We start from the raw sequence: 52,032 nt of genomic DNA, 5'->3' as shown, positions 1-52,032 counted from the left end.
GGGGGAGCGGGCGGGTCACAGTTTCGATTTGGCGGGCGAGATTCCATTGCGGGCACGGCTTTTCCGGGTTGGTCCGGATGATCATGTGTTGGTGGCGGTGGTGCACCATATCGCGGCCGATGGCTGGTCGATCACCCCACTGGTGACCGATCTCGGGGAGGCGTATCGGGCGCGACAGCAGGACCGTATCCCGGACTGGGTGCCGTTGCCGGTGCAGTATGTCGACTACACGCTGTGGCAGCGGGACCAATTCGGTGATCTCGACGATCGTGACAGTCTGATTACCGAGCAGCTGGCCTATTGGGAGCAGGCTTTGGCCGGGATGCCCGAGCGGCTGGCCTTGCCCACCGACCGGCCCTACCCGCGGATCGCCGATCAGCGCGGCGCCAGCGTGTCCCTGGAGTGGCCCGCCGAGTTGCAGCAGCGAGTGCGCGAACTCGCCGGAGAACACCATGCGACCAGTTTTATGGTCGTGCAGGCGGCCCTGGCGGTGTTGTTGGGCAAGCTCAGCGCCAGTAACGATGTGGCCGTGGGCTTCCCGATCGCGGGACGGCGTGACCCGGCGCTCGACGGGCTGATCGGATTCTTCGTCAACACCTTGGTGTTGCGCGTCGACCTGGCCGGAGATCCCACCGCCGCAGAGGTCATGGCCCAGGTGCGACAACGCAGCCTGGCCGCCTATGAACACCAGGACGTGCCGTTCGAGGTGCTCGTCGATCGGCTCAACCCCGCCCGAAGCCTCGCTCATCATCCGCTGGTGCAGGTGATGCTGGCCTGGCAGAACCTGCCCGGACACCTCAGCGAGCCCACCGGATTGGCATTGGGCGATTTACACGTCACCCAGTTGCCGGTGGACACTCACACCGCCCGAACCGATCTGTCGTTGTCGTTGGCCGAGCGCTGGACCGATGACGGTGAGCCCGCCGGTATCGCCGGCACGGTGGAATTTCGCACCGACGTCTTCGACACCCCCACCATCCAAACCCTGATCGAACGCCTCCAGCGGGTGCTGGAGGCAATGACCGCCGAACCCACCCGTCGGTTGTCGTCGGTGGATGTGCTCGATGCTGCGGAGCACGCCCGCCTCGACGAGATCGGTAACCGAAAGACGCTGACCCAGCCCCCATCCGCGCCGGCATCGATCCCAGCATTGTTCGGCGCGCAAGTCGTGCGCGCACCCGAATCGGTGGCGGTGAGCTTCGAGGGCCGCACCCTGACGTATCGGGAGTTGGATGAGGCGGCGAATCGGTTGGCGCACTTGCTGATCGGTGTGGGTGCCGGCCCCGGTGAGTGTGCGGCGCTGCTGCTGCCGCGCTCCGCCGAGGCCGTCGTGGCGATGCTTGCGGTGCTCAAGGCCGGGGCGGCCTATCTGCCGATCGACCCGTCGCATCCCGACGCGCGAATCGCGTTCATGCTGACCGACGCCGCACCCATCGCCGCGATCACCACCACCGAGTTGGCCGGGCGGCTGAACGGCCATGACGTGCTCATCGTCGATATCGACGACACCCGCGTCACGACCCAGCCCGGCATCGCACCACCCGCACCGGCCCCCGACGACGTCGCGTACCTGATTTACACGTCGGGCACCACCGGGGTGCCCAAAGGCGTGGCCGTCGCCCATCGCAATGTGAGCCGGCTGCTGGAGGCACTGGACGCCGACTTGGAGCTCTCGGGCCCCGGGGTGTGGACGCAGTGCCACTCCCATGCGTTCGACTTCTCGGTGTGGGAGATCTGGGGTGCGCTGTTGCACGGCGGGCGGCTGGTGGTGGTGCCCGAGTCGGTGACCCGATCGCCGGAAGACCTGCACGCCCTGCTGGTGGCCGAGCGGGTCACCGTGCTGAGCCAGACGCCGTCGGCGTTTTATGCGCTGCAGGCCGTCGATGGGCTGGCGCCCGGGCGAGGGGATCGGCTCGAGCTCGAGGCGGTGGTGTTCGGCGGCGAAGCGCTCGACCCCCCGCGTCTTGGGTCGTGGCTGCATCATCGCCCGGGATCGCCGCGCCTGATCAACATGTACGGCATCACCGAGACGACGGTGCATGCCTCGGTGCGCGAGATCGTCGGCACCGACCTCGACAGCTACGCCAGTCCTATTGGGCTGCCGTTGGCCGACCTCGGCTTTTTTGTGCTCGATGGGTCGCTGCGGCCGGTGCCGGCTGGTGTGGTCGGCGAGTTGTTTGTGGCCGGGGCGGGGCTGGCGTATGGGTATGTCGGCCGCTCGGGGTTGACTGCGTCGCGGTTTGTGGCCTGCCCGTACGGGGCTCCCGGGGCGCGCATGTACCGCACCGGGGATTTGGTGCGCTGGGGCGCCGATGGCCAACTGCTATACGTGGGCCGCGCCGATGAGCAGGTCAAGGTTCGTGGGTATCGCATCGAACTCGGCGAAATCCAAACGGCCCTAACCGAACTCGATGGCGTCCAGCAGGCAGTCGTCATCGCCCGCGAAGACCGCCCCGGTGACAATCGCCTCGTCGGCTACGTCACCGGCATCGCCGATCCCGCTCAGTTGCGCACCGAACTGGCCGAACGGTTGCCGGCCTATATGGTGCCCGCGGCGGTGGTGGCGATCGAGGCGATGCCGCTGACGCCGAACGGGAAACTCGACACCCGCGCCCTGCCCGCGCCCGAGTACTCCGATGGTGAGCGGTACCGTCCCCCGGGCAACCCGGTCGAGGAGATCCTGGCCGGCATCTATGCGCAAGCCCTCGGCGTGGAACGGGTCGGCATCGACGACGCATTCTTCGACCTGGGTGGCGACAGCATCTTGGCGATCCAGGTGGTGGCGCGGGCCCGCATTGCCGGAATTCGGTGCCGGCCGCGCGACATTTTCGTCGAGCAGACCGTGGCCCGGCTGGCGGCTGTGGTCGAAGTGGCCACCGGCGCGGGTGACGTGATCGATGCCGGCGTCGGGGCGGTGGTGCCGACCCCGATCATGCGCTGGCTGCAAGGCGTCGAGGGCCCGGTGGAGCAGTTCAACCAGACGATGGTCGTGCAGGCGCCCGCAGGGGTGACCGGGGCCGACGTGGTGGTGCTGCTGCAGGCATTGCTGGACCGCCATGCCATGTTGCGGCTGCGGGTCGACGACGACTGGTCGCTGACCGTGCCCGAGGCGGGATCGCTGGACGCCGGCGCGTGCCTGCAATCCGTCGACGCGTTGTCCGACGAGGCACTAGTGGCGGCGCGCGCTAGGTTGAACCCAGCCACCGGGACGATGCTCAGCGCGCTGTGGGTCGCCGGTACGGGCCAGTTGGCATTAATCATTCACCATCTAGCCGTCGACGGAGTGTCCTGGCGAATCCTGTTGGAGGACCTCAACATTGCCTGGGCGCAGCATCGCGGTGGGCAACCGGTGGTGTTGCCGGCGGGCGGGACATCGTTCGCGCGGTGGGCCTCGCTGCTGGCCGAGCACGCGCGGGCCCCGCAAGTCGTGAACCAGGCCACGATGTGGCGCCAGGTGGCGACGACCCCAGCGATATTGCCGCCGGTGCAACCCGAGACGGACACCTATGCGAGCGCCGGGCACCTGTCGTTGGAGCTGGATGCCGAGACGACACGGATGCTGCTCGGTGAGGTCCCGGCGGCGTTTCACGCTGGGGTGCAAGACATTTTGCTGATCGCGTTCGCTTTGGCGTGGGCGCAGATGATGGGCACCGGCAGCGCGCCGATCGGCATCGCGGTGGAGGGGCACGGGCGCCACGAGGAACTGGCCGCCGAGGTCGACCTGACCCGCACGGTGGGGTGGTTCACCACCAAATTCCCGGTGGCGCTCACAGTCGGCGGGCTGTCCTGGGCGCAGGTCCTGGGCGGCGAGGCCGCGCTGGGGGCGGTGATCAAAGACGCCAAAGAGCAGCTCCGCGCCCATCCGGACGGATTGACGTATGGTCTGCTGCGCTACCTGAACGCCGATGTCGACTTGGCCGGGTCCGACCCGGCGATCGGGTTCAACTATCTCGGGCGCCTCGGCGCCCCGCCGGCCTACGCGTCCGGGGATGTGTGGCTGGTCAGCCAGGAAGGTTTGTCGGCAACCGGTGCGGCAGGGGCGATTTCGATGCCGTTGCCGCATACCGTCGAGCTGAACGCCGGCACCGTCGACACCGACAGCGGCCCGCAGCTGCACGCCAACTGGACCTGGGCGCCCTCGGCGTTGGATCAAACCACGGTCGGCCGGCTGGCCCGGTTGTGGTTCGACGCGCTGGCCGGCATCTGCGCACACGTGCGCGCTGGTGGTGGCGGGTTGACGCCGTCGGATATCGCGCCTGCCCGGATGACCCAACAGCAGATCGACGAGCTGCAGCGGGATTACCCGATCGCCGACGTCTTGCCGTTGACGCCCCTGCAGCAGGGGTTGCTCTTTCACGCCAGAGCGGCGCGGGGCTCCGGCGATGATGCGTATGCGGTGCAGTTCGGAATCACCGTGACCGGCGAGCTCGATCAGCACCGGCTGCGCGCCGCGGCACACGCCGTCGTCGGCCGCTACCCCAACCTGGCGGCGCGATACCTGGAGCGTTTCGACGAGCCGGTGCAGATTATCCCGGCCAATCCCGAGGTGCCCTGGCGGTACGTCGAATTCGACGGCGACGATATCGAGGAGCGGATCGGGCGGTTCTGCGCGGCCGAGCGCGCGGCCGTGCGCAATCTGACCCACGAGCCGCCTTTCCGGGTCGCGTTGATCCGCATCGGGCCACAGCGGCACCGCATCGTATTGACCAATCACCACATCGCACTCGACGGCTGGTCGACGCCGATCCTGCTGGCGGAAATCTTCGCCGGCTACCAGGGGCAGCGGCTGCCAGCGCCGGTGCCGTATCGCAGCTTCCTAGCCTGGCTGGCCGATCGTGACCTTGACGCCGCCCGCGCGTCCTGGCGCGAGGTGTTGGCCGGCGTTGACGCTCCCACGCTGGTGGGACCGCCCGATCGACTGGGCCTGGGGCCGCGGACCGTCGCATCGTTCCGCGTGCCCGAGCCCACCACCCGCGCCGTCAGCGAGCTGGCCCGGTCGCGCCACACGACGGTCAACATCGTGCTGCAGGGTGCGTGGGCGCAGCTACTCATGTGGCTGACCGGTCAGCGCGATGTCGTCTTCGGTGCCGTGGTCTCGGGTCGGCCGGCTGAGCTGGCCGGCGTGGAGTCGATGGTGGGATTGTTGATCAACACGGTGCCGGTGCGGGCGCACATCACGCCGGCGACCACCGCCGTCGACCTGATCGACGAGCTGCACAGCGGCAACGCTAAAACCATTGAGCACCAACATCTTTCACTTAGCGAGATCCATCGCATCGCCGGTCACGATCAGCTGTTCGACACCGTTTTCGTCTACGAGAACTATCCGACCGACACCGCGGCATCGGTGGGCGCCGACGAGCTGGCCATCGGTGAGCTCACCAACCGCGACTATTACCACTACCCGCTCACGATCCAGGCTGGGCCGGGCCCGGAATTGCAGCTGCGCGTTCAATATCGCACCGACGTTTTCGCCATCGCTGGTGTCGAAGCGTTGATGGAGCGGTTTACGCGAGTGTTGGCCGCCATGACCGCCGACCCGGAGCGCCCGCTGTCGTCACTCGATGACGGTGAGCGCGCCTGGGCCAACCGGATGGTGGCGATTCGGCCCGCCACGGTGTCGGCGCAAGAGCGTCATGAGGCCGGCGAGGGCGCTCCGACGACTGGGGTCGAGGAGATGCTGGCCGACATCTACGCGCACGTGCTCGGGATAGACCGCGTCGGAGTCGACGACTCATTTTTCGACCTGGGCGGGGATTCGCTGTCGGCGATGCGGGCGATCGCCGCGATCAACGCGGCCCTGGGTATCGACCTCGCGGTGTCCACCCTGTTCGACGCGCCGTCGGTTCGACGTCTCAGCCAGCAGGCGAACCCGGCAACGAGAAGTTCAAGTGGCGAGCCGGCCGGCAACTTGTAAGGCGGGCGGCTGTCACCACATCAGTGGGACCAGGCGATAGCGAACCTTCTGTGTGTACGAGCGGTATCCCTCCAATTCCTTTCGGAGAAGGGCTTCTTCGTCGCGGATGCGCAGACCGAGCACGATGACGCCGGGTATCACGAAGGCGAGGCCCCAGTAGGAGCCGAGCGCAAGGGGGATGCCGACCATCATGATCACGTTGCCGGTGTACATGGGGTGGCGCACCAGCCCGTACAGCCCGGTGGACGCCAGCTTCTGGTCCGCCTCCACTTGGACGGTCGTGGCCGCGTAGCTGTTCTGGATGACCACCAGCATCACCACACTCAGCCCGACGACTACGAGAACATCGCCGACCAAGCAGATGGCGGTGGGCACCGTCGACCAGCCGAAGCGATGGTCGACGGCGCTGAGCACAATCGCCGACGCGAGCGACAGATACCAGCCGACGATGATGACCTTCTGCACGGGCCGGGTCTCCGCGGTTGGCCCGCCCCGCGTTCGCCTTTCGAGCGCTTCGGGATTGGTGCGCAACAAGTAGATGCCGGGGATCCACGTCGACAGGGACGACGCCGCGAGGAATACCCATGCTTGCCAGTAGTTGAGAGTGCCGGCCGTCCCAAACAAGATCAAGCCGAAGACGACCGGGTCGAGCAGGCCGAATAGCAACCTCTTAATAACCGAATTCAACCGAGCCTCCCTATCATGCGTACCGCACGCTAACAGGTGACGCCGCTGCGCCGGGAAGCCGCCGGGAGTTGCGTTCAGCCGCGCGTGATCGCTGCCCAGCCGCCGAGCCGAGTAATTGTCGGCCGTCTGCCCCGCGTGGGTGGCAAAAAAGATTTTGAAAAAAAGGGTTTAGAACGTATTGACCCGGGTTATTCCACACGCGTTTGATTGAGCTATTGCACACGTGTTCGGCAGGGCAAAGGGGTGCGGTATGGCTGGCTTCAAGAGAATCATTGTCGTGTTGATCCTCACCCTCACCGCCCTGCTGGCGAGCAGCTGCGCGGGGTGTAATGGGGCCACGTCATTCCTACGCGTAGCAACCGATTCCATCCAGAATGATCCGATGGCAGTAAATGTCGTGCATGCAGAAGAACAGGTCTGCGTCGCCCATTCGAGCTAGTCGTTTTGCGCGGTCGTTCCGCGCAGTTATCAGGGCTCAAATATCCAATCTTGAATTCGCCTGCGGAGCCACTTTTAAAACAATTTGCTGACCAATTGCCGACCTTGCCTTACCGCAGGTTCGTAAAACCCGGCAGAACGATGCAGTTGGTCGGATCACTGGCGCGTCACGAGACTCAGGTCTTTGAGGGCACGGCGCCAGTTTGGGGTGCCCTCGGTGGGATTCGAACCCACACTGGACGGGTTTTGAGTCCGTTTCCTCTGCCAGTTGGGATACGAGGGCTTGATTCTGCTTGAGTTCGGCCTCCTACCTTAGAGGCAGCCTCCCACCATAGAGGATTCGGCGTGGGCACCGGTCTGACCCGCCCCGAGGTCGTCGGCCTCGCGGGTTCACGACACAATGTGCGTCATGACAGGCCCCACGACCGACACCGACGCCGCCGTGCCGCGCCGGGTCCTGATCGCGGAAGACGAAGCGCTCATCCGCATGGACCTGGCCGAGATGCTGCGAGAGGAGGGCTACGAAATCGTCGGCGAGGCCGGCGACGGCCAGGAGGCCGTCGAACTGGCCGAGCAGCATAAGCCCGATCTGGTGATCATGGACGTCAAGATGCCGCGCCGCGACGGGATCGACGCGGCGTCGGAAATCGCCAGCAAGCGCATCGCGCCGATCGTGGTGCTGACCGCGTTCAGCCAGCGCGATCTGGTCGAGCGGGCCCGCGACGCCGGCGCGATGGCGTACCTGGTGAAGCCATTCACCATCAGCGACCTAATTCCGGCCATCGAATTGGCGGTCAGCCGGTTCGGCGAGATCGCCGAGTTAGAAAAGGAAGTGGCGACACTGTCCGACCGGCTGGAGACCCGCAAGCTGGTCGAACGCGCCAAGGGCCTGCTGCAGACGAAGCAGGGCATGACCGAGCCCGAGGCCTTCAAGTGGATTCAGCGTGCCGCCATGGACCGGCGGACCACCATGAAACGGGTCGCCGAAGTCGTCCTGGAAACCCTCGGGGACGCCCCCGCCGAAGAGTCCAAGTAGCCGTTCGCTAGCGAGCGTGCGCTGACGGCGTCGAGTGTGCGCCCTGGTCGCCCAGCTTGCACACTCAGTGGGAGGAGACGGGCAGGGGTCGCTATCGCGCGACGATCACCGACGAACCGTGTCCGAACAGTCCCTGGTTGGCGGTGACGCCCACCGTGGCGTCCTCCACCTGCCGGCCGGTGGCCTGGCCACGCAGCTGCCACGTCAACTCGCAGACCTGAGCGATCGCCTGGGCGGGGATGGCCTCGCCGAAACAGGCCAGTCCGCCCGACGGGTTGACCGGGATCTTGCCGCCGATGGTGGTCGCACCGCTGCGCAGCAGCGCCTCGGCCTCGCCCTTGGCGCACAGCCCCAGGTGCTCGTACCAGTCGAGCTCCAGCGCGGTGGATAGGTCATAGACCTCGGCCAGGCTCAGGTCCTCGGGCCCGATGCCCGCCTCGGCGTAGGCCGCGTCAAGGATCTGATCCTTGAACACCCGCTCCGGCGCGGCCACAACAGCGGTGGAATCCGTTGCGATGTCCGGTAATTCGGGCAGGTGCTGCGGGTAGCGCGGGGTGACGGTGCTGATCGCGCGCACCGAGGGCACCCCGTCCAGCGAGCCGAGATGTTCGCGGGCGAACCTGGCGCTGGCGACAATGAGCGCCGCGGCACCGTCGGAGGTGGCGCAGATGTCGAGCTGCCGAAGCGGGTCGGAGACCACCGGGCTGGCCAGCACGTCCTCGACCGAGGATTCCTTGCGGTAGCGGGCGTTCGGGTTCTGCAGGCCGTGCTGAGAGTTCTTGACCTTCACTTGAGCGAAGTCCTCCGACGTCGCCCCGTACAAGTCCATCCGCCGGCGCGCCAGCAGCGCGAAGTACACCGGGTTCATCGCGCCGATCAGGTGGAACCGCTGCCAGTCGGGGTCGTTCTTGCGTTCACCGCCGACTGGAGCGAACGCGCCTTTGGGAGTGGTGTCGGCGCCGATGACCAGCGCGACGTCGCAGAATCCGGCCAGGATGTGGGCGCGGGCGCTCTGCAGCGCCTGCGAACCGCTGGCGCAGGCGGCGTAGCTCGAGCTGACCGGCACGCCGTTCCAGCCGAGCTTCTGTGCGAACGTCGACCCCGCGATAAAGCCCGGGTAGCCGTTGCGGATAGTGTCGGCGCCGGCAACCAGCTGGATCTGTTGCCAATCCAGCCCGGCCTCCGCCAGCGCGGCCCGCGCTGCGATCACACCGTATTCGGTGAAATCACGGCCCCATTTGCCCCAGGGGTGCATTCCGGCGCCGAGAATGTACAGCGGTTCGGGAGTGCTCATGAGGCCACCTTCCAGGCGTGCACGAGGCGCTCGACGCCGTCATCATCGGTGAACAGCGGCATGGTGGTCAGTTCCATCTGCATGCCGACCTTCAGGTCCGCCGCCAGCGTGCCCTCGACGACCTTGCCGAGCACGATGATTCCCTCGTTGGCCAGCTCGACCGCGGCGATGGCGAAGGGTTCGAACGGGTCCGCCGCGGGGTAGGGCGCGGGCGGGGGATACCGATTTTCGGTGTAGCTCCACAGCGTCCCGCGGGTCGACAACGCGACGGACTCCAGGGTGTCGCTGGCGCACCCCGGGTTCGGGCAGTTGTTCTCCCTGGGCGGGAAAACATATGTTCCGCACGCGGGGCACTTGCTGCCGATCAGATGGGGATTTCCGGCGTCGTCGGCGGCGAACCAGCCGTCGATCGCGGCTTGTGTACTGGTGACCTCTGGCACTCGGTCAGACTACCCAGCCCAAACACAAAACTGAAACGTGTTGCAGTTCTGCCGCGGGGCTGCACCGATGACTTCGGCGGGCCCCGGCGGTCATACCGGTGTGAGCCGAGCGAAGGAGAGCCCCATGGTGATCGTCGCGGGATACCTTGTCGTCGAGCCGCAGCGGCGAGCCGAATATCTGGCCGGATGCGAGGCCGTCGTGCGTCAAGCCCGCCGAACGTCGGGCTGCCTCGACTTCGCGATCAGCGCCGACCTGCTCGATCCGAGTCGCATCGCCATCTTCGAACGCTGGGAGTCGCGGTCCGCCGTCGATGCGTTCCGCGGCAGCGGACCCAGTGATGAACAGCAAGGCTTGATCGTGTGCGCGTCGGTTTCCGAGTACGACGTGGGCGCCGAGCGGCGGCTCACTTGATGTCACGAGGGGTGCCTAGAGTGTGAGCCGTGAGCACCGCCAGCGAGGAACAGACCAAGCCGACGCTGATGCTGCTGGACGGCAATTCACTGGCTTTCCGCGCGTTCTACGCGCTGCCCGCCGAGAACTTCAAGACCCGTGGCGGGCTGACCACCAACGCGGTGTACGGATTCACCGCGATGCTGATCAACCTGCTCCGCGACGAGGCCCCGACGCACATCGCCGCCGCGTTCGACGTGTCACGGCAGACCTTCCGTTCCGAGCGCTACCCCGAATACAAGGCCAACCGATCCTCGACGCCCGACGAGTTTCACGGGCAGATCGACATCACCAAGGAAGTGCTGGGCGCACTTGGCATCACGGTGCTCGCGGAACCGGGATTCGAAGCCGACGACCTCATCGCCACGCTGGCCACCCAGGCCGAAAACGAGGGATACCGCGTGCTGGTGGTCACCGGTGACCGCGACTCCCTGCAGTTGGTCAGCGACGACGTGACGGTGCTGTACCCGCGCAAGGGCGTCAGCGAGCTCACCCGCTTCACCCCCGATGCCGTCGTCGAGAAGTACGGGCTGACCCCCGCGCAATATCCCGACTTCGCCGCCCTGCGCGGCGACCCCAGCGACAACCTGCCCGGCATCCCCGGCGTGGGGGAGAAGACCGCCTCGAAGTGGATCGTCGAATACGGCTCGCTGCAGGGGTTGGTCGACAACGTCGAGTCGGTGCGCGGCAAGGTGGGCGACGCGTTGCGCGCGCATCTGGCCAGCGTGGTGCGCAACCGGGAGCTCACCGACCTGGTGAAAGACGTGCCGCTGGCGCAGACCCCGGACACGCTGCGGCTGCAGCCGTGGGACCGCGACCAGATCCACCGGCTCTTCGACGACCTGGAATTCCGGGTGTTGCGTGACCGCCTGTTCGACACGCTGGCCGCCGTCGAGCCCGAGGTCGATGAGGGTTTCGACGTGCGCGGCGGCGCACTGGACGCCGGCACCGTAGGACAGTGGCTGGCCGAGCACGCCAGCGACGGGCGCCGCTGCGGGCTGGCGGTCGTCGGTACGCACCTGCCCTACGAGGGCGACGCCACCGCGCTGGCCATCGCCGCCGCCGACGGGGAAGGCGCGTACGTCGACACCGCGGCGTTGACCCCCGACGACGACGCCGCACTGGGGGCGTGGCTCGCCGATCCCGCGAAACCCAAAGCGCTGCATGAGGCGAAGCTGGCCATGCACGACCTGTGGGGCCGCGGCTGGACGCTGAGCGGCGTCACGTCCGACACCGCGCTGGCGGCCTACGTGGTGCGGCCGGGTCAACGCAGCTTCACCCTGGACGACCTGTCGCTGCGCTACCTGCGTCGCGAACTGCGCGCGGAAACACCCGAGCAGCAACAACTTTCGCTGCTCGACGACTTGGACGAGGCGGGCGGCGTCGACGAGCAAGCCGTCCAGACGGTGATCCTGCGGGCCCGCGCGGTGGTGGATCTGGCCGATGCGCTGGACGCCGAGCTGGAGCGCATCGACTCGACGGCATTGCTGGCCGAGATGGAGCTGCCCGTTCAGCAGGTGCTGGCGCACATGGAAAACGCCGGCATCGCAGTGGATTTGCGGCTGCTGACCGAACTGCAGAGCCAATTCGGCGACCAGATCCGCGATGCCGCGGAGGCCGCGTACGCCGTCATCGGCAAGCAGATCAATCTGGGCTCACCGAAACAGTTGCAGGTGGTGCTGTTCGACGAGCTGGGCATGCCGAAGACCAAACGAACCAAGACCGGCTACACCACCGATGCCGATGCCCTGCAATCGCTGTTCGACAAGACCGAACATCCGTTCTTGCAACACCTGCTCGCCCACCGCGACGTCACCCGGCTGAAGATCACCGTCGACGGGTTGCTCAATTCGGTGGCCGGCGACGGGCGCATCCACACCACGTTCAACCAGACCATCGCGGCGACCGGCAGGTTGTCGTCGACGGAGCCCAACCTGCAGAACATCCCGATCCGCACCGACGCCGGCCGCCAGATCCGGGATGCGTTCGTGGTCGGCAAGGGGCCCGATGGCCCGATGGCCGAGCTGATGACGGCCGACTACAGCCAGATCGAGATGCGAATCATGGCGCACCTGTCCCGCGATGCAGGCCTCATCGAGGCGTTCAACACCGGCGAGGACCTGCACTCGTTCGTCGCTTCACGCGCTTTTGGCGTGCCGATCGAGGAAGTCACCGCCGAATTGCGCCGCCGGGTGAAGGCGATGTCGTACGGATTGGCCTACGGGCTCAGCGCATATGGCTTGGCCGCCCAACTGAAGATCTCCACCGAGGAGGCGAAAGTCCAGATGGACCAATACTTCGCCCGATTCGGCGGAGTGCGCGACTACCTGATGGACGTCGTGGAGCAGGCCCGCAAGGACGGCTACACCTCAACGGTATTGGGCCGTCGGCGTTATCTTCCCGAGCTGGACAGCAGCAATCGACAGGTACGCGAGGCCGCCGAGCGGGCGGCGCTCAACGCGCCGATCCAGGGCAGCGCGGCCGACATCATCAAGGTGGCGATGATCGAAGTCGACAAGGCGATCAAGGACGCCGGGCTCTCGTCGCGCATGCTTTTGCAGGTCCACGACGAATTGCTGTTCGAAATCGCCCCTGGCGAGCACGAACAGGTCGAAGCGCTGGCACGCGAAAAGATGGGCGGCGCCTACCCGCTGGACGTCCCGCTGGAGGTCTCGGTGGGCTACGGTCGCAGCTGGGACTCAGCGGCGCACTGAAGCCGGATTAGCGCCGCATTACAGCCCGAGTTTGTCCAGCTTGTGCCCTGTCGAGTAGCCTCAACAGGTAAATCCCGAATTGTCCCTACGACCCCACCTGTCCGGAGCAACCCAACAACATGCCGAGTCCCGCCGTCACCTCGCCCCAAGTAGCCGTCAACGACATCGGTTCCAGCGAGGACTTTCTTGCCGCAATAGACAAAACGATCAAGTACTTCAACGATGGCGACATCGTCGAAGGCACCATCGTCAAAGTTGACCGGGACGAGGTGCTCCTCGACATCGGCTACAAGACCGAAGGGGTCATCCCCGCCCGCGAGCTCTCCATCAAGCACGATGTCGACCCCAACGAGGTCGTTTCCGTGGGAGACGAAGTCGAGGCCCTGGTTCTCACCAAGGAGGACAAAGAGGGCCGGCTGATTCTGTCCAAGAAGCGCGCCCAGTACGAGCGCGCCTGGGGCACCATCGAGGCGCTCAAGGAGAAGGACGAGGCCGTCAAGGGCACCGTCATCGAGGTCGTCAAGGGCGGCCTGATCCTCGATATCGGGTTGCGCGGCTTCCTGCCCGCCTCGCTGGTCGAGATGCGCCGGGTGCGCGACCTGCAGCCGTACATCGGCAAGGAGATCGAGGCCAAGATCATCGAGCTGGACAAGAACCGCAACAACGTGGTGCTGTCGCGGCGCGCATGGCTCGAGCAGACCCAGTCCGAGGTGCGCAGCGAGTTCCTCAACCAGCTGCAAAAGGGCGCCATCCGCAAGGGTGTGGTGTCCTCCATCGTCAACTTCGGCGCGTTCGTCGATCTTGGCGGTGTGGACGGCCTGGTGCACGTCTCCGAGTTGTCTTGGAAGCACATCGATCACCCGTCCGAGGTGGTCCAGGTCGGTGACGAGGTCACCGTCGAGGTGCTCGACGTTGACATGGATCGCGAGCGGGTTTCTTTGTCGCTCAAGGCGACTCAGGAAGACCCGTGGCGGCACTTCGCCCGCACCCACGCCATCGGCCAGATCGTGCCGGGCAAGGTCACCAAACTCGTTCCGTTCGGCGCGTTCGTCCGCGTCGAGGAGGGCATCGAGGGCCTGGTGCACATCTCCGAGCTTGCCGAGCGGCACGTCGAGGTGCCGGACCAGGTGGTCGCCGTCGGCGACGATGCAATGGTCAAGGTCATCGACATCGACCTGGAGCGTCGCCGGATCTCGTTGTCGCTCAAGCAGGCTAACGAGGATTACACCGAGGAATTCGACCCCGCGAAGTACGGCATGGCCGACAGCTACGACGAGCAGGGCAACTACATCTTCCCCGAGGGCTTCGACCCGGACACCAACGAGTGGCTGGAAGGATTCGACGCCCAGCGCACCGAGTGGGAGGCGCGCTACGCCGAGGCGGAGCGCCGGCACAAGATGCACACCACGCAGATGGAGAAGTTCGCCGCGGCCGAGGCCGCCGCGCCCAGTGGTGGCGACCAGTCGCCAGGCAACGGCGCTCCCCCCGAGAAGGCCGCCGGAGGGTCGCTGGCCAGCGACGCCCAGCTGGCCGCGCTGCGCGAAAAGCTCGCCGGCAACGCATAATCGCGTTCACGGATGCTGCGCATCGGGTTGACCGGCGGCATCGGCGCCGGAAAATCCGCGCTGTCCGCCACGTTCGCGGAGTGCGGCGGGATCATCGTCGACGGCGACGTCATTGCGCGTGAGGTGGTCCAGCCCGGAACCGAGGGGCTTGCGTCGCTTGTCGACGCGTTCGGCGACGACATCCTGCTAGCCGACGGATCGTTGGATCGGCCGGCGTTGGCCGCCAAGGCCTTCGCCGACGACGATGCGCGCAAGAAGCTCAACGGGATCGTCCACCCGCTGGTGGGCAAGCGGCGCGCGGAGATCATTGCCGCGGTGGCTGAGGATGCCGTCGTCGTCGAAGACATCCCGCTGCTGGTGGAATCCGGGATGGCGCCGTTGTTCCCGCTGGTTGTCGTGGTGCATGCCGATGTCGAGTTGCGGGTGCGGCGGCTGGTCGAGCAACGCGGCATGTCCGAAGATGACGCCCGCGCCAGGATCGCCGCGCAGGCCGACGACGAACAGCGTCGGGCGGTCGCCGACGTGTGGCTGGACAATTCGGGCAGCCAGGCGGATTTGGTGCAGCGGGCGCGCGACGTATGGCACAACCGGATACTGCCGTTCGCCCATAACGTGGCGCAGCACCAGATCGCCCGGGCGCCGGCCCGGTTGGTGCCGGCCGACCCGGCCTGGCCCGACCAGGCGCGGCGTATCGTCGCCCGGCTGCAGACCGCCTGCGGCCACAAGGCGGTGCGGGTCGACCACATCGGATCGACCGCCGTGCCCGGCCTCGACGCGAAGGATGTCATCGACATCCAGATCACGGTCGAATCGTTGGCGGTGGCAGCCGAACTCGCCGAGCCGCTGCTGTCGGTCGGATATCCGCGCGTCGAGGGAATCACGCAGGACGTCGCCCACAGCGACGATCCCGCGTTGTGGCGCAAGCGGTTTCACGCGTCGGCCGATCCCGGCCGGCCGACGAATGTGCATATCCGGGTGGATGGCTGGCCCAATCAGCAGTTCGCGCTGCTATTCGTGGATTGGCTGACGGCCAACCCCGACGCCCGCGCCGACTATCTGGCGGCCAAGCGCGACGCCGAAAAGCAAGGGAAAGGCGACACCGGGACGTACGTTGCCGCCAAGGAGCCGTGGTTTCTCGACGCGTATCGCCGCGCGTGGGAGTGGGCCGACTCAACGGGCTGGCGACCCTAGCCGTACTAACCGGGCAACGGCGCTCCGCATTGCAGCGCACCGCTATTGGGATCGGCATTGCCGAGCGCGGGCCTGACCATCTGGTCGGCTTGCGTGAAAACGTTGTCGTCGACGTCGATCTCGCAATGCACGTTCGCGGCGTACGGGAAACGAAGGACGATCCGGAGCCCGGCTTGCGCCGGGTCGGGTAATACGGTGTTGGCTTCGAATACGTTGCCCGGCATCGAAGGAAGGCTGGTGGTGTTGGTCTGGCCGCCGTTGATCACGAAGGTGGCCTGGCTGCCCGTCGTCAGCGCATCGATCCTGGCGCGGTAGGTGATGTTGTGCAGGTCAGCCCGCGCAGTCGCCGGGCTGAGCTGCGCGCCGGCCGCAACCAGTGTCAGGGCGGCGATCGTCATCCACCTGCGCTTGCTAAGGCTCATAACTGCCGAGATTACCCGGGCTGGCAGCGGGGACACCACACCGATGTCCGGCCCCCGACGCGCGCGCGGGCGAGCCGCGTGCCGCAACGGGGGCAACTCGGGTCCGGCTCGTCGCGCACCCGGGTGAGCCACCGCGACAGCCCGGGCACGCGGCCGTGTCGCACCGACGTGCGCAGCACCTGCGTCATGGCGGCGTGCAGGCGCTTGACGTCGTCGGCGTCCAGGTCGGCAACCGGAAGCGTCGGTCGCAGCCGGGCCCGCCAGCAGATTTCGTCGGCGAGCAGATTGCCGAGGCCCGCAATCACCGACTGGTCCATCAGCGTCGGCTTCAGCCGGCCGTGCCGACCGGACAGCGCGTCGCGAAACGCGCGCAGGTCCATGCCCAACGCATCGGGGCCCTGCGGACCCGTCACGTGCGCGATGTCGTCGTCGGAATCGGCCAGCCACACCCCGCGCAGCTTGCGCAGGTCGGCGTAGCGCAGTTCGCCCTTGTCCAGGGACAGCACCAGCCGCTCATAGCCCTTCGGCTCGGCATCGTCGGCGGCGTAGTACGGGTGTCCGGTCATCCCGCTGTGCACCAGCAGCGTCGGGCCGTCGGTGGGCAGGATCAGCCACTTGCCGTGCCGCCGTGGCGCACGGAAGCGGTGCCCGGCGCAGCGGCGCCCGAGCGCCGCGGCGGTGGTGTTGCGCAGTATGCCGGGATCGCGAACCGCTACGTGCCGAATGCGGCGGCCGGGCAGCACGCCGGCAAGCTCGCGCCGAAACCCTTCCACGTCAGGCAGTTCAGGCACGACGTTTCGCCAGCCGCTTCGCCGGGCCGCCCAGCGCGCGCGCATGACGGGACATGTCGGCCCACGGATCACGTTGCCCGGCCAGCCGTTTGGGAACATCGCGGACGGTGAATCGGTCGGCCCGTAGGCCGCGGGCGTCCAATTCATCCCACTCCAGCGGGGTGGCCACCGGTGCGCCGTGGCGGGCCCGGACCGAATACGGTGCAACCGCTGTCTGCGCGTACGCGTTTCGCATCACGTCGAGATACACCCGGCCGCCGCGCTTGTCCTTGCGCACCTCCACGGTGCGGTGCTGGGGGTCATCGGCCGCGACCACCTCGGCGACGTCGCGGGCGAACTGACGGGCGGTGTCGAAGTCGGTGTCGGGACGCACCGGGACCACCACGTGCAGCCCACGGGAACCGGTGGTCTGCACGTAGCACGCCAGCCCGAGGTCATCGAGCACGCCGGCGGTCGCGCGGGCCGCCGCGCGCACCACCGCGAAGTTGGCGTCGGAGGGGTCGAGGTCGAACACCAGTCGGTCGGGGTTGTGCAGCCGGTCCCGCCGCGACTGCCACACGTGCAACGTGATGCAGTTCTGGTTTGCCAGCCAGCGCAGCGCCTCTCGGCGGTCGGCCACCGGATGCACAAGGGTGCCGCCCTCTTTGGCGACCTCGGCGCCGCTCATCCAGTCCGGCAGCGAATCGGCGAAATCCTGCTGCACGAACCCTTGTTCGCCGATGCCGCGCGGAAACCGTTGCACGGTCAGCGGCCGGTCGCGCAGGTGCGGCAGCATCGTGTCGGCCACCTCGCCGTAGTAGTCGACGAGATCTGCCTTGGTGATCCCTTTTCGCGACGACGGATCGGGAAACAACACCCGATCCGGGTGGGTGATTTCGACTTCAGGTGCCATCAGTGTGTCTCCCGTACGACGTCTCGGGGGTCCTTGTCGATGCGCAGACCCTGATAGCGCGGGTGGCGCAGCTTGCCGTCACGCGTCCACTCGGTGAACCCGATCTGCGCCACCAGCTCGGGACGGACCCAGTGGGCGCTGTTCTCGCGCACCAGACCCCGGGTGAACGGCGGCGCATCCTGCTCGATGGGCGACAGGCGCTCGTGCAGGCTGTGCAGGGTGGCCTCGTCGAAGCCGGTGCCGACCTTGCCGGCGTAGACGAGGTCGCGGCCGTCGTGGTAGCCGAGCAACAGCGCGCCTAACTCGATGCGGCTGCCTTTCGGGCTGGTGTAGCCGCCGATCACGAATTCTTGGTCGCGAACGCATTTGAACTTCAGCCAATTCGGTGAGCGGCGGCCTTCATACGTCGCGTCGGCCCGCTTGGCGATCACTCCCTCGTCGCCGCGGGCGCAGGCGGCGCGGTAGCCGGCGATGCCGTCCCCGACGCGATGCGGCGCATACCGCAGCGGATCGGTGAAGTCGATCGTGTTGCGCAGCAGTCGTTTACGCCAGAGTAGTGGCACCTCGGTGGTGGACATGCCGTCGAGGTGCAGCAGGTCGAACAGGTAGTAGTAGATCCGGACGCGGGATGCCCGGGCCACTTCGGGGTCGGTGATGCCCAGCCGCCCCTGCAGCCGGGCGAAGCTGGTGCGGCGTCCCTCGAACGCCACCACCTCGCCGTCGACGACGAATCGGGTGGTGTGCTGGGCTGCGAGCGCGTCGACCAGTTCCGGGTAGGTTCCGTTGAGCCGCTGGCGATTTCGCGACAGCAGCCACACCCGATTGCCGTCGCGAAACGCCAGGCAGCGCATCCCGTCGAATTTTCGCTCGAAGATCCAATGGGGGTCGGAGAAGCGCTTCTCGGTCAGGGTGGCCAGCGTGGGACTCCGCCAGTCCGGCACCGGCTCGTCGTGCAGGGCCGCGCGTACCCGGCCGGGCATCCCGGCGAGCCGGGTCACGAGTCGTCCAGGTCGTCGAGCGTGCGGCCGGACAGCACCGATTCCGGCTGGCTCTTGACCGGCTTTCGGCGCGCGTCGGCGTCCTCGTCCCGGCGCTTGATCAGCAGCCAGGTCTCGTCTTTGCCCTCCCGGATCCGCGTGAGGGCATAGCCGCCTTGCAGCTTTTCGCCCTGCAGACGGAACGAAAGATGGCCGCGGTCAAGGCCTTCGGCCATTTCGTAGTTGGTTGCGTTGGCGTAGGTGCCGCGGTCCCAGACGATGACCTCACCGGCGCCGTATTCGCCGCTCGGGATGACTCCCTCGAACGTCGCATAGTCGAGCGGATGATCCTCGGTGCGGCGCGCCATCCTCCTGTCCTTCGGGTTCGTCGACGGCCCCTTGGGTATCGCCCACGACACGAGCACGCCGCCGATCTCCAGGCGGAAGTCATAGTGATCGCTGCGCGCCGCGTGGTGCTGGATGACGAATGACGGCCGCTTGTCGGCCTTGCGGCGCTTCGTGCCCCGCTCGCCACGCGGCTCGGGGCTGGTGCCGAAGCGCCGTTTGCGCCGATATTCGCTCAGGGGCATGTCGGGGGCATACCCCTCGGCGGGTGCGGAAAACTGTTACGCGGTGCGCCAGGTGAGTTGCATGCCGCTGCCGGCCAGCCATCGGGCGAGGTCGTAGCCGTTGCGGGCCAGGCCGTCGACGGCATCCACGGCGCGGCGCACCGCCCGTTCGGCGACCTCCGGAGTCAGCAGGCCGTGGCGGACGGCGTCGAACAGCTCGTCGACATCGGCCAGCTCGGCTCCCCGCCCGGTACGAACCTCGATGTCGAGATAGTGGTCTTCGGAGTGCCACTCGCGCGGGCCGGGCGTGTATTCGCCGACGTCGAGGTAGTAGTCATGGTCGCGCTCGTGGCCGGGATTGAAGTGGAACACCGTGGCGCGCAGGCCCAGCGACGGCAGCAGCCACGACTCCAGGTAATGGAACTGGGCCCGGCCCGGCGTGGGCCGGGCCACGTAGAGCCCCCACGGCCGCACGACGTACTCGTCGACGGTGCGCACGATGCCCTTCGGGTCGGTGTTGGTGCGGGCGACCAGATCGAATGTCTCGTGTTTCGGCGGATGCATGAGTCAGCGGCGCAGCCGAATCTTCCATCGCACAAACCCGGCATAGAACAGCGACAACGCGGCCAGCATGCCCATGTCGAGCAGCCACATCTCCGGCGTGTGCTGCCAGAACCCGTCCTCGGGGACCAGCGAACCGGGCACCAGGTTGCGCAGGTCGACCGTCGACGCCGCCGCGGCATAGCCCCAGCGCGCCGGCGTGGCAAAAGACAGCTGATCGAGCCCCAGCCGGCCGGTCACCGGCACCATCCCGCCGCACAGCACCAACTGCGCCATCACCGACACGACGAACAGCGGCATGATCTGCTCACTGGAACGGACCAGCGACGAAATGGCCAGCCCGAGCATCGCCGAGGCCACACACGTCGCGGCGACGGTCGCGAACAGCTCGACGGTCGCGTTCCCCAGTACCACCGCGCCCCGCGTCGGCGCGCCCTTGCCCAGCACCACGATCGCAGTCGTGATCGCCGACTGCAGGATCGCGAAGCCGCAGAACACGCCGGTCTTGGCGAGCAGGTACGCCGTGGTCGAGAGTCCGACCGCCTGTTCGCGCTGGAAGACGGCGCGCTCGCCGACCAGGTCGCGGATCGTCAACGCGGTACCCATGAACGCCGCGGCGGGCAGCAGCAAGCTGAGTATCTGCGCGGCTTCGTCCGGCGTGCCGGCATGCGGGCCCGCGACGTGAAATCCGATGTTGCCGGGCACGGTCAGCGACAGCGCACCCAGGATGAACGGCAACAGCGCCAGGAACACGAAGTAGGCGCGGTCGGCGACGACCAGGCGCACCTGGCGGCGCGCGACGGTCGAGATCTGGCGCCGCACACTGGTATGCACCGGTGCGCCCAGGTCGCCCGGCTGGTCGGTCTTGTCGGGAAGCAGCTGCTGCGGCCGCCGCTGGGCCTCGGCGCGGGCCAGAAAGCGGCGGTTGGCCTCCTCGGGGTCCGCGCCGACGTGGGTGAAGATCTTGGCCCAGTTCGTGGTGCCCATCGCCGCACCGATCTGGTCGGGCGGGCCGCAATAGGCCGTCTTGCCGCCGGGCGCCACCAACAGCAGCTGGTCGCAGATATCGAGGTAGGACAACATGTGCGTCACCACGATCACCACCCGGCCGGCGTCGGCGAGCTGGCGCAGCATCGTCATGACTTGGTGGTCCAGCGCCGGGTCCAGACCCGACGTCGGCTCGTCCAGGATCAGCAGCGACGGCCCGGTGAGCAGTTCCAGGGCGACCGAGGCGCGCTTGCGCTGGCCGCCGGAGAGCTTGTCGACGCGGGTGTCGGCGTGCTTGGTCAGCTCGAGTTCGTCGAGGACCTGCGCGACGACCCTGGCGCGGTCGGCCTTGCCAGTGTCGGGCGGAAGGCGCAACTCGGCGGCGTAGCCCAGGGCCTGGTTCACCGTCAGCTGGCGGTGCACCACGTCGTCCTGTGGGACCATGCCGATCCGGCTGCGCAGGGACGCGTACTCGGTGTGGATGTCGTGACCCTCGAAGCTGACCGACCCGGCGGTGGGGCGGGCGTAGCCGGCGATCAGGCGGGCCAGCGTGCTCTTGCCCGCCCCCGACCCGCCGATCACGGCGGTGAGCGTCCCCGGCCGGGCGGTCAGGGAGATGTCGTCGAGCAGCTGCTTGTTGTCGACGACGTACTTCACGCCGCGCACCTCGAGGCCGCCGGTGCGGGCCGCGGCGGCGCTGCGTTCGATCACGGTGCCGTCGCGGAAAACCAGGTCGACGTTGCCGATGGTGACCACATCGCCCTCGGTCAGGATCGCCGACCCCACCCGGGTGCCGTTGACGAACGTCCCGTTGACGCTGGTGTCGCGGATCTCGGTGCCGAGGTGCGTCGGCACCAGCGTCGCGTGCCGGCGTGAGGCCAGGACGTCGGACACCACGACGTCGCTGTCGGCGGCGCGCCCGATCGTGATGCCGGTGCCGCCTGCCGGCGTGCGCGGGGTCAGGAACTTCACCATTCGCGTGGCGAGGTTCGACACGTCCGCGGTCTTGGCGTCGATCACGGTGAACTCGCCGGGCGGTGGCGGGTGCGGAGTGGCCAATCTGCCGGCGTTGGCCACGGTCCGCTCGTTGTCCGGTGGCCGTCGCGGCGGCCGTGCCAGTGGCGGGATTGGATTCGTCCGCTCCTGGGTGGTCGACCACGCCACAGTGGGAGGCCCGGAATCCGCCACCGTCCTCGTCGGGGATGGCCGGCTGGTCGGCCCCCGCTGCGGGCCGATCGCGAACGTCAGCCGGGGCCCTTGCGGATTGCCGACGTTGATGCTCTGGCCGTCGTGGATGTCGATCACCGGCATCGGATAGCCGTTGACGTAGGTCCCGTTCAACGAGCCGTTGTCGATGGCCAGCCAGCGGCCTTGATCGAAACGCAGTATCAAGTGCGCGCGCGATATCCGTGGGTCCGGGATGCGTAAGTCGGCGTGCAGGTCGCGCCCGACGACCACCTCATGGCCCGCGGCGAAGGAACGTTGGGACCCGTCATGCCGAATGGTCAGCGCGGGCGCGGCGGGTCGACTCACCACACAAGTATCGGCCGCCGCTCGAGTGGGCTCCATGAGAGTCGGCTGTGATTTCACTTTGTTTCGTGCTCACAGCTCCTTCATAACCTTCGGTGGCCCAACGCCTATCCGCGTCCGGCATCATGCGATGGGGTGCCGGGGGGAGCGCCCGGCAGAGCGCGCTTGAGGGGGCAACCATTGACGGACGAGCACGACCAGCACAAAGTAACCACCCGGCGCATTGCCGCCGGGCGGCGCCTGCTGCGCAATCCGCGGCTGGCCCGAGAGGCATTGCGCGCGCATCTATTTCGCCGCGCCCCGGCCATCAGCTCGGACCCAAACGAGGGCAGTGGCCCGCGCCTGGCGATGGCCGGCGGCACGAAATTCGCCGGCTACACCGTCCTGCGATCGCTGGGCGCCGGGGGGATGGCCGAGGTCTATCTAGCTTTGCATCCCAGGCTGCCCCGGCGCGATGTGATCAAGGTGCTCGCCGAGGCGGTCACCGCGGATCCCGAATTCCGGGAGCGGTTCAACCGTGAGGCCGATCTGGCGGCAACCCTGTGGCACCCGCACATCGTCGGCGTGCACGATCGCGGCGAATTCGACGGCCACCTCTGGATTTCCATGGACTACGTCGAGGGCACCGACGCGTCGCGGCTGGTGCGCGAGCATTACCCGGACGGGATGCATATCGACGAGGCGTGTGCCGTTCTCGACGCGGTCGCGGGTGCCCTCGACTACGCGCACGATCGCGGCCTGCTGCACCGGGATGTCAAGCCCGCCAACATCCTGCTGACCCATCCCGAGAACGGTGAACGCCGAATCCTGTTGGCGGACTTCGGTGTAGCGCGCCATCTCGGCAGCATCAGCGGGATCACCGAGACTAATGTCGCGGTGGGAACGGTCGCCTATGCCGCGCCGGAGCAATTGACCGGCGCCAACATCGATGGCCGCGCAGACCAATACGCGTTGGCCGGCACGGCATTTCATCTGCTCACCGGCGCGCCGCCGTTCCAGCACTCCAACCCGGTCGCGGTGATCAGCCAGCACCTGCACGAGGATCCGCCCCGGCTCAGCGAGTACCGCCCGGATTTGGCGCACCTCGACGACGTGTTCGCCAAGGCCCTCGCCAAGCGCCGCGAAGACCGGTTCGATCGGTGTCGCGACTTCGCCGCCGCCGTCAGCGAGCGGTTGGGCAACGCCGCTCCGGCTCGGGTCGCCACGCACCGGCGACGCGGCACGCGGGCTCTCGTCGCGGCGATGAGCCACCGGTACTCGTCGAGGACGCGATGGGCGACCGCGCTGGTGTGCGCGGTGCTGGTCGCCGTGGCGGCGACCTGGTCGGTCCTGTACTCCTTCCAGCCGGCACCCGCGCCGGCCAGCCCCGCGCTCGCCTCGCGTCCGTCGCCGCCGGCCCCGAGCGCCGCCCCCACGGGACGCGGCGGTCCGACATTCAGCGGCACCTACCAACTGACCTACGACCAGAGCAAGCGGACCGGCAACGGCGTCGCGATCCGTCAGGACTCGGCCGACACCGACTGGTGGGCGTTCCGCTCGGCGTGCACCACCAACGGCTGCGCCGCCACCGGGACCCTGCTGGACGATGCCGACCACCAGGTGGCGAGCACCGCCGGCGGAGGCCAGACCGACACCCTGCGTTTCGTCGCCGGATACTGGCAGGGCGCCCCGCAGCAGGAGCGGGTGCGCTGCGTCGCCCCGGACGGACTTGCCGGGGCCACCCAGCAGGAGACGGTCGCGTGGTCGCTCGCGCCGCAGGCCGACGGCACGCTGCGCGGTACGGAAACCCAGACCGTGATGAGCAACGAGTGTGGCGCGCAAGGGGCCGTGGTGCGGATACCCGTGGTGGCGACCCGCGTCGGTGATGCGCCGGCGAGCGTGCCGCTGGCCGATCCCACGCAGGTCCTCGACACCTCGACCGCGCCGGCCAACCCGGTTCCGCCCGTCCTCGGCGGGTCGTGCACCGACGTCGACAAGCTCGCGTACGACCCGACCAACAACGAGCAGGTCGTCTGCGAGGGCACCGCCTGGGCCAAGGCGCCCATCGCGACGGGTGTGCACGCCTCGGGCAGCTCGTGCGACCGCCCGGGCACCTCGGTGTTCGCCACCTCCACCTCGAACGACGGCTACCTGCTCCAATGCGACCCGGTCAGCCGGACGTGGACCCGGCCGGCGGGCTAGGCGAGGACCGGCACGCTTGTCGGTGGCTGGCTCTACCCTGGTGGCATGGCTTTCGCCACTGAGCATCCGGTCGTCGCGCATTCGGAATACCGCGCCGTCGAGGAGGTCATGCGCGTCGGTGGCCGCTTCGAGGTCGTCAGCCCGCACGCACCGGCCGGCGACCAGCCGGCCGCGATCGACGAGCTGGAGCGGCGCATCAAGGCGGGGGAGCGCGACGTCGTGCTGCTCGGCGCCACCGGCACCGGCAAATCAGCCACCACCGCCTGGCTCATCGAGCGGTTGCAGCGGCCCACCCTGGTGATGGCGCCCAACAAGACGCTGGCCGCACAGTTGGCCAACGAGCTGCGAGAGATGTTGCCGCACAACGCAGTCGAGTACTTCGTGTCGTACTACGACTACTACCAGCCGGAGGCGTACATCGCGCAGACCGACACATACATCGAGAAGGACAGCTCGATCAACGACGACGTGGAGCGGTTGCGGCACTCCGCGACGTCGTCGCTGCTGTCGCGCCGGGACGTGGTGGTGGTGGCCTCGGTGTCGTGCATCTACGGCCTGGGCACGCCGCAGTCCTACCTGGACCGCTCCGTCGAACTCCGGGTCGGCACCGAGGTCCCCCGGGACGCGCTGCTGCGGCTGCTGGTCGACGTGCAGTACACCCGAAACGACCTGTCCTTCACCCGCGGCTCGTTCCGGGTGCGCGGCGACACCGTGGAGATCATCCCGTCCTACGAAGAGCTGGCGCTGCGCATCGAATTCTTCGGCGACGAGATCGAGGAGCTGTACTACCTGCACCCACTGACCGGCGACGTGGTCCGCAAGGTCGACTCGCTGCGGATCTTTCCGGCCACCCACTATGTGGCCGGGCCGGAGCGGATGGCGCACGCGATCTCGACGATCGAGGAGGAGCTGGCCGAGCGGCTCGCCGAACTCGAAGGCCAGGGCAAGCTGCTGGAGGCCCAGCGGCTGCGGATGCGGACCAACTACGACATCGAGATGATGCGCCAGGTCGGGTTCTGCTCGGGCATCGAGAACTACTCGCGGCACATCGACGGCCGCGGGCCGGGCTCGCCGCCGGCGACGCTGCTGGACTACTTCCCGGAGGACTTCCTGCTCGTCATCGACGAATCGCACGTCACGGTGCCGCAGATCGGCGGCATGTACGAGGGCGACATGTCGCGTAAGCGCAACCTGGTGGAGTACGGGTTCCGGCTGCCGTCGGCATGCGACAACCGCCCGCTGACCTGGGAGGAGTTCGCCGACCGCATCGGGCAGACGGTGTACCTGTCGGCCACCCCAGGCCCGTACGAGCTGAGCCAGACGCAGGGCGAGTTCGTCGAGCAGGTGATCCGGCCCACCGGGCTGGTCGACCCCAAGGTCACGGTCAAGCCGACGAAAGGTCAGATCGACGATCTCATCGGCGAAATCCGCAAGCGCACCGCGGTCGACGAGCGGGTGCTGGTGACCACGCTGACCAAGAAGATGGCCGAAGACCTCACTGACTACCTGCTGGAGATGGGCATCCGGGTGCGGTATCTGCATTCCGAGGTCGACACGCTGCGCCGGGTAGAACTGCTGCGCCAGCTGCGGCTCGGCGACTACGACGTGCTGGTCGGCATCAACCTGCTGCGCGAGGGCCTCGACCTGCCCGAGGTGTCGCTGGTTGCGATCCTCGACGCCGACAAGGAGGGCTTCCTGCGGTCGACGCGCAGCCTGATCCAGACCATCGGCCGCGCCGCGCGCAACGTCTCCGGCGAAGTGCACCTCTACGCCGACACCGTCACCGATTCGATGCGCGAGGCCATCGATGAGACGGAACGGCGCCGCGCCAAGCAGGTCGCCTACAACGAGGCCAACGGCATCGACCCGAAGCCGCTGCGCAAGAAGATCGCGGACATCCTCGACCGGGTCTACTCCGAGGCCGACGACACGGAAACCGTCGAAATCGGGTCCGGGCGCAGCGTCTCACGCGGGCGGCGGGCGCAGGGCGAGCCGGGCCGGGTGGTCAGCGCCGGCGTGTTCGAGGGTCGCGACACCACTAACATGCCGCGCGCGGAGCTGGCCGACCTGATCAAGGACCTCACCGCGCAGATGATGGCCGCCGCCCGGGACCTGCAGTTCGAGCTGGCCGCGCGGTTCCGCGACGAGATCGCGGACCTCAAAAAGGAACTGCGCGGGATGGACGCCGCCGGGCTCAAGTGACGCACACTGCGACCACCGGCAGCTGGCGCGAGCTGCTGGGCGCCCGCTACCTGGGGACGTCCGTCGTGCTGGCCGGTGGGGTAGCGCTGTACGCCACCAACGAATTTCTAACCATCAGCCTGCTGCCCAATACGGTCGCCGAAATCGGCGGCAGCCGCCTCTACGCGTGGGTGATGACCCTGTACCTGGTCGGGTCGGTGGTCGCGGCGACCATGGTCGGTCCGATGCTGCTGCGCTACGGGGCGCGCAGGTCGTATCTGATGGGGCTGGCCGTGTTCGCCGTCTCCAGCCTGGCCTGTGGCCTGGCCCCCAGCATGGAAATCCTGATCGCGGGACGCGCCCTGCAAGGCGTGGCCGGGGGCTTGCTGGCCGGCCTTGGTTATGCGGTCATCAACACCGCGCTGCCGCGCGCGCTGTGGACCCGGGCCTCCGCGCTGGTGTCGGCCATGTGGGGCGTCGCCACGGTGGTCGGGCCGGCGACGGGTGGGCTGTTCGCGCAATTCGGTTTGTGGCGTTGGGCTTTCGTCGCGATGGCGATTGTGACCGCCCTGATGGCGCTGCTGGTGCCGGTCGCGTTGGCCGCCGGTAGGGGCGCCCCGGGCGGTGCCGCGGCGGTGATGAGGGTGCCGGTGTGGTCGCTGGTGCTGATCGGGGCCGCCGCGTTGGCGATCAGCGTCGCCCAAATCCCGCACGACGTCGTCGCGACCGCCGGGCTGCTCGCCGTCGCGATCGTGCTGGTCGGACTGTTCGTGCTCGCCGACTGGCGGATGCCCGCAAAGGTGTTGCCGCCCAGCGTATTTGGTCCCGGACCGTTGAAGTGGATCTACCTGGCCATGGGTGCGCTGATGCTCGGCGCCATGGTGGACACCTACGTGCCTCTCTTCGGTCAGCGGTTGGCGCATCTGAGCCCCGTGGCGGCCGGGTTCCTGGGCGCGGCGCTCGCAGTCGGGTGGACGTTCAGCGAAATCGTCAGCGCATCGCTGGAGAACCCCCGGGCGATCGGGCGGGTCATCGCGGTCGCGCCGGTGGTGGTGGCCTCGGGTCTGGCTCTGGGCGCATTCACCCAGCGCGACAACGCATCCGGCGGGGTCGTCGCGCTCTGGACGCTGGCCCTGCTGGTGGCCGGGATCGGAATCGGCATGGCGTGGCCCCACTTGTCGGTGCGCGCAATGGATTCCGTCGACGACCCGGCCGAAGGCGGGGCGGCGGCCGCGGCGATCAACACCGTGCAGCTCGTCTCCGCGGCATTCGGCGCCGGCCTGGCCGGCGTCGTGGTCAACGCGGTGCAGGGCGGCGACGTGATGGAAGCCCGTTGGCTGTTCGCCGTTTTCACCGCCTTGACCGGCGCCGGTGTCGCGGCGTCCTACGCGGCGGTGCGCGGCGATCGCCGCGCCGTCACCGCGTCGACTTGACCACCTGCGAGTAGTGGAATTGCCAACGCTCGACGATGTGGAAGCCGAGGTAGCTCGGGAATCGATACGCCGGGGCGCGGCCGAACACTCCCGGGGGCAGCGCTTGTCCGACCTGGTGATCGGGCAGCGACTTGTCCTTATTGGTGATGGTCCAGATGGTGGAGCATTTGTTGATCTTGGCGGTCGTCAGCCATACCGCGACGTGGCCGTCCCACAGCCAACCCACCTTAGGCCCGTAGGCACCCCGCCCGACGTCGATCACCGACCGGAAGGCCGCGGGCCGGGTGGCCAGGACCGCGCGGATAGGACCGGGCCGCCAGGGCACCGTGTTGTCGACCAGCAAGCAGTCCCCGGGGGCGGCATGGGCTTCGATCAGGTCGGCCACCTGGCTGTAATCCCAGCCCTCCTTGGCATACGGCCAGCGCTGGATGAACAGGTAATTCGGCAGCGCGGCGGCGGCGAACGCCAGGACCACCGCTGCGATCGGCCACGGTTTGCGGGCGAGCGTGACGATGCAGACGGCCATGACCATGGCCACCGCGGGCGTGGTGAGGATCAGGTAGCGGGGAAAGTAGATCGGTTCGATGGCGGCCGAGTAGACGACGACGAGCGCGGTGGGCAGGACGATCCACGCGCCGCAGATGACCAGCAGTGCACGCACGTCGCCAGCGGGACCCCGCGCGCCCCTCAGCCACGCCACGGCCGCCGCGACAATGAGCACCGCCGTGAGAATCGCGAACGGGACGCTGTGGTCGAAGTACTGCCGCAGGACGATGTCGAACGCGTAGTGCCAGCTGACAGGAAAGATCCAGTTGACCTGGTACACCTGGCCATGGGCGAACACGAGGAACGGCGTCATGACGCCGACGGCGACGGCCGAGCTGACCGCCCACCACATGACTGGAGACTTGCGGGAGCGCTTCGGAACCAGGAGCGGCAGCATCGCCGCGTACACCAGAACCAACAGGATCAGGTTGAGGCTCAGCAGGATCGACAGCATCAGCGCCAGCGCGTAGCACAGCCACAACCGCGGCGTGTTGCGCCGGACCGCGGCGACGAACAACACCGTCAGCCACACCGCGGCGGCGGCCGCCATGGCGTACGGGCGCGCCTCGATGCCCGCCCACGTGGTGCGCGGCAAGATGGCGAAGACGGCGCCGGCGCAGAGTGCCGTCGCACGCCCCGGGACGAGTTGCTTGCTGAACGCCGTGACCCCCGCGGCCGCGGCCCCGATCGCCAGGGCGCTGGGCACCCGCGACCAGAATTCGGTCGGCGGAAATATCGCGAACCAGCCGTGCATCAGCAGGTAATACAGGCCGTGCACGGCGTCGATGTGCCCCAGCAGTTTCCACAGCTCGGGCAAGGTTCGGCTGGCCGCCGCCGATATCGTCGCCCCCTCGTCGAACCAGAGCGAGGGCCGGCAGGCCCAGGCGGCGCTGATGACGGCGGCCAGGACGCCTACCAGCCACGGGTCGAGCAGCCGGCCGGGCCGGCGGGCGCGCGCAGACTCGTCAACGACGTCCGACGCGCCTTGCTCGAGGGTGGGCATCGACATGATGCATGTCACTGTAAGTCAGGCGGCGCCCCGTCCGCCCAGGTCACCGGCGGTCACGACCCGAATTTCACGAGAAGGTCTGCGATGCAATGCTTTCCGTCCCCCGCATGCCGCAGCGCGAGCATTATGGCCGCAAAAATTGCCCGTTGCCGCAGCGTGGCGGGATAATTTGCGGGTTGCGCCACGCCACCGGTGTGTGGGTAATCTGACCCATCTTTCTCCGGCAACGCGATACTGTCTGGGGTTGGCGTAGCAACCGACACTGGGAGGGTAAATGAGCGCCTATCGGACTGTGGTGGTCGGGACCGACGGCTCGGACTCGTCGATGCGTGCGGTGGACAGAGCAGCCACCATCGCCGGGGACGGCGCCAAGTTGATCATCGCGTCGGCGTATCTACCCCAGCATGAGGACGGCCGGGCCGCCGACATCCTGAAAGAAGAAAGCTACAAGGTGTCGGGCACCGCCCCGATCTACGCGATCCTGCACGACGCGAAGGAGCGGGCGCACAAGGCCGGCGCCAAGAACGTCGAGGAGAAGCCCATCGTCGGTGCCCCGGTGGACGCGCTGGTCAAGCTGGCCGAGGACGAAAAGGCCGACCTGCTGGTCGTCGGCAACGTCGGCCTGAGCACCATCGCGGGCCGGCTGCTGGGATCGGTGCCGGCCAACGTCTCACGTCGGGCCAAGGTCGACGTGTTGATCGTGCACACCACGTCGTAACCGCTCGTTCGGTCTACCAGCCCCGCTCGCGCCACTCGGCGAGGTGGGGGCGTTCGGCGCCCAGCACGGTGTCGTCGCCGTGTCCCGGGTAGATGACGGTGGAGTCGTCGTACACGTCGAACACCCGGGTCGTGACGTCGTCGAGCAACTGGGTGAAGTCCCCGGGCTGCCAGGTCTTGCCGACGCCGCCGGGGAACAGGCAGTCGCCGGTGAACAACTGGGTGACCCCGCCCGTCGCGGGCCCGTCGAGGGCCAGCGCGATCGATCCGGGCGTGTGCCCGCGCAGGTGGATGACGTCGAAGCTGAGCTCGCCGATCCGCACGGTGTCGCCGCCCGACAGCAAACGGTCCGGTTTGACCGGCAGCGCTTCGGCGTCGATCTCGTTGGCCGCGGTCGGCGCGCCGGTGGCCGCGGCGACGGCCTCCAGCGCCTGCCAGTGATCGAAGTGCTGATGGCTGGTCACGATTAGCGAGAGCGTCGGGGCGTAACGGCGGATCAGGTCCATCAGCACCTCGGCGTCGTTGGCCGCGTCGATCAGCAGGGTTTCTCCGGTCGCCGCACACGTCACCAGATAGGCGTTGTTGTCCATCGGTCCCACCGACGCCTTTAGAATCGTGGCGCCGGGTAGGGTCCGGCGGGCCGCAGTGCCAGGGTCGACGTGTCCGGTGTAGTTGTCATCCACGGCAGTCATGTGCGCCACGTTACTGGTCAATCGAAACTTGTCGGTGCGGGCACATAGCATGGAATGCGCCGTGCGCGTTCACCGCTTTAAGCACTGGCAAGAGCTCCATCGAGAGGGACAGTGTGGCTGACCGCCTGATCGTCAAGGGCGCCCGCGAGCACAACCTGCGCGGCGTCGACCTCGACCTGCCGCGCGACTCGCTGATCGTGTTCACCGGGCTATCCGGCTCCGGCAAATCGTCGCTGGCCTTCGACACGATTTTCGCCGAGGGGCAGCGCCGCTACGTCGAGTCGTTGTCGGCCTACGCACGCCAATTCCTCGGCCAGATGGACAAACCGGACGTCGACTTCATCGAGGGCCTCTCCCCGGCGGTGTCCATCGATCAGAAGTCGACCAACCGCAACCCGCGGTCGACGGTCGGGACGATCACCGAGGTCTACGACTACCTGCGGCTGCTGTACGCGCGCGCGGGCACACCGCATTGCCCCATCTGCGGCCACCGGATCGCCCGGCAGACGCCGCAGCAAATCGTCGACCAGGTGCTGGCGATGCCGGAGGGCACCCGATTCCTGGTGCTCGCCCCGGTGGTGCGCACCCGCAAGGGCGAGTTCGCCGACCTCTTCGACAAGCTCAACGCGCAGGGCTACAGCCGGGTCCGGGTCGACGGCGTGGTGCATCCGCTGACCGACCCGCCGAAGCTGAAGAAGCAGGAGAAGCACGACATCGAGGTGGTGGTGGACCGCCTCACCGTGAAGGTCACCGCCAAGCAGCGGCTCACTGACTCGGTGGAAACCGCGCTGAACCTGGCCGACGGCATCGTCGTGCTGGAGTTCCCCGACGATCACGACGAGCACGGCCACCCGCGCGAGCAGCGGTTCTCGGAGAAGCTGGCCTGCCCCAACGGACATCCGCTCGCGGTCGACGACCTGGAACCGCGGTCGTTCTCGTTCAACTCGCCCTACGGCGCCTGCCCGGAGTGCGTCGGCCTGGGCATCCGCAAGGAAGTCGACCCTGACCTGGTGGTCCCCGACCCGGAACGCACCCTGGCCGAGGGCGCGGTGGCGCCGTGGTCGAATGGCCACACCGCCGAATACTTCACCCGGATGATGGCCGGGCTCGGCGAGGAGCTGGGATTCGACGTCGACACGCCCTGGCGCAAGCTTCCGGCCAAGGCCCGCAAGGCCATCCTGGAGGGCTCCGACCACCAGGTGCATGTGCGCTACCGCAACCGGTACGGCCGCACCCGCTCGTACTACGCCGATTTCGAAGGCGTGCTCGCGTTCCTGCAGCGCAAGATGGCCCAGACCGAGTCCGAGCAGATGAAGGAGCGCTACGAGGGCTTCATGCGCGACGTGCCCTGCCCCGAGTGCGAGGGCACCCGGCTCAAGCCCGAGATCCTGGCGGTGACGCTGGCCGCGGGGGACCGCGGTGTGAAGTCCATCGCCGAGGTCTGTGAACTGTCCATCTCGGACTGCGCGGACTTTCTTCAGCGCCTCACCCTCGGTCACCGCGAGCAGGCGATCGCCGGGCAGGTGCTCAAGGAAATCCAGTCGCGGCTGGGCTTTCTGCTCGACGTGGGGCTCGAGTACCTCTCCCTGTCCCGCGCCGCTGCGACGCTATCCGGCGGGGAGGCCCAACGCATCCGGCTGGCCACCCAGATCGGCTCCGGTCTGGTCGGTGTGCTCTACGTCCTCGACGAGCCATCCATCGGGCTGCATCAGCGCGACAATCGTCGTCTCATCGAAACACTAACGCGCCTAAGGGATCTGGGGAATACACTGATCGTCGTCGAGCATGACGAGGACACCATCGCGCATGCCGACTGGGTGGTCGACATCGGCCCCGGCGCCGGCGAGCACGGCGGCCAGATCGTGCACAGCGGCACCTACGGCGAGCTGCTGGCCAACAAGGCTTCGATCACCGGCGCCTACCTGTCGGGCAAGGAAAGCATCGAGATGCCGGCGATCCGGCGTCCCGTCGACCGCCGCCGGCAGCTCACCGTCGTCGGCGCCCGCGAGCACAACCTGCGCGACATCGACGTGTCGTTCCCGCTTGGCGTGCTGACCTCGGTGACCGGCGTATCCGGTTCCGGCAAGTCGACTCTCGTCAACGACATCCTGGCGGCGGTGCTGGCCAACCGGCTCAACGGCGCCCGGCAGGTCCCGGGCCGGCACACCCGCGTCACCGGCCTGGATCGCTTGGACAAGCTGGTCCGGGTGGACCAGTCGCCGATCGGGCGCACACCCCGATCCAACCCGGCCACCTACACCGGGGTCTTCGACAAGATCCGCACCCTGTTCGCGGCCACCACCGAGGCGAAGGTCCGCGGCTATCAGCCCGGCCGATTCTCCTTCAACGTCAAGGGCGGTCGCTGCGAGGCGTGCACGGGCGACGGCACCATCAAGATCGAGATGAACTTCCTGCCCGACGTGTACGTGCCGTGCGAGGTCTGCCATGGCGCCCGGTACAACCGGGAAACCCTTGAGGTGCACTACAAGGGCAAGACCATCTCCGAAGTACTGGACATGTCGATCGAGGAGGCCGCGGAGTTCTTCGAGCCGATCACCGGCATTCACCGCTATCTGCGCACGCTGGTCGACGTCGGCCTGGGCTATGTGCGGCTCGGCCAGCCCGCACCGACGCTGTCCGGCGGCGAGGCGCAGCGGGTCAAGCTGGCCGCGGAATTGCAGAAGCGTTCGACCGGGCGCACCATCTACATCCTCGACGAGCCGACCACCGGCCTGCATTTCGACGACATCCGCAAGCTGCTCAACGTGATCAACGGCCTTGTCGACAAAGGCAATACGGTGATCGTCATCGAGCACAACCTGGATGTGATCAAGACATCCGACTGGATCGTGGACATGGGTCCGGAGGGCGGCGCCGAGGGCGGCACCATCGTCGCCGAGGGCACTCCGGAGGACATCGCCGCGGTGCCGGAAAGCTACACCGGGAAGTTTCTCGCCGAGGTCGTCGGCCGCGGGCGCGCGCCCGCGAGTGCATCGCGGCGGCGGCGCAAAGTCGGCGTTTAGGTTTCGCGGCCCGCCGATTTGGACAGCGGTGACGGAAAGCGCGGACTGATGCGCACGCCGTCCAGCCAGGACGTGAGTTCGTCGGCCCGTCGCTGCAGGGCACGCCGGGCGCGCTGGCCCGGATCCTCGAGGAGCTGCAACCGCACCCGGGCGCCGTCGTCCTGATACCAGCCGCCGACGATGCGTCCGTTCCACCACGCAGTGGGGCCCGCGTTGCCGTTGCGGTCGAAAACCTGACTGCGATGCGGGCCGAGGTACCACTCCCGTTCGAACCAGCCCATCGTGGTGGCGTCCAGGCCGGGCAACAACGCGCACCACGGCCGCACGTCCGATTCCGGTTCGAGGTCGTCCGGGAGCGCGTAGCCGGGGCTGCCGTGCACGTCGACCCGCACGGCACCGATGTCGCCCAACGCCTTTCGGACCGCGGTCAGCGTGGTGCCGAGCCACCATTTGATGTCGGCGGCGGTGGCCGGGCCGAAGGTGCGCAACCAACGCCGGATCAGTTCGGCCTGGGCGTCGACGGCCTCGTCCCGCGCGCCGAGCCACTGGGCGGCATGGACCCACCGGGGCCGCGACGTGGTCCAGCTTCCGTCGTTGGGTCCGCGCACGATGTCGCCCTGCGCCGAGAGCACGGTGAGTACCCGCGGGGCAATGGAAATGGGTCCGCCCCAACGTTTTCCGGGTGCCGGGTCATAGGTTCCGGTCAGTTCGGGCAGCGCGGTCCGCAGTTCGGTGCTGGTGGCCGGCCCGTGATCATTCAGGTGGCGCAACACCGCGGAGCAGGCCCGCTCGAGCCAGCGGTCCCCGTCCGCGGCCAGGCCGGCCTTGTGGACGTCGGCGGCCAGCCGGCGGCGTTCGTTGTCGGCGACGCGGTCACTGGCCGCTGACTGAATCATGGCCAGGTCGTCGCTGTTCACCATCCACAGTGTCCGGCGCATCGCCAGATGCCTTAGCGCGGAGCGCCTCTCGTAAAGCTCGACATCGAGGTCGGCGGTGGCGAAACCGGAGGACCGGGCCCACAGCGACAGGTACGGAGTCGCGGGGTCGGTCGCGTGCACCGCGACGAGCCCGGCGATGATCCGCGTGACCGGCCGCGGATCAGTGGGCAACAGAAAGTGCCGGCGCGCCAGGCGGTTCCGTCGCTCGGCGATGGTGAAGGTGCGCACGCTCAAATCGTTGATGCGGCGTCACTCATCGGGGTGCATCGACTCGCGGATCTGCGCCAGCCGCTCGGCCGCGGCCCGCTGACGCTCGTCGTATTGCTCCTCGACGTCGCGGCCCTCTGGAGTTTCCGCGGCCAGTTCTGCGGCGCCCTGCGAGGTGCCGTAACGGGTCTCGATCTTCTCGCGGACGTATTCGAAGGTCGGCACGCCCGCGTCGTCGTACCCGGGGTCGGGCTCCGCGGGAGTCACTGGTTCGTCGGGCATGCCTGAGAGGTTACTTCGGTCGCGCGCTGGCGATCGAAATAGCGCACCATCTGCGCCCAGTACACCAACGTGAGCGCCATCTGCACGGCGGTCGCGACGGCGGCCGGCACCAACCGGCGCCGGCGAGCCGAGATGAGGGCGCCGAGCGCGGCCGCGGAGGAGAGCGCGCTGACGAACATCGCGGCGTCCCGGGGCCGGCGGCTGATCCACAGCTCCTCGCCCAGCATCGCCCTCGTCGACCAGGCGTGCTGGTGCGCGGGCTTGCCGAAGACGAACGGGTTGATCGCCAGCCACACGGCCAGCACCACGGCGTGGCTCCAGCGCCGCGTCCACGCCGGCACCAGCGTCAACGGCGTGGTCGCCCAGCGGGTCCACGCACTCCACGGATTGCAGTGCCGCGCAAAAAGTGCGCGACGTGCGCGCCCGACCGCAGACACCGGCCGCTACTTCATTGCGGTGGCGGGACGCTCGACGGGGACCACCGGCCCGGTATGGACGGAGGGAGGGGTGGTGCCGGGCAACGCAATCCGGGGGACGTCCGGGGTGCCCAGCTGTCCGGCCAACCACGGCAGTGCGGACGCGAAGACCCGGTCCGCGAACGGCCAGTCGTGCTTGCCCGGCTGGGGGAGGACGGCGCAGTCGATGCCGTGATCACGGCCGAGCGCGCACAGCGAATACGCGGCCGCCGTCTGGTTGCTCGGGTTGGCGTCGGCGTCGCGGCTGGCCAGACGTATCGAGCCGGCATCCGCGATCGCGAAGTTGCGCCGCGGCGCCGGCGGGGCGTCCGAGGAGATCGCGAACCATCCGGCCACGTCGGTGTAGTGGCCGTGCCGGGTGATCACGGTGGTCGGATCGAATGCCGCCCATGCGGTCGCGTTTCCGCCGAACAGCCTGGCGATGGTCTGCGCCTTGGTCCCCGCATTCGGGAAGAAGTCACCGGCGACGTCGACGAAGGCGCTGAACATTTCGGGGTGCATGACGGTCAGATCCACGGCGCACGTCCCGCCCATCGACCAGCCCACGATGCCCCAGTTGGACCGCGCGGGGCTGACGCCGAAGTTCGAGACCATATACGGCACAACGTCTTTGGTAAGGTGATCGGCCGCGTTACCGCGAACCCCGTTGACGCATTCGGTGTCGTTGTTGAAGGCGCCGCCGGAGTCCACGAATACCAGCACCGGGGCTTTGCCGTGATGGGTGGCCGCGAAGTCGTCGATCGTCTTGATCGCGTTGCCGGCGCGCGTCCAGTCCGCGGGGGTGTTGAACTGCCCGCCGATCATCATGACGGTCGGCAGCTGCGGCGGGGGGTTACTGGCGAACCACTCGGGCGGCAGATAGACGAGTTCCCCGCGGTGCTTGAAATGTGAGGCGTCGGACGGGATCACGACCGGGACCACGCTCCCGTGCGTGGGCCGGTTTCCCTTGCTCGCCATCGCGGCGACGGTGGCCTTGTCGGTTTGATCGGGCAGCGGACCGGAGGTGAGCTGGTTCCATGCGGACTGCACGGTGGGGAAGTAGCCCACCCACAGGTTGAGCACCAGCGCCGCGCTGAGCAGGCACAGCGGCACGGCCATGACTGCTGCGCCGCGCCGCCAGCGGTGCGCGCTGCGCCAGCCCAGGATCAGCACCGCCGCGGCCATGCCCGTCAACGCGATCCAAAGCCAGAGCGCCGCGGGTGCGGGTTCGTCGGAGAGGCCCCGGTCGACGATGTACCAGTGCGTCGCGTAGGCCGTGACGCCGCCGGCCAAGCCGGCCGCCGGCAGCCACACGGTTCGCCAGCGCCGGGAGCGCCAGCCGATGGCCAACGCCAGTACGACTCCGGCAGCGAGCTGGATCGTGAGGGGAACCCAGCCATGCATCAACGAGGTGTGGCTGGTTGCGAGCAACTGCGCCATGGCATGGGGCGTCGACGCGGTCACGGATCCATTGTGAGTGATCGTTAACCTTCCCGGAACACATTCACCGAATGTTCGCCGTGCGCTCGCCGCCGTCGCCGGCGCCGACTAGTGGGGCTTGGCCAGCGGAAATGGCAGGGTCTCGCGGATGCTGCGGCCGGTTATGAGCATGACGAGGCGATCGATGCCCATCCCGAGCCCGCCGGTGGGTGGCATCGCGTATTCCATCGCCTGCAGGAAGTCCTCGTCCAGCTCCATCGCCTCGGGATCGCCGCCGGCCGCCAACAGCGACTGCTCGTGCAGGCGGCGCCGCTGTTCCACCGGGTCGGTGAGTTCGCTGTACGCGGTGCCCAGCTCGACACCCCACGCCACCAGGTCCCACCGCTCGGCGACGCCGCGCCGACTGCGGTGGGGGCGGGTCAGCGGCGACACGGACGTCGGAAAGTCGATATAGAACGTCGGCCGCTCGGTCCGGTCCTCGACGAGGTGCTCGTAGAGCTCCAGCACCACCGCGCCGGCGTCCCACTGGGCCCGGTAGGGAATGTGCGCCGCATCGGCCAGCTTGCGCAGCGCGATCAGCGAGGTCTCGGGGTCGACGCGTTCGCCGAGGGCTTCGGATACCGCGTCGTGCACGGTTTTCACCGGCCACACGCCCGAAATGTCGACGGGCTCAACGTCGGCGGCGTCGGGCCCGGGGTCCGTGCGGGGCCGCCACACTGTCTGCTCCCCGTTGGCGGCCTGGGCCGCGTTCTGGATGAGCTCGCGGCACCCGTCGATCCACGTCAGGTAGTCGGCGTGCGCCTGGTAGGCCTCCAGCAGGGTGAACTCCGGGTTGTGGCTGAAGTCCACCCCCTCGTTGCGGAACGCCCGGCCCAGTTCGAACACTCGCTCCACGCCGCCGACGCACAGCCGCTTCAGGTACAGCTCCGGCGCGATGCGCAAGAACAGGTCCATGTCGTAGGTGTTGATGTGCGTGACGAACGGGCGGGCCGTGGCTCCGCCGTGGATCTGCTGCAGGATCGGGGTCTCGACTTCGATGAACCCCTTGGCGAACAGCGTCTCGCGGATCGAACGCAACACGCTGCTCCGGGCGGTGATCAAACCACGCGACTCGCTATTGACGGCCAGGTCGACGTAGCGGGTCCGCACTCGTGCCTCGGGGTCGGTCAGTCCTTTCCATTTATTCGGCAACGGCCGCAGGCACTTGCCGATCATCCGCCAGTCGCGCACGATCAGCGAGCGCGTCCCGTTCTTCGAAAAACCCATGTGCCCGGTCATCTCGACCAGGTCGCCCAGATCGATGGCCGCGTGGAAATCGGCGGTGCGGCCGCACTCCAGACGTGAATTGTCCAGCAGCACTTGCATTTCGCCCGACCAGTCACGCAACTGGGCGAACAGGACACCGCCGAAATCGCGGATCCGCAATATCCGGCCGGACACCGAGACGGCGTCCTGGTCGCCGGCGTCCAGCGCCTGCGCGACGCTGTGAGTTGGCGGGGAGCCGACGGGGTAGGCGTCAATGCCGGTGCGGCGCAGCGTCTTCAGCTTGGTCATGCGCACCCGCACCTGCTCGGGCAGGCGGGACCTGAACTCGTCCTCGTCTTCGTCGATGCCCTCGTCGCTTCTGAGCCCGCTGACATCCGGGGCCGACCCGTCGTGGTGCAGCAACCCCGATTCCGCCAGCCGGGCAGGTACCGCGGGGTGGTGTCCGGTGTGCAGCTTGTCGCGCCGCCTGAACGGCAGCACGAGGAAACCCTCGGCGATGACCGACGCGACGCCCACCCGGGGGATCAACCGGGCGTCTTCGTAGCAGGCATAGCGGGGCACCCACTCGGGTTGGTATTTCATGTTCGAGCGGTACAACGTCTCCAGCTGCCACCACCGCGAGAAGAAGATCAATAGCCCGCGCCACAGCCGGGCGATCGGACCGGCGCCGAGTTGGGCACCTTGCTCGAACGCTGACCGGAACATCGCGAAGTTCAGCGAAATGCGGGAAATACCAAGGGTTTCGGCGTTCAGGGCGAGATCGCTGACCATCAGCTCGATGGTGCCGTTGGGAGATTGCGGAGAGCGCCGCATCAGATCCAGGGAGACGCCGGTGGTTCCCCAGGGGACCAGCGACAGCATGGCGACCACTTGGCCGTGCGGGTCGATCGCCTCGACCAGCAGGCAGTCCCCGTCGGCCGGATCGCCCAGCCGGCCCAGCGCCATGGAAAAGCCTCGCTCGGTTTGGGTGTCGCGCCAGGAGTCGGCGCGCGAGATGGTGTCCGTCATCTCCTCGGGGGAGATGTCGCGGTGCCGCCGGATGCGCACCGTCAGCCCGGCCCTGCGGGCCCGCGTCACGGCCTGGCGGACCCCGCGCATGTCCGGGCCGGACAGTTTGAATTCGGAGGTCCGCAGAATCGCCTCGTCGCCCAGCTCGAGCGCGTTGAGGCCGGCCTCCCGATACACCTGCGCGCCTTGCGAACTGGCGCCCATGACACCGGGCGCCCAGCCGTAGGTCTGGCACAGACCCAACCACGCATCCACGGCCTGCCGCCAGGCGCGCGGGTCGCCCACCGGGTCGCCGCTGGCGAGGCAGACACCGATTTCGACGCGATAGGTGATGGCCGCGCGGCCGCTGTGCGCGAACACCACCGACTTGTCGCGACGGGTCGCGAAGTAGCCCAGGGAGTCGTTTTTGCCCCACAGCTCCAGCAGGCCGCGGATGGCCGACTCGTCCTCACCCGTCAGCGCGTTGTCGGCGCGCTGGGACTGGAACAGCACGATCGTCGCGGCGATCAACGCGAGCGCGCCGAACAACCCGAAGATCGCGTTCATCAGCACGTGCGGCCTGCCGGTGAACAGGGTGGGGTCCGCGAGGGCGAAGCCGACCACCCGGTTGGCCACGTAGGGCAGGCGGTCTTGCCGCGCAAGCGATCCGGGGAACAGCTCGACGAGACCCCAGGACAGCAGGATGCCGATGACGTCGCCGACGACCAGCACCGCGGCCGCCTTGAACAGCGCGGCCTTGCGGACCTTGGCCCAGAACTCCCGATAGCCCAAAACCAGCAGGACGATCGCAACGACGTGCACGGCGAACCCGAGGTTCTCGCCGAAGGTCTCGGCGGCGGTGTTGTCGCCCGCCGCGATGTCGGCGGCATTCCAGAACGCGGCGAGGATCATCTGGCCGAGCAGTAGCAGCCAGGCGATGCGTTTGCGCGCGGTCAGGGCCGCCGCCAGCAAGGCCAGCACGAACGACCAGGCGAGGCTGGTGTCCGGGAAGTTGAACAGGTAGTCGTTGATGAACTCGCGCGGGACCTTGATCAGCCAGCGGAACAGTGGCGACACGCTGCCCACCAGCGACAGGGTGGCGATGACGCCAACGGTCCAGCCAGCCGCCGCCGGTACCCAGTGATACCGGGAGCGCGACCGGCTGCCAGACCGAGGGCCCGAGCCAGCAGAAGCGAGTGTCACAGACCGCGAGGATATTCCCTCTACCCGTGAAATGCCTCGTGATGCGAAAGAGTTTGTCGGCCGCGTCGCCGGACTCGCGAGTGCTGGCGGGCGGCTCACGGCTGCTAGACTGTCCGTCGCGACCATCCCGGCGAAAGCCAGGACAGTTAAGTGGAGTCCCACTCCCACCGCTAGCCACGAGAAGGTTTCCGTCTCGGTCACGGCGACACGGTCCGGTCACGGGCATTGCATAATGCCTGCTCCGCGCATGGCGGGGGCGGCTTGACCCACGGATCAAGCCGCGATCGGTCGGCATTGGGCCCTGCTTGTGCAGGGCCTTTTTGCTGGTGGCGTGGTGTTTCCACCGCTGACTTCGGACGGGCCCAGGCACTGGTCGTGATTGGACGACCACAAGCCCAACAAGGGAGGCCCCATCAGCACTGAGACCCGCGTCAACGAGCGCATTCGCGTACCTGAAGTCCGATTGATTGGCCCAGGGGGGGAGCAGGTAGGCATCGTGCGTATCGAAGACGCACTGCGCGTCGCCGCAGACGCCGATCTCGACCTTGTCGAAGTCGCCCCGAACGCCAGACCCCCGGTCTGCAAGATCATGGACTACGGCAAGTACAAGTACGAGGCGGCGCAGAAGGCGCGCGAATCCCGCCGGAACCAGCAGCAGACCGTCGTCAAAGAGCAAAAGCTTCGACCCAAGATCGACGATCACGACTACGAGACCAAGAAGGGCCACGTGGTCCGCTTCCTGGAAGCGGGATCGAAGGTAAAGGTCACCATCATGTTCCGCGGACGTGAGCAGTCGCGGCCCGAGCTGGGCTACCGATTGCTGCAGCGGCTGGGCGCGGACGTCGCCGACTACGGCTTCGTCGAGACGTCGGCCAAGCAGGACGGCCGCAACATGACGATGGTGCTGGCACCGCACCGCGGCGCGAAGACACGCGCCAGGGCGCGTCACCCCGAAGGACCCGAGGCCGCGCCCGCGGCCGATCCGAATACCGCAGAACAGCAGAACTAGAACCAGAGGAAATATGCCCAAGGCCAAGACCCACAGCGGGGCTTCCAAGCGGTTCCGGCGCACCGGGACCGGAAAGATCGTCCGGCAAAAAGCCAATCGCCGGCATCTGCTCGAGCACAAGCCCACCAAGCGGACCCGGCGGCTGGACGGCCGCACCACGGTTTCAGCCAATGACACCAAGCGCATCAACGCTTTGTTGAACGGCTGACCCTGACCATTTACGTCTGAACGAGAGTAGGAACATCCATGGCACGCGTGAAGCGGGCGGTCAACGCCCACAAGAAGAGGCGCAGCGTTCTGAAGGCCTCGAAGGGCTATCGCGGCCAGCGATCCCGGCTCTATCGCAAAGCCAAAGAGCAGCAGCTGCATTCGCTGAACTACGCCTACCGCGACCGCCGCGCGCGCAAGGGCGAATTCCGCAAATTGTGGATCTCGCGGATCAACGCCGCCGCGCGCGCCAATGACATCACCTACAACCGGCTGATCCAGGGTCTCAAGGCCGCGGGTGTGGAAGTGGACCGCAAGAACCTCGCCGATATCGCGATCGCCGACCCGGCGGCGTTCACCGCGCTCGTCGACGTCGCCCGGGCGGCGCTGCCCGAGGACGTCAACGCCCCCTCGGGAGAGGCTGCCTGAGTTCCCGTTCGCGGCAGGTCGTTTCGGTGCTGACCGAACGCTCCGCGAGGGTGTCCGCGGCGGTCAAACTGCATCGCCACGTCGGCCGGCGGCGGGCGGGGAAATTTCTCGCCGAAGGCCCCAATCTGGTCGAGGCCGCGTCGCTGCGCGGACTGGTCCGGGAGGTATTCGTCACCGAGTCGGCGGCGCGGCGCCATGGGGCGCTGCTCGCCAAGCAACAGGCGCCCGTTCACCTGGTGACCGAGCGTGCCGCAAAAGCCTTGTCCGACACCGTCACTCCCGCGGGGATGGTGGCGGTGTGTGAGGTCCCTGCCATCGGGCTCGAGGACGCGGTGGCCGACGACCCCCGGCTGGTCGCGGTTGCCGTCGAGATCAGCGAGCCGGGCAATGCGGGCACGGTGATACGCATCGCCGACGCCATGGGCGCCGCGGCCGTGATCTTGGGCGGGCACAGCGTCGACCCGTACAACGGCAAGTGCTTGCGCGCGTCCGCCGGCAGCATTTTCGCGATCCCGGTCGTCACCGCGCCCGACGTCCACGCCGTCCTCACGGCGCTGCGCGCCGCCGGGCTGCAGGTGCTGGCGACCACGATCGACGGCGAAACCCGTCTCGACGAGGCCGGAGAACTGCTCGGCACGCCGACGGCCTGGCTGTTCGGGCCCGAATCGCACGGTCTGCCAGCCGAAATCGCCGACGGGGCCGATCACCGGGTGTGCATCCCGATGTCCGGCGGCGCGGAGAGCCTGAACGTGGCCGCGGCCGCGGCGATCTGTCTCTACCAGAGCGCGCGGGCCCTGGCCGTGCCGACGCGTCCTTAGGCGCGCTTTCTACGCTGCCTTTCCGCGGCCCCTAGCCGGGCGCATGCCGGCCAGCGAGAGCGTGGTGTGCACCAGCGACCCGGCGCGCTCCATCAGCGACTTGCGCGGCGGGAAGTAGTGCATCGGCAGTCCGCGGCGATCACGCGGCGGCGCCACGAATTCCGGTGCCTCGACCAACGGCGCGTCACCCGGAATCCTCCCCTGGGCGCGCCGGTAGGCGGCCAGCGCGCGCGGGTGCAAGCGGATCTCGTCGGGGACGGCCAGGAAGGCCAGCTCGACCATCTTGCCGAAGATGCGCAACAACACCTCGTCGCCCGGCGTCCAGCGCATGCCCGCCTTCTCGCGCACCGCGGGCTCGAACAGACCCGCCGCGATCCAGCGCTGACCGGCCACCAACGGCCTGAACAATTGATCCCAGATCGGCGTCGGCATCAGGATGAACTTCGGCTTGGGGATGCGAATCTGGAAGATGTCCAGCGTCGCCTGGTTGATTTCCAGCTCCTCGCGGCACACCCGGTCCCAGTACTCCTGGAATTCCTCCCAGGATTTCGGCACCGGCCGCATGCTCATCCCGTACATCCGGTACCACCGGACATGCTCGTCGAACAGCTGCCGCTTCTCCGCCTCGGTCAAGCCCCCGCAGAAGTACTCGGCCACCTTGATGACGAGCATGAAGAACGTGGCGTGCGCCCAGTAGAAGGTCTCCGGGTTCAGGGCGTGGTAGCGGCGGCCCGCGGTGTCGGTCCCCTTGATGGTGTCGTGGTAGCGCTTGATCTGCTCACCGGTCTGCGCGGCCCGCTCGCCGTCGTAGACGACGCCCATGATGGGGTACACCGACCGGGTCACGCGCTGCAGCGGCTCGCGCAGCAGGATCGAGTGCTCCTCGACCCCCGCGCCGAGTTCCGGATACATGTTCTGGATAGCCCCGATCCAGATGCCCATCATCCCGGTGCGCAAATCGCCAAAGTACTTCCAGGTGAGGGAATCTGGCCCGAGCGGATCAGCGGACGCAGTCGACGCGGCAGTCATCACGGCCTCCTAGTACTACCTGCGCTCACGATAACTTTGACAACGCGTGTTGTCTATGATTTCGGGCCTCGGCGCGGCCGGGTGTTACCGAGTTTCGATGCCGGCGTGGCCGGCCGGTAATCCGGTGTCAATCAGGGCCTTCGATGCGAGATGTGACACAACCGAAGCGGGCGTCATTGCCTGCGTCAGCCGGAACTACTTACCCTGGCCAAGTGGAGCGCGCACCTGGCGATCCGGTCCCGGGTGAGCCCCAGGAAACGGACTCTGAATCGGTGACCACGGCGGCGCCCCCCGATTCGAAACTTCGCTCTCCGGCGCAGTGGTTGCGCACGACCAACCACAGCCCCGGCGTGGTGGCGTTCGTGCGGCGGGCGCGACGGCTGTTGCCCGGCGACCACGAGTTCGGCGACCCGCTGTCCACCGCGGGTGAGGGTGCGCCGCGGGCGGCGGCGCGCGCCGCCGACCGGCTGCTGGGGGATCGCGACGCCGCGTCGCGCGAGCTCAGCCTCGGCGTGCTGCAGGTGTGGCAGGCGCTGACCGAGGCGGTGTCCCGACGGCCGGCCAACCCGGAAGTGACGCTGGTATTCACCGATCTCGTCGGCTTTTCGACGTGGTCGCTGCACGCCGGGGACGACGCGGCGCTCGCCCTGCTGCGGCAGGTGGCGCGGGCGGTCGAACCGCCGCTGCTCGACGCGGGAGGGCACATCGTCAAGCGGATGGGCGACGGGCTGATGGCGGTGTTCGGCGATCCGACGGTCGCCGTGCGGGCCGTGCTGGCCGCCAAGGACGAGCTGAGATCGGTCGACGTGGACGGCTACACGCCGCGGATGCGGGTCGGGATCCACACCGGACGCCCGCAGCGGATGGCCGCCGACTGGCTCGGCGTCGACGTCAACATCGCCGCCCGCGTGATGGAACGGGCCACCAAGGGCGGAATCATGGTGTCGAGTTCGTCACTCGACCGGATACCCCAAACCGCGCTGGACGCGATGGGCGTCGTCGCCAAACGTGCACGTAAACCGGTATTCGCGCCGAAGACCGCCGGCGTCCCCGCGGACCTGGCGATCTATCGCCTGCGGACTCTTAGGGAGTTGACAGCCTCCGATCACACTTCGGAAACAAATTAGCCCGCATAATAGACACCGATGATTGGGGGCATCTTCTCCCGGCTGGCCCGGGTCCGGTTCACCATTGGATACGTGGCGATTCTGCTCGCCATCAGTTGCGCGATCCTGGCGCTCGGCCCGCACGCGCACGACGTGCTCGTTCAGCGCGCCAGCACCAACCTGCACAACCTGGCGCACGGCCATGTGGGCACGCTGCTGGGCAGCGCGCTGGTCGTCGATGCCGGCCCGCTGTACTTCTGGTTGCCGTTCCTGACGTGCCTGCTCGCCCTCGCCGAACTGCATTTGCGCACCATCCGGCTGATCATGGCGTTCGTCGTCGGCCACATCGGCGCGACCCTGGTGGTGGCCGCCGCGCTCGCGGCGTCGGTCGAGTTCGGCTGGCTGCCGATTTCGATCGCCCACGCCAGCGACGTGGGAATGAGCTATGGCGCCCTCGCGGTGCTGGGCGCGATGACGGCGGTGATTCCGTCGCGGTGGCGTGCGGCGTGGGTCGGCTGGTGGGTGGCGGCCGGCGTGGCGTCGGCAATCATCGGTGGTGACTTCACCGACGCCGGGCACACCGTCGCCGTCGTGCTGGGCGTCCTGGTGTCCGCGCGATTCCGCCAGCCAATCCGGTGGACCCCGGTACGCGTCCTGATGCTGGCGGCGTCCTCAGGGTTTGGGTTCCTGATGCTGGCGCATCACTGGGGAACGATGGCCGCCGCGTCGTCGGTCGGCGTCCTGGGCGCCGTAGCGGCCTACGCGGTCGCGCAGTTCGTCGCGCGGCGCGGCGCGCTCGCGCTGGCCGCCGACGCGCCGGCCGGTCTGCAGCCGGCCATGGCGGGCTAAGCGCCCCTCGGCATCTCCTAGCACGCCGAGCGCCGTGCACCGAATCCCCTATGATCGGCATTTGCGCTGGGCGCATCCAGCCGTTCCAACAGCCTCGTCAGCAAGGAGAGTGTCGCCGCGTGGGCGATAAACCCGTCGACCTGTCGCCGGAAGCGTTGACCAATGCGGTCGATGCCGCCCGGCAGGCCATCGCACACGCGGGTGACCTGGAGGCGCTGGCGCTCGTCAAGACCGAGCACCTCGGTGACCGCTCGCCGCTCGCACTAGCGCGACAAGCGTTGGCCGCCTTGCCCAAGGACCGGCGCGCGGACGCCGGCAAGCGCGTCAACACCGCACGCAGCGAGGCCCAGCGCAGCTATGACGAACGGCTGGCGACCCTGCGCGCCGAGCGCGACGCGGCCGTACTGGTCGCCGAGGGCATCGACGTCACGTTGCCGTCGACGCGCCAGCCAACCGGCGCCCGGCACCCGATCACGATATTGGCCGAGCACGTCGCCGACACCTTCATCGCGATGGGATGGGAGCTGGTCGAGGGGCCGGAGGTCGAGACCGAGCAGTTCAACTTCGACGCCCTGAACTTCCCGCCCGACCACCCGGCGCGCAGCGAACAGGACACCTTCTATGTCGCGCCGGAGGGTTCGCGGCAGGTGCTGCGCACGCACACCTCGCCGGTGCAGGTACGCACCCTGCTCGAGCGCGAGCTGCCCGTCTACATCATCTCGATCGGCCGCACGTTCCGTACCGATGAACTCGACGCCACCCATACGCCCGTCTTCTACCAAGTCGAAGGGTTGGCCGTCGACCGCGGCCTGACCATGGCCCACCTGCGGGGAACACTGGACGCGTTCGCGCGCGCGGAGTTCGGTCCCGCGGTGCGCACCCGGTTCCGGCCGCACTTCTTCCCGTTCACCGAACCGTCCGCCGAGTTCGACGTGTGGTTCACCGACAAGAAGGGCGGTGCCGACTGGGTGGAGTGGGGCGGCTGCGGCATGGTGCATCCAAACGAGTTGCGTGCCGCGGGGATCGACCCCGACGTCTACTCCGGCTTCGCGTTCGGGATGGGCCTGGAACGCACGCTGCAGTTCCGCAACGGCATTCCCGACATGCGGGACATGGTCGAGGGGGACGTCCGGTTCTCGTTGCCCTTCGGGGTGGGTGCCTGATGCGCATTCCGTATAGCTGGCTGCGCGAGGTCGTCGCGGAAGGTGCTCCCGGCTGGGACGTCGCCCCCGGCGACCTCGAGCAGACCCTGGTGCGCATCGGCCACGAGGTCGAAGAAGTCGTCACGCTCGGTCCGGTCGACGGACCGCTGACCGTTGGGCGGGTCACCGGCATCGAGGAGCTCACCGAGTTCAAGAAGCCGATCCGGGCGTGTCTCGTCGACGTCGGCGAGGGACAGCCGCGCGATATCGTTTGTGGGGCAACCAATTTCGTCGTCGGCGACCTGGTCGTGGTGGCGCTGCCCGGCACCACGCTGCCCGGCGGGTTCGCCATCAGCGCGCGCAAAACCTACGGTCGCAACTCCGACGGAATGATCTGCTCGACGGCCGAACTCGGGTTGGGCGCAGACCATTCCGGAATCTTGGTGCTGCCACCCGGCACGGCCGAACCCGGGGCCGACGGCGCCGGCGTGCTCGGATTGGACGACGTCATCTTCCACCTGGCCATCACCCCCGACCGCGGCTACTGCATGTCGGTGCGCGGCCTGGCCCGTGAGATCGCCTGCGCCTACGACCTGGACTTCGTCGACCCCGCGGAGGTCAAGCCGCTGCCCGTCGAGGGCGAGGCGTGGCCACTGACGGTGCAGGCCGAAACCGGCGTTCGGCGATTTGCGCTGCGGCCGGTCACCGGCGTCGACCCCGCCGCGGTGTCGCCATGGTGGTTGCAGCGCCGGCTGCTGCTCTGCGGCATCCGCGCGACCTCCCCGGCCGTCGACGCCACCAACTACGTGATGCTGGAACTGGGCCACCCCATGCACGCCCACGACCGCAACCGCATCAGCGGCGGCCTCGGCGTGCGGTTCGCCCGGCCCGGCGAGACGGTCGTCACCCTCGATGACGTCGAGCGCAAGCTCGATCCGGTCGACGTCCTCATCGTCGATGACGCGGCCACGGCGGCGATCGGCGGAGTGATGGGTGCGGCCAGCACCGAGGTGCGCGCCGATTCCACCGACGTGCTGCTGGAGGCCGCGGTATGGGACCCGGCCGCGGTGTCGCGCACCCAGCGGCGGCTGCACCTGCCCAGCGAGGCCGCCCGTCGTTATGAGCGCGCCGTGGACCCGGCCATTTCGGTGGCCGCGCTGGACCGGTGTGCCGCACTGCTCGCCGACATCACCGGAGGAGCGGTGTCCCCGACCCTGACCGATTGGCGTGGTGACCCGCCGCGTGACGACTGGTCCCTGCCGCCGATCCGGATAGCCGTCGACCTGCCGGACCGCGTCGCGGGCGTCGCCTATGCCCCGGGCACGACCGCCTGGCGGCTGGCCCAGATCGGCGCTTTGGTCGTGGAAGAAGTCGCCGAAGATGGCGGCATGTTGACCGTGACCCCGCCGAGTTGGCGACCCGATCTCGTGCAGCCCGCCGACCTGGTGGAGGAGGTGCTGCGGCTGGAGGGCCTCGAGGACATCCCGTCGGTGCTGCCGTCGGCGCCCGCGGGGCGGGGACTAACCGCGGTGCAGAAGCGCCGCCGCGCCATCGGCAAGTCGCTCGCGCAATCCGGCTACGTTGAGGTCCTGCCGACACCCTTTCTGCCCGCCGGCGTGTTCGACCTCTGGGGCCTGCCCGCAGACGACCCGCGGCGCAACACCACCCGTGTGCTCAATCCGCTGGAAGCGGATCGCCCGGAGCTCGCCACTACGCTGCTGCCCGGTCTGCTGGAAGCGTTGGGGCGCAACGTGTCCCGCGGTCTCGTCGACGCCGCGCTGTTCGCCATCGCCCAGGTGGTGCAGCCGACCGAGCAGACTCGCGGCGTCGAGCTCATCCCCGTGGACCGCCGCCCGACCGAAGCCGAGATCGCGATGCTGGACGCGTCGTTGCCCCGGCAACCGCAGCACGTCGCCGTCGTGCTGGCCGGTCTGCGTGAACCACGCGGCCCGTGGGGCCCCGGGCGCGCCGCGGATGCCACCGATGCGTTCGAGGCGGTGCGAATCATCGCGCGCGCCAGCGGAGTTGACGTGAGCCTGCGGGCGGCCCAATGTCTGCCCTGGCATCCGGGCCGCTGCGCCGAGGTGCTCGTCGGGGAGACCCGCGTCGGTCACGCGGGCCAGCTGCATCCCGCCGTGATCGAGCGCTCGGGGCTGCCGAAGGGCACCTGCGCGCTGGAGCTGAACCTCGATGCGATTCCGATCGTCGAGGCATTGCCGGCCCCCAGGGTGTCGCCGTTCCCGGCGGTGTTTCAGGACGTCAGCCTGGTGGTGTCGGCCGACGTGCCGGCCCAGGCGGTGGCCGATGCCGTGCGCGAGGGGGCGGGCGAGCTGCTGGAGGACATTCAGCTGTTCGACGTGTTCACCGGCCCGCAGATCGGTGAGCTTCGCAAGTCGCTGACGTTCGCGCTGCGCTTCCGCGCGCCGGATCGCACGCTGACCGAGGACGACGCCAGCGCCGCGCGCGACGCCGCCGTGCGGCGCGCCGCCGAGGCCGTGGGCGCCGAACTACGCATGTAGCATTGATTTGCAAACTAATGCATAACCATGCAAAATGGTCGAAATGGCCGACGTTCTCAAGGTGGCGGTTGCCGGTGCCAGCGGCTACGCGGGTGGCGAGATCCTCCGCCTGCTGCTCGGGCATCCCGCCTACGCCGACGGCCGGCTCACGATCGGTTCGGTGACCGCCGCCGCCAGCGCCGGCAGCGCGCTGGGCGAGCACCATCCGCACCTGACGCCGCTGGCGCAGCGGGTGGTCGAGCCCACCGGGCTCGCCGTCCTGAGCGGCCATGACGTCGTGTTCCTCGCGCTTCCGCACGGGCATTCGGCGGCGCTGGCCGAACAGCTCGGCCCCGGCACCCTGATCGTCGACTGCGGCGCGGACTTCCGGCTCGGCGACGCCGTCACGTGGGAGCGGTTCTACGGGTCCCCGCACGCCGGCAGCTGGCCCTACGGGCTGCCGGAGCTGCCCGGGGCGCGGGAGCGGCTGCGCGGCGCCCGCCGCATCGCGGTGCCGGGGTGCTATCCCACCGCGGCGCTGCTGGCGCTGTTGCCCGCGGTGGCCGAGGACCTCGTCGAACCCGCCGTCACCGTGGTCGCCGTCAGCGGCACCTCGGGGGCCGGTCGCGCGGCCAAGACCGACCTGCTCGGCTCCGAGGTCATCGGGTCGGCGCGGGCCTACAACATCGCCGGCGCCCACCGGCACACGCCCGAGATCGCGCAGGGGCTGCGGGCCGTCACCGATCGCGACGTCACGGTGTCGTTCACACCGGTGCTCATCCCGATGTCACGCGGCATCCTGGCCACCTGCACCGCGCGCACCCGCTCCCCGCTTTCACAACTGCGCGCCGCCTACGAAAAGGCTTATGACGCAGAGCCTTTCGTCCATTTCCTGCCGGACGGCCAGTTGCCCCGCACCGGGTCGGTCATCGGCAGCAACGCGGCCCACATCGCCGTCGCGGTGGACGAGGCCGCCGAGACGTTCGTCGCGATCGCCGCGATCGACAACCTGGTCAAGGGCACGGCCGGTGCCGCCGTGCAGTCGATGAACCTGGCGCTGGGTTGGCCTGAGGCCGAAGGCCTTTCGGTGGTCGGAGTGGCGCCGTGACCTCCACGACCGCCGAGGCGCGGCTGCTGCGTGAGCAGGGCGTCACCGCCCCGGCCGGGTTCCGCGCCGCCGGCATTGCCGCCGGGATCAAGGCATCGGGCGCCCGTGACCTCGCCCTCGTCTTCAACGAAGGGCCCGACTACGCCGCCGCCGGGGTGTTCACCCGCAACCGGGTCAAGGCCGCGCCGGTGCTCTGGACCCAGCAGGTGCTGACCACCGGAGCGCTGCGCGCGGTGATCCTCAACTCCGGCGGGGCGAACGCCTGCACCGGGCCCGGCGGGTTCCAGGACGCCCACGCCACCGCGGAGGCGGTGGCCGCGGCGCTGTCGGACTGGGGAACCGAGACCGGGGCCATCGAGGTCGGGGTCTGCTCCACCGGGCTGATCGGCGACCGGCTGCCAATGGACAAGGTGCTGGCCGGGGTTCGCGAGATCGTGCACGAGATGGCCGGCGGGCTGACCGGCGGGGACGACGCCGCGCACGCCATCATGACCACCGACACCGTGGCCAAACAGGTTGCGCTGCATCATCGGAACAACTGGACGGTCGGCGGGATGGCCAAGGGTGCGGGCATGCTCGCGCCGTCGCTGGCCACCATGCTGTGCGTGCTGAGCACCGACGCGGTCGCCGACGCGGCAGCGCTCGACGCCGCGCTGCGCGGCGCCGCCGCCCGCACGTTCGACCGACTCGACATCGACGGCTGCTGTTCCACCAACGACACCGTGCTGCTGCTGGCGTCGGGCGCCAGCGGGATCGCGCCGCCGCAGGCCGATCTCGACGAGGCGGTGCTGCGGGTCTGCGACGACCTGTGCGCA

The 52,032-nt window shown here is 68.2% G+C and carries 40 protein-coding genes and 1 tRNA gene; 22 read left to right on the top strand and 19 right to left on the bottom strand.

All coding sequences use genetic code 11. From position 1 onward, the window contains the following. A partial coding sequence (locus tag A5736_RS06615) for a non-ribosomal peptide synthetase (RefSeq protein WP_083667213.1) occupies positions 1-5,917 on the top strand: 5,917 nt, incomplete at its 5' end. A 12-nt stretch (positions 5,918-5,929) separates the two neighbouring features. Here A5736_RS06615 and A5736_RS06610 read toward each other — a convergent pair. Further along, the gene (locus A5736_RS06610) at positions 5,930-6,604 is read right to left on the bottom strand and encodes an isoprenylcysteine carboxylmethyltransferase family protein (protein WP_076245195.1); all 675 of its coding nucleotides are present in this window, start codon (positions 6,602-6,604) and stop codon (positions 5,930-5,932) included. Positions 6,605-6,854: 250 nt separating this feature from the next. Between A5736_RS06610 and A5736_RS06605 the strand changes: the two genes are divergently transcribed. Next, positions 6,855-7,043, top strand: a complete 189-nt coding sequence (locus tag A5736_RS06605; RefSeq protein ID WP_076126124.1) for a hypothetical protein — start codon at positions 6,855-6,857, stop codon at positions 7,041-7,043. Positions 7,044-7,251: 208 nt separating this feature from the next. Here A5736_RS06605 and A5736_RS06600 read toward each other — a convergent pair. Beyond that, positions 7,252-7,325: transfer RNA gene (locus A5736_RS06600), tRNA-Leu, on the bottom strand. A gap of 126 nt (positions 7,326-7,451) precedes the next feature. Between A5736_RS06600 and A5736_RS06595 the strand changes: the two genes are divergently transcribed. Beyond that, complete coding sequence (locus A5736_RS06595; protein ID WP_139333166.1) at positions 7,452-8,078, top strand: ANTAR domain-containing response regulator; 627 nt, start codon at positions 7,452-7,454, stop codon at positions 8,076-8,078. Positions 8,079-8,169: 91 nt separating this feature from the next. Here the strand turns inward: A5736_RS06595 and A5736_RS06590 are convergent, their stop codons facing one another. Together A5736_RS06590 and A5736_RS06585 are read right to left on the bottom strand one after the other, a co-directional pair. Next, positions 8,170-9,372 (bottom strand): lipid-transfer protein, encoded by a 1,203-nt coding sequence (locus A5736_RS06590; protein ID WP_076245193.1) that lies wholly within the window; start codon positions 9,370-9,372, stop codon positions 8,170-8,172. Then, positions 9,369-9,812 (bottom strand): Zn-ribbon domain-containing OB-fold protein, encoded by a 444-nt coding sequence (locus A5736_RS06585; RefSeq protein ID WP_076064801.1) that lies wholly within the window; start codon positions 9,810-9,812, stop codon positions 9,369-9,371. Before A5736_RS06585 ends, A5736_RS06590 begins: the two co-directional genes overlap by 4 nt. Positions 9,813-9,936: 124 nt before the next feature. On the opposite strand from A5736_RS06585, the gene A5736_RS06580 reads away from it, so the two are divergent. The 4 genes from A5736_RS06580 to coaE all read left to right on the top strand — a co-directional run bounded on the left by A5736_RS06580 (position 9,937) and on the right by coaE (position 15,733). Continuing rightward, positions 9,937-10,224 carry a putative quinol monooxygenase gene (locus A5736_RS06580; protein ID WP_076245192.1) on the top strand — a complete coding sequence of 96 codons (288 nt, stop codon included), beginning with the start codon at positions 9,937-9,939 and terminating at the stop codon, positions 10,222-10,224. A 68-nt stretch (positions 10,225-10,292) separates the two neighbouring features. After that, positions 10,293-12,977: a DNA polymerase I gene (gene polA, locus A5736_RS06575; RefSeq protein WP_139333168.1), complete on the top strand. Its 2,685-nt coding sequence runs from the start codon at positions 10,293-10,295 to the stop codon at positions 12,975-12,977. 119 nt (positions 12,978-13,096) lie between these two features. Continuing rightward, positions 13,097-14,542, top strand: coding sequence for a 30S ribosomal protein S1 (gene rpsA, locus A5736_RS06570; protein WP_076064799.1), 1,446 nt, complete (start codon positions 13,097-13,099; stop codon positions 14,540-14,542). A gap of 12 nt (positions 14,543-14,554) precedes the next feature. After that, positions 14,555-15,733 carry a dephospho-CoA kinase gene (gene coaE, locus A5736_RS06565; protein ID WP_076245188.1) on the top strand — a complete coding sequence of 393 codons (1,179 nt, stop codon included), beginning with the start codon at positions 14,555-14,557 and terminating at the stop codon, positions 15,731-15,733. A 5-nt stretch (positions 15,734-15,738) separates the two neighbouring features. Here coaE and A5736_RS06560 read toward each other — a convergent pair whose 3' ends face one another. From A5736_RS06560 to A5736_RS06530, 7 genes are all read right to left on the bottom strand, one after another. Beyond that, positions 15,739-16,155 (bottom strand): hypothetical protein, encoded by a 417-nt coding sequence (locus A5736_RS06560; protein WP_076126082.1) that lies wholly within the window; start codon positions 16,153-16,155, stop codon positions 15,739-15,741. Between the two features lie 11 nt (positions 16,156-16,166). Continuing rightward, positions 16,167-16,946 carry an Fpg/Nei family DNA glycosylase gene (locus tag A5736_RS06555; protein ID WP_076245204.1) on the bottom strand — a complete coding sequence of 260 codons (780 nt, stop codon included), beginning with the start codon at positions 16,944-16,946 and terminating at the stop codon, positions 16,167-16,169. Further along, entirely contained in the window at positions 16,939-17,838 is a 900-nt protein-coding gene (gene ligD, locus A5736_RS06550) for a non-homologous end-joining DNA ligase (protein ID WP_076245186.1), read from the bottom strand. The genes A5736_RS06555 and ligD (A5736_RS06550) overlap by 8 nt, the downstream gene beginning before the upstream one ends. Continuing rightward, positions 17,838-18,818 carry a non-homologous end-joining DNA ligase gene (ligD, locus tag A5736_RS06545; protein ID WP_371328365.1) on the bottom strand — a complete coding sequence of 327 codons (981 nt, stop codon included), beginning with the start codon at positions 18,816-18,818 and terminating at the stop codon, positions 17,838-17,840. The genes ligD (A5736_RS06550) and ligD (A5736_RS06545) overlap by 1 nt, the downstream gene beginning before the upstream one ends. A gap of 14 nt (positions 18,819-18,832) precedes the next feature. Next, on the bottom strand, positions 18,833-19,405 hold the full coding sequence (locus A5736_RS06540) for a DNA polymerase ligase N-terminal domain-containing protein (RefSeq protein ID WP_076126076.1): 573 nt from the start codon (positions 19,403-19,405) through the stop codon (positions 18,833-18,835). A gap of 36 nt (positions 19,406-19,441) precedes the next feature. Next, positions 19,442-19,882 carry a DUF402 domain-containing protein gene (locus A5736_RS06535; RefSeq protein ID WP_139333167.1) on the bottom strand — a complete coding sequence of 147 codons (441 nt, stop codon included), beginning with the start codon at positions 19,880-19,882 and terminating at the stop codon, positions 19,442-19,444. A gap of 69 nt (positions 19,883-19,951) precedes the next feature. Beyond that, positions 19,952-22,501, bottom strand: coding sequence for an ATP-binding cassette domain-containing protein (locus A5736_RS06530; RefSeq protein WP_083667209.1), 2,550 nt, complete (start codon positions 22,499-22,501; stop codon positions 19,952-19,954). Between the two features lie 309 nt (positions 22,502-22,810). Here A5736_RS06530 and A5736_RS06525 point away from each other — a divergent pair, with 309 nt between their 5' ends. Genes A5736_RS06525 through A5736_RS06515 form a run of 3 tightly spaced genes read left to right on the top strand, consistent with a single transcriptional unit; the run spans position 22,811 to position 28,257 of the window. After that, the gene (locus A5736_RS06525; protein WP_254848303.1) at positions 22,811-24,643 is read left to right on the top strand and encodes a serine/threonine-protein kinase; all 1,833 of its coding nucleotides are present in this window, start codon (positions 22,811-22,813) and stop codon (positions 24,641-24,643) included. Positions 24,644-24,688: 45 nt separating this feature from the next. Beyond that, on the top strand, positions 24,689-26,845 hold the full coding sequence (gene uvrB, locus A5736_RS06520) for an excinuclease ABC subunit UvrB (protein WP_076126072.1): 2,157 nt from the start codon (positions 24,689-24,691) through the stop codon (positions 26,843-26,845). Further along, the gene (locus tag A5736_RS06515) at positions 26,842-28,257 is read left to right on the top strand and encodes an MFS transporter (RefSeq protein WP_076245181.1); all 1,416 of its coding nucleotides are present in this window, start codon (positions 26,842-26,844) and stop codon (positions 28,255-28,257) included. The genes uvrB and A5736_RS06515 overlap by 4 nt, the downstream gene beginning before the upstream one ends. Here the strand turns inward: A5736_RS06515 and A5736_RS06510 are convergent. Then, complete coding sequence (locus tag A5736_RS06510; protein WP_083667207.1) at positions 28,241-29,812, bottom strand: glycosyltransferase family 39 protein; 1,572 nt, start codon at positions 29,810-29,812, stop codon at positions 28,241-28,243. The two genes, A5736_RS06515 and A5736_RS06510, sit on opposite strands and share 17 nt — an antisense overlap. Before the next feature lie 274 nt (positions 29,813-30,086). Between A5736_RS06510 and A5736_RS06505 the strand changes: the two genes are divergently transcribed. Further along, positions 30,087-30,530, top strand: coding sequence for a universal stress protein (locus A5736_RS06505; protein ID WP_076126065.1), 444 nt, complete (start codon positions 30,087-30,089; stop codon positions 30,528-30,530). Between the two features lie 13 nt (positions 30,531-30,543). On the opposite strand, the gene A5736_RS06500 is transcribed toward A5736_RS06505, so the two are convergent. Beyond that, on the bottom strand, positions 30,544-31,221 hold the full coding sequence (locus A5736_RS06500) for an MBL fold metallo-hydrolase (protein ID WP_076245178.1): 678 nt from the start codon (positions 31,219-31,221) through the stop codon (positions 30,544-30,546). A 113-nt stretch (positions 31,222-31,334) separates the two neighbouring features. Here A5736_RS06500 and uvrA point away from each other — a divergent pair, with 113 nt between their 5' ends. After that, on the top strand, positions 31,335-34,244 hold the full coding sequence (gene uvrA / locus A5736_RS06495) for an excinuclease ABC subunit UvrA (RefSeq protein ID WP_076245176.1): 2,910 nt from the start codon (positions 31,335-31,337) through the stop codon (positions 34,242-34,244). On the opposite strand, the gene A5736_RS06490 is transcribed toward uvrA, so the two are convergent. The 5 genes from A5736_RS06490 to lysX form a co-directional block, all read right to left on the bottom strand. Next, entirely contained in the window at positions 34,241-35,410 is a 1,170-nt protein-coding gene (locus A5736_RS06490) for a winged helix DNA-binding domain-containing protein (protein ID WP_076245201.1), read from the bottom strand. The genes uvrA and A5736_RS06490 overlap by 4 nt on opposite strands. Positions 35,411-35,431: 21 nt before the next feature. Then, complete coding sequence (locus tag A5736_RS06485; RefSeq protein ID WP_076058847.1) at positions 35,432-35,671, bottom strand: hypothetical protein; 240 nt, start codon at positions 35,669-35,671, stop codon at positions 35,432-35,434. After that, a complete protein-coding gene (locus A5736_RS06480; RefSeq protein ID WP_076245174.1) occupies positions 35,653-36,108 on the bottom strand; it encodes a DUF6653 family protein in 456 nt (151 codons plus the stop codon). The genes A5736_RS06485 and A5736_RS06480 overlap by 19 nt, the downstream gene beginning before the upstream one ends. 6 nt (positions 36,109-36,114) lie before the next feature. Next, positions 36,115-37,608: an alpha/beta hydrolase gene (locus A5736_RS06475; RefSeq protein WP_371328364.1), complete on the bottom strand. Its 1,494-nt coding sequence runs from the start codon at positions 37,606-37,608 to the stop codon at positions 36,115-36,117. A 66-nt stretch (positions 37,609-37,674) separates the two neighbouring features. Beyond that, complete coding sequence (gene lysX / locus A5736_RS06470) at positions 37,675-41,022, bottom strand: bifunctional lysylphosphatidylglycerol synthetase/lysine--tRNA ligase LysX (protein WP_083667205.1); 3,348 nt, start codon at positions 41,020-41,022, stop codon at positions 37,675-37,677. A gap of 412 nt (positions 41,023-41,434) precedes the next feature. On the opposite strand from lysX, the gene infC reads away from it, so the two are divergent. From infC to A5736_RS06450, 4 genes are read left to right on the top strand one after another with little or no spacing between them, the layout of a single operon-like run. Next, positions 41,435-42,031: a translation initiation factor IF-3 gene (gene infC, locus A5736_RS06465; RefSeq protein ID WP_076126108.1), complete on the top strand. Its 597-nt coding sequence runs from the start codon at positions 41,435-41,437 to the stop codon at positions 42,029-42,031. Between the two features lie 13 nt (positions 42,032-42,044). Next, positions 42,045-42,239, top strand: coding sequence for a 50S ribosomal protein L35 (gene rpmI, locus A5736_RS06460; protein WP_076058850.1), 195 nt, complete (start codon positions 42,045-42,047; stop codon positions 42,237-42,239). Positions 42,240-42,277: 38 nt separating this feature from the next. Beyond that, entirely contained in the window at positions 42,278-42,667 is a 390-nt protein-coding gene (gene rplT, locus A5736_RS06455) for a 50S ribosomal protein L20 (protein WP_076058852.1), read from the top strand. Positions 42,668-42,693: 26 nt separating this feature from the next. Next, entirely contained in the window at positions 42,694-43,485 is a 792-nt protein-coding gene (locus tag A5736_RS06450) for an RNA methyltransferase (protein ID WP_076245173.1), read from the top strand. Between the two features lie 9 nt (positions 43,486-43,494). On the opposite strand, the gene A5736_RS06445 is transcribed toward A5736_RS06450, so the two are convergent. After that, the gene (locus A5736_RS06445) at positions 43,495-44,514 is read right to left on the bottom strand and encodes an oxygenase MpaB family protein (RefSeq protein WP_076126050.1); all 1,020 of its coding nucleotides are present in this window, start codon (positions 44,512-44,514) and stop codon (positions 43,495-43,497) included. 212 nt (positions 44,515-44,726) lie between these two features. Here A5736_RS06445 and A5736_RS06440 point away from each other — a divergent pair, with 212 nt between their 5' ends. The 6 genes from A5736_RS06440 to A5736_RS06415 all read left to right on the top strand — a co-directional run. Beyond that, positions 44,727-45,641 carry an adenylate/guanylate cyclase domain-containing protein gene (locus A5736_RS06440; RefSeq protein ID WP_369805116.1) on the top strand — a complete coding sequence of 305 codons (915 nt, stop codon included), beginning with the start codon at positions 44,727-44,729 and terminating at the stop codon, positions 45,639-45,641. Positions 45,642-45,659: 18 nt separating this feature from the next. Further along, on the top strand, positions 45,660-46,469 hold the full coding sequence (locus tag A5736_RS06435) for a rhomboid-like protein (protein WP_076245171.1): 810 nt from the start codon (positions 45,660-45,662) through the stop codon (positions 46,467-46,469). Positions 46,470-46,588: 119 nt separating this feature from the next. Continuing rightward, positions 46,589-47,632 carry a phenylalanine--tRNA ligase subunit alpha gene (gene pheS / locus A5736_RS06430; RefSeq protein WP_076245169.1) on the top strand — a complete coding sequence of 348 codons (1,044 nt, stop codon included), beginning with the start codon at positions 46,589-46,591 and terminating at the stop codon, positions 47,630-47,632. Beyond that, complete coding sequence (pheT, locus tag A5736_RS06425; protein ID WP_076245167.1) at positions 47,632-50,130, top strand: phenylalanine--tRNA ligase subunit beta; 2,499 nt, start codon at positions 47,632-47,634, stop codon at positions 50,128-50,130. Before pheS ends, pheT begins: the two co-directional genes overlap by 1 nt. Positions 50,131-50,173: 43 nt before the next feature. Then, positions 50,174-51,217 (top strand): N-acetyl-gamma-glutamyl-phosphate reductase, encoded by a 1,044-nt coding sequence (argC, locus tag A5736_RS06420; RefSeq protein WP_076245198.1) that lies wholly within the window; start codon positions 50,174-50,176, stop codon positions 51,215-51,217. Continuing rightward, positions 51,214-52,032: bifunctional ornithine acetyltransferase/N-acetylglutamate synthase (locus tag A5736_RS06415; protein ID WP_076245165.1), on the top strand; the 819-nt coding region annotated here is incomplete at its 3' end. The genes argC and A5736_RS06415, both read left to right, overlap by 4 nt.

This window comes from Mycobacterium sp. SP-6446, assembly GCF_001954045.1.
Classification (GTDB): domain Bacteria; phylum Actinomycetota; class Actinomycetes; order Mycobacteriales; family Mycobacteriaceae; genus Mycobacterium.
The sequence above is the reverse complement of the archived record's forward strand: the minus strand, read 5'-3'. Positions and strand labels throughout refer to the sequence as shown.

Bases quoted from the DNA above. Each gene is read 5' to 3' on its own strand.
- A5736_RS06485 (WP_076058847.1), bottom strand. From the start codon at position 35,671: ATGCCCGACGAACCAGTGACTCCCGCGGAGCCCGACCCCGGGTACGAC.
- A5736_RS06540 (WP_076126076.1), bottom strand. From the start codon at position 19,405: ATGCCCCTGAGCGAATATCGGCGCAAACGGCGCTTCGGCACCAGCCCC.
- A5736_RS06525 (WP_254848303.1), top strand. From the start codon at position 22,811: ATGGCCGGCGGCACGAAATTCGCCGGCTACACCGTCCTGCGATCGCTG.
- A5736_RS06590 (WP_076245193.1), bottom strand. From the start codon at position 9,372: ATGAGCACTCCCGAACCGCTGTACATTCTCGGCGCCGGAATGCACCCC.
- rpsA (WP_076064799.1), top strand. From the start codon at position 13,097: ATGCCGAGTCCCGCCGTCACCTCGCCCCAAGTAGCCGTCAACGACATC.
- A5736_RS06595 (WP_139333166.1), top strand. From the start codon at position 7,452: ATGACAGGCCCCACGACCGACACCGACGCCGCCGTGCCGCGCCGGGTC.
- A5736_RS06435 (WP_076245171.1), top strand. From the start codon at position 45,660: ATGATTGGGGGCATCTTCTCCCGGCTGGCCCGGGTCCGGTTCACCATT.
- rplT (WP_076058852.1), top strand. From the start codon at position 42,278: ATGGCACGCGTGAAGCGGGCGGTCAACGCCCACAAGAAGAGGCGCAGC.
- argC (WP_076245198.1), top strand. From the start codon at position 50,174: ATGGCCGACGTTCTCAAGGTGGCGGTTGCCGGTGCCAGCGGCTACGCG.
- A5736_RS06605 (WP_076126124.1), top strand. From the start codon at position 6,855: ATGGCTGGCTTCAAGAGAATCATTGTCGTGTTGATCCTCACCCTCACC.
- A5736_RS06505 (WP_076126065.1), top strand. From the start codon at position 30,087: ATGAGCGCCTATCGGACTGTGGTGGTCGGGACCGACGGCTCGGACTCG.
- ligD (WP_076245186.1), bottom strand. From the start codon at position 17,838: ATGGCACCTGAAGTCGAAATCACCCACCCGGATCGGGTGTTGTTTCCC.
- uvrB (WP_076126072.1), top strand. From the start codon at position 24,689: ATGGCTTTCGCCACTGAGCATCCGGTCGTCGCGCATTCGGAATACCGC.
- ligD (WP_371328365.1), bottom strand. From the start codon at position 18,818: ATGCCCGGCCGGGTACGCGCGGCCCTGCACGACGAGCCGGTGCCGGAC.
- rpmI (WP_076058850.1), top strand. From the start codon at position 42,045: ATGCCCAAGGCCAAGACCCACAGCGGGGCTTCCAAGCGGTTCCGGCGC.
- A5736_RS06560 (WP_076126082.1), bottom strand. From the start codon at position 16,155: ATGAGCCTTAGCAAGCGCAGGTGGATGACGATCGCCGCCCTGACACTG.
- A5736_RS06510 (WP_083667207.1), bottom strand. From the start codon at position 29,812: ATGTCGATGCCCACCCTCGAGCAAGGCGCGTCGGACGTCGTTGACGAG.
- A5736_RS06580 (WP_076245192.1), top strand. From the start codon at position 9,937: ATGGTGATCGTCGCGGGATACCTTGTCGTCGAGCCGCAGCGGCGAGCC.
- coaE (WP_076245188.1), top strand. From the start codon at position 14,555: ATGCTGCGCATCGGGTTGACCGGCGGCATCGGCGCCGGAAAATCCGCG.
- pheT (WP_076245167.1), top strand. From the start codon at position 47,632: ATGCGCATTCCGTATAGCTGGCTGCGCGAGGTCGTCGCGGAAGGTGCT.
- polA (WP_139333168.1), top strand. From the start codon at position 10,293: ATGCTGCTGGACGGCAATTCACTGGCTTTCCGCGCGTTCTACGCGCTG.
- A5736_RS06530 (WP_083667209.1), bottom strand. From the start codon at position 22,501: ATGGAGCCCACTCGAGCGGCGGCCGATACTTGTGTGGTGAGTCGACCC.
- A5736_RS06445 (WP_076126050.1), bottom strand. From the start codon at position 44,514: ATGACTGCCGCGTCGACTGCGTCCGCTGATCCGCTCGGGCCAGATTCC.
- A5736_RS06500 (WP_076245178.1), bottom strand. From the start codon at position 31,221: ATGACTGCCGTGGATGACAACTACACCGGACACGTCGACCCTGGCACT.